Origin of the sequence: Bradyrhizobium sp. 26S5 (assembly GCF_036923295.1) — a bacterium.
Classification (GTDB): Bacteria; Pseudomonadota; Alphaproteobacteria; order Rhizobiales; family Xanthobacteraceae; genus Bradyrhizobium; species Bradyrhizobium septentrionale.
The window spans coordinates 2,800,035-2,857,705 of record NZ_CP145948.1; the positions used below are offsets into that span (position 1 = coordinate 2,800,035).

General features: G+C 65.1%; 44 protein-coding genes and 2 pseudogenes (2 of these 46 cut by a window edge). 31 read left to right on the top strand and 15 right to left on the bottom strand.

Annotated elements, in window-relative coordinates; all coding sequences use genetic code 11:
- The 7 genes from V5279_RS13065 to V5279_RS13095 all read left to right on the top strand — a co-directional run.
- Positions 1-340: the 3' end of an ABC transporter permease gene (locus V5279_RS13065; RefSeq protein ID WP_338697883.1), read on the top strand. The gene continues 677 nt to the left of window position 1, outside the view; only the last 340 of its 1,017 coding nucleotides appear in the window; the start codon falls outside the window, past its left edge; the stop codon is at positions 338-340.
- Entirely contained in the window at positions 340-1,131 is a 792-nt protein-coding gene (locus V5279_RS13070; protein WP_338701149.1) for an ABC transporter ATP-binding protein, read from the top strand. The genes V5279_RS13065 and V5279_RS13070 overlap by 1 nt, the downstream gene beginning before the upstream one ends.
- On the top strand, positions 1,125-2,297 hold the full coding sequence (locus tag V5279_RS13075) for an acyl-CoA dehydrogenase family protein (RefSeq protein ID WP_338697885.1): 1,173 nt from the start codon (positions 1,125-1,127) through the stop codon (positions 2,295-2,297). The genes V5279_RS13070 and V5279_RS13075 overlap by 7 nt, the downstream gene beginning before the upstream one ends.
- 33 nt (positions 2,298-2,330) lie before the next feature.
- Positions 2,331-3,425 carry an LLM class flavin-dependent oxidoreductase gene (locus tag V5279_RS13080; protein ID WP_338697887.1) on the top strand — a complete coding sequence of 365 codons (1,095 nt, stop codon included), beginning with the start codon at positions 2,331-2,333 and terminating at the stop codon, positions 3,423-3,425.
- Entirely contained in the window at positions 3,422-4,363 is a 942-nt protein-coding gene (locus V5279_RS13085; RefSeq protein WP_338697889.1) for an ABC transporter substrate-binding protein, read from the top strand. Before V5279_RS13080 ends, V5279_RS13085 begins: the two co-directional genes overlap by 4 nt.
- 391 nt (positions 4,364-4,754) lie before the next feature.
- The gene (locus V5279_RS13090; protein ID WP_166297974.1) at positions 4,755-5,600 is read left to right on the top strand and encodes a CmcJ/NvfI family oxidoreductase; all 846 of its coding nucleotides are present in this window, start codon (positions 4,755-4,757) and stop codon (positions 5,598-5,600) included.
- 246 nt (positions 5,601-5,846) lie between these two features.
- A complete protein-coding gene (locus tag V5279_RS13095) occupies positions 5,847-7,082 on the top strand; it encodes an MFS transporter (protein WP_338701151.1) in 1,236 nt (411 codons plus the stop codon).
- A gap of 96 nt (positions 7,083-7,178) precedes the next feature.
- Here V5279_RS13095 and V5279_RS13100 read toward each other — a convergent pair whose 3' ends face one another.
- Genes V5279_RS13100 through V5279_RS13115 form a run of 4 tightly spaced genes read right to left on the bottom strand, consistent with a single transcriptional unit; the run spans position 7,179 to position 10,402 of the window.
- Positions 7,179-7,943: an anti-sigma factor gene (locus V5279_RS13100; RefSeq protein WP_338697893.1), complete on the bottom strand. Its 765-nt coding sequence runs from the start codon at positions 7,941-7,943 to the stop codon at positions 7,179-7,181.
- A complete protein-coding gene (locus V5279_RS13105; protein WP_166297971.1) occupies positions 7,940-8,467 on the bottom strand; it encodes an RNA polymerase sigma factor in 528 nt (175 codons plus the stop codon). The genes V5279_RS13100 and V5279_RS13105 overlap by 4 nt, the downstream gene beginning before the upstream one ends.
- Positions 8,464-9,921, bottom strand: coding sequence for a YncE family protein (locus V5279_RS13110; protein ID WP_166297970.1), 1,458 nt, complete (start codon positions 9,919-9,921; stop codon positions 8,464-8,466). Before V5279_RS13110 ends, V5279_RS13105 begins: the two co-directional genes overlap by 4 nt.
- Before the next feature lie 13 nt (positions 9,922-9,934).
- Entirely contained in the window at positions 9,935-10,402 is a 468-nt protein-coding gene (locus V5279_RS13115) for a DUF305 domain-containing protein (RefSeq protein ID WP_338697896.1), read from the bottom strand.
- Positions 10,403-10,670: 268 nt separating this feature from the next.
- Between V5279_RS13115 and V5279_RS13120 the strand changes: the two genes are divergently transcribed.
- The 3 genes from V5279_RS13120 (at position 10,671) to V5279_RS13130 (ending at position 15,874) form a co-directional block, all read left to right on the top strand.
- Complete coding sequence (locus V5279_RS13120; RefSeq protein WP_338697898.1) at positions 10,671-12,323, top strand: hydantoinase B/oxoprolinase family protein; 1,653 nt, start codon at positions 10,671-10,673, stop codon at positions 12,321-12,323.
- Positions 12,324-12,330: 7 nt separating this feature from the next.
- Positions 12,331-14,370, top strand: a complete 2,040-nt coding sequence (locus tag V5279_RS13125) for a hydantoinase/oxoprolinase family protein (RefSeq protein ID WP_338701153.1) — start codon at positions 12,331-12,333, stop codon at positions 14,368-14,370.
- A gap of 271 nt (positions 14,371-14,641) precedes the next feature.
- Positions 14,642-15,874 carry an ABC transporter substrate-binding protein gene (locus V5279_RS13130; RefSeq protein ID WP_414645923.1) on the top strand — a complete coding sequence of 411 codons (1,233 nt, stop codon included), beginning with the start codon at positions 14,642-14,644 and terminating at the stop codon, positions 15,872-15,874.
- A gap of 174 nt (positions 15,875-16,048) precedes the next feature.
- Here V5279_RS13130 and V5279_RS13135 read toward each other — a convergent pair whose 3' ends face one another.
- Positions 16,049-17,263, bottom strand: a complete 1,215-nt coding sequence (locus tag V5279_RS13135) for a mandelate racemase/muconate lactonizing enzyme family protein (RefSeq protein ID WP_338697902.1) — start codon at positions 17,261-17,263, stop codon at positions 16,049-16,051.
- 256 nt (positions 17,264-17,519) lie between these two features.
- Positions 17,520-18,779, bottom strand: coding sequence for an amidohydrolase family protein (locus V5279_RS13140; RefSeq protein ID WP_338697904.1), 1,260 nt, complete (start codon positions 18,777-18,779; stop codon positions 17,520-17,522).
- Positions 18,780-18,932: 153 nt separating this feature from the next.
- Here V5279_RS13140 and V5279_RS13145 point away from each other — a divergent pair.
- Together V5279_RS13145 and V5279_RS13150 are read left to right on the top strand one after the other, a co-directional pair.
- Positions 18,933-19,351, top strand: a pseudogene (locus V5279_RS13145) (nuclear transport factor 2 family protein).
- A 298-nt stretch (positions 19,352-19,649) separates the two neighbouring features.
- Positions 19,650-22,211 (top strand): fused MFS/spermidine synthase, encoded by a 2,562-nt coding sequence (locus V5279_RS13150; RefSeq protein ID WP_338697908.1) that lies wholly within the window; start codon positions 19,650-19,652, stop codon positions 22,209-22,211.
- A gap of 207 nt (positions 22,212-22,418) precedes the next feature.
- Here V5279_RS13150 and V5279_RS13155 read toward each other — a convergent pair whose 3' ends face one another.
- Complete coding sequence (locus V5279_RS13155) at positions 22,419-23,177, bottom strand: GntR family transcriptional regulator (protein ID WP_338697910.1); 759 nt, start codon at positions 23,175-23,177, stop codon at positions 22,419-22,421.
- A 202-nt stretch (positions 23,178-23,379) separates the two neighbouring features.
- Between V5279_RS13155 and V5279_RS13160 the strand changes: the two genes are divergently transcribed.
- The 6 genes and pseudogenes from V5279_RS13160 to V5279_RS13180 all read left to right on the top strand — a co-directional run bounded on the left by V5279_RS13160 (position 23,380) and on the right by V5279_RS13180 (position 31,138).
- Complete coding sequence (locus V5279_RS13160; protein ID WP_338697912.1) at positions 23,380-24,234, top strand: ABC transporter ATP-binding protein; 855 nt, start codon at positions 23,380-23,382, stop codon at positions 24,232-24,234.
- A gap of 2 nt (positions 24,235-24,236) precedes the next feature.
- Positions 24,237-25,013 (top strand): ABC transporter permease, encoded by a 777-nt coding sequence (locus V5279_RS13165; protein ID WP_338697914.1) that lies wholly within the window; start codon positions 24,237-24,239, stop codon positions 25,011-25,013.
- Between the two features lie 45 nt (positions 25,014-25,058).
- Positions 25,059-26,084: an ABC transporter substrate-binding protein gene (locus tag V5279_RS13170; protein WP_338697916.1), complete on the top strand. Its 1,026-nt coding sequence runs from the start codon at positions 25,059-25,061 to the stop codon at positions 26,082-26,084.
- 174 nt (positions 26,085-26,258) lie between these two features.
- Positions 26,259-27,701 carry an amidohydrolase family protein gene (locus V5279_RS13175; RefSeq protein WP_338697918.1) on the top strand — a complete coding sequence of 481 codons (1,443 nt, stop codon included), beginning with the start codon at positions 26,259-26,261 and terminating at the stop codon, positions 27,699-27,701.
- A gap of 139 nt (positions 27,702-27,840) precedes the next feature.
- Positions 27,841-28,620: pseudogene (locus V5279_RS47070) on the top strand (biotin carboxylase N-terminal domain-containing protein); the annotation flags it as partial.
- 52 nt (positions 28,621-28,672) lie between these two features.
- Positions 28,673-31,138: an acetyl-CoA carboxylase family protein gene (locus V5279_RS13180; RefSeq protein ID WP_414645924.1), complete on the top strand. Its 2,466-nt coding sequence runs from the start codon at positions 28,673-28,675 to the stop codon at positions 31,136-31,138.
- A gap of 228 nt (positions 31,139-31,366) precedes the next feature.
- On the opposite strand, the gene V5279_RS13185 is transcribed toward V5279_RS13180, so the two are convergent.
- On the bottom strand, positions 31,367-32,329 hold the full coding sequence (locus V5279_RS13185; protein WP_166301254.1) for an IS110 family transposase: 963 nt from the start codon (positions 32,327-32,329) through the stop codon (positions 31,367-31,369).
- A gap of 760 nt (positions 32,330-33,089) precedes the next feature.
- On the bottom strand, positions 33,090-34,724 hold the full coding sequence (locus V5279_RS13190; protein ID WP_338697920.1) for an NAD(P)/FAD-dependent oxidoreductase: 1,635 nt from the start codon (positions 34,722-34,724) through the stop codon (positions 33,090-33,092).
- Between the two features lie 234 nt (positions 34,725-34,958).
- Between V5279_RS13190 and V5279_RS13195 the strand changes: the two genes are divergently transcribed.
- The 4 genes from V5279_RS13195 to V5279_RS13210 all read left to right on the top strand — a co-directional run bounded on the left by V5279_RS13195 (position 34,959) and on the right by V5279_RS13210 (position 39,456).
- On the top strand, positions 34,959-36,176 hold the full coding sequence (locus V5279_RS13195; RefSeq protein ID WP_338697922.1) for a cytochrome P450: 1,218 nt from the start codon (positions 34,959-34,961) through the stop codon (positions 36,174-36,176).
- 117 nt (positions 36,177-36,293) lie between these two features.
- Complete coding sequence (locus V5279_RS13200; RefSeq protein ID WP_338697924.1) at positions 36,294-37,892, top strand: GMC family oxidoreductase; 1,599 nt, start codon at positions 36,294-36,296, stop codon at positions 37,890-37,892.
- A 7-nt stretch (positions 37,893-37,899) separates the two neighbouring features.
- Positions 37,900-38,349, top strand: a complete 450-nt coding sequence (locus tag V5279_RS13205) for a hypothetical protein (RefSeq protein ID WP_338697926.1) — start codon at positions 37,900-37,902, stop codon at positions 38,347-38,349.
- A gap of 84 nt (positions 38,350-38,433) precedes the next feature.
- Positions 38,434-39,456 carry a S1C family serine protease gene (locus V5279_RS13210; RefSeq protein WP_166297952.1) on the top strand — a complete coding sequence of 341 codons (1,023 nt, stop codon included), beginning with the start codon at positions 38,434-38,436 and terminating at the stop codon, positions 39,454-39,456.
- A gap of 182 nt (positions 39,457-39,638) precedes the next feature.
- Here V5279_RS13210 and V5279_RS13215 read toward each other — a convergent pair whose 3' ends face one another.
- On the bottom strand, positions 39,639-39,743 hold the full coding sequence (locus V5279_RS13215) for an alpha/beta fold hydrolase (RefSeq protein ID WP_414645925.1): 105 nt from the start codon (positions 39,741-39,743) through the stop codon (positions 39,639-39,641).
- Positions 39,744-40,016: 273 nt separating this feature from the next.
- On the opposite strand from V5279_RS13215, the gene V5279_RS13220 reads away from it, so the two are divergent.
- Together V5279_RS13220 and V5279_RS13225 are read left to right on the top strand one after the other, a co-directional pair.
- Entirely contained in the window at positions 40,017-40,328 is a 312-nt protein-coding gene (locus tag V5279_RS13220) for a hypothetical protein (protein ID WP_166297951.1), read from the top strand.
- A gap of 250 nt (positions 40,329-40,578) precedes the next feature.
- Positions 40,579-41,295, top strand: coding sequence for a hypothetical protein (locus V5279_RS13225; RefSeq protein WP_338697931.1), 717 nt, complete (start codon positions 40,579-40,581; stop codon positions 41,293-41,295).
- Positions 41,296-42,373: 1,078 nt separating this feature from the next.
- On the opposite strand, the gene V5279_RS13230 is transcribed toward V5279_RS13225, so the two are convergent.
- The 5 genes from V5279_RS13230 to V5279_RS13250 form a co-directional block, all read right to left on the bottom strand.
- Complete coding sequence (locus V5279_RS13230; RefSeq protein WP_338697934.1) at positions 42,374-43,153, bottom strand: alpha/beta hydrolase; 780 nt, start codon at positions 43,151-43,153, stop codon at positions 42,374-42,376.
- Between the two features lie 3 nt (positions 43,154-43,156).
- A complete protein-coding gene (locus V5279_RS13235; protein ID WP_338697936.1) occupies positions 43,157-44,452 on the bottom strand; it encodes an O-acetylhomoserine aminocarboxypropyltransferase in 1,296 nt (431 codons plus the stop codon).
- Between the two features lie 45 nt (positions 44,453-44,497).
- Positions 44,498-45,802, bottom strand: a complete 1,305-nt coding sequence (pncB, locus tag V5279_RS13240; protein WP_166297939.1) for a nicotinate phosphoribosyltransferase — start codon at positions 45,800-45,802, stop codon at positions 44,498-44,500.
- A 61-nt stretch (positions 45,803-45,863) separates the two neighbouring features.
- Entirely contained in the window at positions 45,864-49,376 is a 3,513-nt protein-coding gene (locus V5279_RS13245) for a molybdopterin cofactor-binding domain-containing protein (RefSeq protein WP_338697939.1), read from the bottom strand.
- Between the two features lie 20 nt (positions 49,377-49,396).
- A complete protein-coding gene (locus V5279_RS13250) occupies positions 49,397-49,864 on the bottom strand; it encodes a (2Fe-2S)-binding protein (RefSeq protein WP_338697941.1) in 468 nt (155 codons plus the stop codon).
- A 278-nt stretch (positions 49,865-50,142) separates the two neighbouring features.
- On the opposite strand from V5279_RS13250, the gene V5279_RS13255 reads away from it, so the two are divergent.
- From V5279_RS13255 to V5279_RS13285, 7 genes are all read left to right on the top strand, one after another.
- Positions 50,143-51,591: a 6-hydroxynicotinate reductase gene (locus V5279_RS13255; RefSeq protein ID WP_338697943.1), complete on the top strand. Its 1,449-nt coding sequence runs from the start codon at positions 50,143-50,145 to the stop codon at positions 51,589-51,591.
- Entirely contained in the window at positions 51,588-52,496 is a 909-nt protein-coding gene (locus V5279_RS13260; protein WP_338697945.1) for a UPF0280 family protein, read from the top strand. The genes V5279_RS13255 and V5279_RS13260 overlap by 4 nt, the downstream gene beginning before the upstream one ends.
- A gap of 20 nt (positions 52,497-52,516) precedes the next feature.
- Entirely contained in the window at positions 52,517-53,101 is a 585-nt protein-coding gene (locus V5279_RS13265; protein ID WP_338697947.1) for an amino acid synthesis family protein, read from the top strand.
- Between the two features lie 75 nt (positions 53,102-53,176).
- Positions 53,177-54,343, top strand: a complete 1,167-nt coding sequence (locus V5279_RS13270; protein WP_414645946.1) for an ABC transporter substrate-binding protein — start codon at positions 53,177-53,179, stop codon at positions 54,341-54,343.
- Positions 54,344-54,565: 222 nt separating this feature from the next.
- Complete coding sequence (locus V5279_RS13275; protein ID WP_338697950.1) at positions 54,566-56,455, top strand: ABC transporter permease; 1,890 nt, start codon at positions 54,566-54,568, stop codon at positions 56,453-56,455.
- Entirely contained in the window at positions 56,452-57,243 is a 792-nt protein-coding gene (locus tag V5279_RS13280) for an ABC transporter ATP-binding protein (protein ID WP_338697952.1), read from the top strand. Before V5279_RS13275 ends, V5279_RS13280 begins: the two co-directional genes overlap by 4 nt.
- Positions 57,240-57,671: the 5' portion of an ABC transporter ATP-binding protein gene (locus V5279_RS13285; protein WP_338697954.1), read on the top strand. The gene runs 273 nt beyond the window's last position; only the first 432 of its 705 coding nucleotides appear in the window; the start codon lies at positions 57,240-57,242; its stop codon lies beyond the right edge, outside the window. The genes V5279_RS13280 and V5279_RS13285 overlap by 4 nt, the downstream gene beginning before the upstream one ends.

Sequence of the window (57,671 nt, forward strand, 5' to 3'; positions counted from 1 at the left end):
GGCGAGCGTCAGCAGTGCGTATTACGACGTTGCGCGCACGCTCGGCGCCAAGCCGTCGTTCCTGGTGCTGAAGGTCGCGATCCCTGCGGCGCTGCCGCACGTGTTCGTCGGCCTGTTCATGGGGCTCGGCTCGTCCTTTGCCGTGCTCGTTGTCGCCGAGATGATCGGCGTCAAGGCCGGGCTCGGCTGGTACCTGCAATGGGCGCAGGGCTGGGCGGCCTATGCCAACATGTATGCGGCGCTGATCGTGATGTCGCTGCTCTGCTCCGGCGCGATCACGCTGCTGTTCCGAACCCGCGACCGCCTGCTGGTCTGGCAGAAGGGCGTCGTCAAATGGTAATGCAATCCGCCACCGAGGCGATCACCTATCCGGCGGTCGGCGCCGAACTCGACATCGAAAGCGTCAGCCATGCCTTCGACATCGATGGCGCGATGCTTCCCGTGCTCGACAATGTCAACCTCGCGATCGCGCCGGGCGAGTTCGTCGCGCTGCTCGGCCCGTCGGGCTGCGGCAAGTCGACCTTGCTGCGGCTGGTGGCAGGGCTCGAGAAGCCGCGCAGCGGCACGCTGCGCGAGGATGAAGCTCGCATCAACGGCCCGCATCCGTCACGCGTCGTCGTGTTCCAGGATCCGACGCTGTTTCCGTGGCGCTCGGTCTGGGACAATGTCGCGCTCGGGCTTGAGGCACAGGGCATCCTGAAGGCGCAGCGGCATCGGGTCGATGCCGTGATCGAGCTGGTCGGCCTGTCGTCGTTCCGCAATGCCTATCCGCACCAGCTTTCCGGCGGTATGGCGCAACGTGTGGCGCTGGCGCGCGCGCTGGTCAACGATCCGAAGATTCTCGTGCTCGACGAGCCGCTCGGCAAGCTCGACTCGTTGACGCGGATCGCGATGCAGTCCGAGCTTGTGGCGCTGTGGCAGCGCAAGGGCTTTACCACGCTGCTGGTCACCCATGATGTCGAGGAAGCGCTGGTGCTCGCCAACCGCGTCATCGTGCTCTCCGACCGGCCGGCGCGGATCAAGGCCGACATCGCTGTCGCCCGGCCATACCCGCGGCATCGCGGCGATCCTTATCTGGCCGAGCTGCGCAAGCAGATCCTCGGCCTGCTCGGACTGGAGGCGACATGGTGACGACAGCGGCGAGGGAGCTGCCGCCGGCGAACGAGCCGGAGCACATCGCGCGCGCGTTGCGGCTCGCCGAGGTGTTTGCCGCGCGTGCCCCGGCGCACGATCGCGACGCCAGCTTTCCGTTCGAGAATTTCGTTGACCTTTCGCACGAAGGCCTGCTGGCGCTGACCGTGCCCGCGGCGCTCGGCGGCGGCGGGGCGGGCGCCCGCGACGCCAACCGCGTGCTCGGCATCATCGGCAAGGCCGATCCGTCGACCGCGCTTGTGCTGTCGATGCATTATATCCAGCATCTGGTGATGGCGCGCAGCACGCGCTGGCCTACCCGTCTGTCGCGCAAGCTTGCCAAGGAGACGGTCGAGGGCGTAGCGCTGATCAATGCGTTGCGCGTCGAGCCCGAGCTTGGCTCGCCGGCGCGCGGCGGCTTGCCGGCGACCACGGCGCGTCGCACCGAAACCGGCTGGCGGCTGACCGGCCGCAAGATCTATTCGACCGGTGCGCCGATCCTGAAATGGTACGCGGTCTGGGCGAAGACTGACGAGCCGGAGACCCGTGTCGGACTGTTTCTGGTTCCCGCCGGGCTTCCCGGAACGCGGATCGAGGAAAGCTGGGATCATCTCGGCCTGCGCGCCAGCGGCAGCCATACCGTGATCTTCGACGACGTGGTGTTTCCGCTGGATTACGAGATCGACGTCCGCAAGCCCGACGACTGGAAGGTTCCTGACGTCACTCATGCGACCGTGCACGCGATCTTCGTCGCCGCGATCTATGACGGCATCGCCCGTGCGGCCCGCGACTGGCTGGTCAAATTCCTGAAGGAGCGGGTGCCCGCCAATCTCGGCGCGCCGCTGGCGACATTGCCGCGCATGCAGGAGGTCGTCGGCGGGATTGAAGCGCGGCTTGCGGTCAATGCCCGCCTGATCGACAGCTTTGCCGCCGATTTCGATAACGGCTTCCAGCTCTCCGCGATCGAGTCTAACATCATCAAGCTGACGGTGACCAATAACGCCGCAGCAGTGGTGGAGGATGCCTTGTCGCTGACCAGCAATCACGGCCTGTCGCGAACCAATCCGCTGGAGCGGCATTGCCGTGACGTGCTGTGCGGCCGCGTCCATACCCCGCAAGACGATGCCACCCGTGTCTCCGCCGGACGCTTCGTGCTGGGCGTCTGAAAACAACAGCCAACAACAACGGAGTTCCCCGTCATGCCGGTCGAGTTCATCGGCTTCATCACCAACAACAATGCCTCCGAGACCATCGTCCGCTCCGGCCCGGTGCTCGATCCGCCCTATATCGAGACGGTCGCCAAGGCCCATGAGCTCGCCGGCTTCGATCGCGCGCTGCTGGCGTTCCACTCGACGACGCCGGACGCCTTGCAGGTCGCGCAGCATGTCCTGACCATCACCAAGCAGCTGAAGGTGATGATCGCGCAGCGCCCGGGCTTCACCGCACCGACGCTGTTGGCGCGTCAGTTGGCGACGCTGGATCAATTCTATGGCGGCCGCGTCTCGCTGCACGTCATCACCGGCGGCAATGCGATCGAGCTGCGCCAGGACGGCAACACGCTCGACGACAAGGACGAGCGCTACGCCCGTACCAGCGAATTCCTCGACGTGGTGCGGCTGGAATGGACCAGCGAGAAGCCGTTCAACTACAGCGGCAAGTATTACAACGTCGAGAACGGCTTCTCGCAGGTGAAGCCGTTGCAGAAGGGCGGCATCTACACCTTCGTCGGCGGCGGCTCGGACGCCGCGGTCGAGGTCGCCGGCAAGCACGCGGATACCTTCGCGCTGTGGGGTGAATCCTACGCCCAGGTGCGCGACGTCACCGCGCGGGTGCGCACTGCTGCGGCTAGACATGGCCGGCCGACGCCGCGCTTCAGCCTGTCGGTGCGGCCGATCTTGGCCGACACCGAGGAGAAGGCGTGGGTGAAGGCGGAGCATATCCTCGAGCGCGCCACCGCGCTGCAGGACCAGACCGGCTACCGCCGCCCCAATCACGCGACCGATGGCGCCAAGCGGTTGCTGGCGCTCGCCGATCAGGGCACCCGGATCGACAAGCGGCTGTGGACCGAGATCGCAAAGCTCACCGGCGCCAACAGCAACACCACCGCGCTGGTCGGCACGCCCGAGCAGGTCGCCGAGGTGTTCGCCGACTATTACGACCTCGGCGTCAGCCACTTCCTGATCCGCGGCTTTGATCCGCTGGTCGATGCCATCGACTACGGCCGTGAGCTGATCCCGCTGACCCGCAAGCTGATCGAAGCGCGCGACCAGCAGCGGGGGATCGCGGCCGAATGATCCGTCTCATTGTCGCGGCAGCGCTTGCGCTCGCCGCCATCGACGCGGCCTTCGCGCAGACCACGCTGCGCGTCGGCGACCAGAAGGGCAATTCGCAGGCCGTGATGGAAGCAGCCGGCGTGCTGAAGGATGTTCCCTACAAGATCGAATGGAAGGAGTTCGCCGCGGCGGCGCCGCTGCTGGAGGCGCTCGGGGCGGGGGCGATCGACACCGGCCTGGTCGGCGACGCGCCATTCACCTTTGCCGCCGCCGCCAAAATTCCGGTCAAGGCGATCGCCGCTGTCAGGCAGTCGCGCGACGGGCTTGCGGTCGTGGTGCCTGAAAACTCCTCGATCAAGAGCTTTGACGATCTGCGCGGCAAGAAGATTGCGACCGGCCGCGGCTCGATCGGCCATCAGCTGATCCTGGCGGCGCTGGAAGCGAAGGGATGGCAGGCGGCCGACGTGCAGATCGTGTTCCTCGCGCCGTCGGATGCGAAGGTCGCCTACACGCAAGGCTCGGTCGACGCCTGGTCGACCTGGGAGCCCTATGTCAGCCAGGAGGAGGTGCTGTTCAAGTCGCGCCGCGTCATCACGGCCGACGGCATCACGCCCGGCCTCGGCTTCCAGGTCGCAACGCCGGATGCGATCAAGGACAAGCGCGCCCAGCTCGAGGATTTCGTGCGCAGGCTGGCGGCCGCGCGCGCCTGGTCGCAGAGCAATGTCGAGGGGTACGCGGCGACCTGGGGCAGGCTGATGAACATTCCGCCCGCAGTGCCGCTGAACTGGCTGACGCGGGCCAAGATCCGCATCGCGCCGATCGACGACGGCGTGGTGGCCGACGAGCAGAAGACCATCGATCTCTACGACCGCTGGGGCCTGATCCGGCAGAAGATCAACGCCGCCGACATCGTCGACCGCTCCTTCGCCGCGGCGGTGGAGAAGGGCGCTGGGTTGTAGCGCGGCCGCACAGGCGGTACGCGTGATCACGCACAATTTGCGACGCAGACTGTTCCGTCACCCTGAGGAGCCGCGAAGCGGCGTCTCGAAGGGTCGGCGGCCACGGACGGGGGCCACGCATCCTTCGAGGCTCGCTGCGCTCGCACCTCAGGACGACGTGGTGAGATGCCTGCCGCCGTTTCGCTACACGCTCGCTCCCCGTGAGCAGATACCTCCGCTAACGAAACCGTGATCCCAAAGTATCCATTCGTCGGGCGGCATCTGCCCGATAAGGATTTTCCCCATTCGGCGCCTTCCAAAACCGCAACATTGCTATTTTCGCGCCGGCCTTGCCGCACCCACCGGCGCTGCCAAGATCAAACGGACGAACAATCGAGTCCGGGAGATCACCATGGGCCTTCAACAAACTCGCATCGAGTCGCTGCCGTTTGTGACCGCTGAACTGAACTATCTCGCGCCGACGCCGGGCAAGCCCCGGACCTACGCTTTCGATCCGCCGCCCGGCGAGCCCAAATCCACCGCGCTGCCCGAAGCCCACAATGTTCCGATCTTTGACGGGCGCCTGATTGCCGACAGTTTCTCGCTCGACCGCGAGGGCTTTGCGCTGGTCAAGCATCCGACCAGCGTGAAGGACTATTACGACGACAACGAAGTCCGCAACGTCTACTACCCCGCCGTCGAAGCCTTCCTGAAGGCGACGCTGAAGGCGGACCGCGTCTTCATCTTCGACCATACTGTGCGCAAGCGCGTCGAGGGTGCAGCTGATATCCGCGGCGGCGGACCGCGCCAGCCCGCGACCCGCGTCCATGTCGACCAGACCGCGATCTCCGGCCGCAACCGCGTCTTCGAGCATCTGCCCAATGAAGCCAACGAGCTCGTCAATGGCCGCGTCCAGGTGATCAATCTGTGGCGTCCGATCCGTGGCCCGCTGCGCGATTCACCGCTCGCGATGGCCGACGGCGCCACGGTGGCGCCAGAGGATCTGATCGCCTCCGACCTGATCTATCCGAACCGCAGCGGCGAGACCTATTCGGTGAAGTACAATCCGAACCATCGCTGGTTCTACATTCCCGAGATGACGCCGGACGAGGCGATCTTGCTGAAATGCTACGACTCGGCGACCGACGGCCGCACCCGCTTTGGGCCGCACACGGCGTTTGTCGATCCGACCACGCCGGCGGATGCCGCGCCGCGTGAGAGCATCGAGCTGCGCACGCTGGTGTTCCATAAGCAGTAAGGGCGAAGTGTAACCGCGAGCTAGGTGCGCTCCCTCTCCCGCTTGCGGGGGAGGGTTGGGGTGGGGGCTCTCTCCGCGAGTCGTTCGGTGGAGAGAGCCCCCACCCACATCGCATCTGGCGATGCGATGTGACCTCCCCCGCAAGCGGGAGAGGTAAAGTTGCGCTGCCTCAAAAGTTGGCACCTTGCATCCAATAATGTTACGCCCTCCCGAAAGCGCTCGGGGAAGAGGCGATTCGTGGATGGCGTGGTGACGAAGGAAGAGGCGGGGATCGGTTTCCGCGCCCTGGTTCTTGCGCTTCTGGCGTTGGCCTCCGGCCACATGCTGTCGACGCTGCTGCGCACGATCCCGGCGATCAGCCTCGATCTGATGGCACGGGATTTCGGCACCTCGCCGCAGGCGCTGGCGAGCCTCACCTCGATCTATCATTTCTCCTTTGCTGCCTCGCAAATCCCGGTCGGCGCCGCGATGGACCGTTTTGGCGTGCGGCCGGTCTCGCTCAGCCTGCTTGCCGGTACCGTGGTCGGAACGCTGGTCTCGGCGATTGCGATGGGTCCCGCGAGCTTCGTGTTCGGACAACTGATGCTCGGCGTCGCCACCTCGGGCATGCTGATCTGCCCGATGACGCTTGCGGCCAAGCAGATGTCGGCGGCGAAGTTCGGCCTGTGGTCCGGCCTGATCCTCTCGATCGGCAATATCGGCATGCTGTTGTCGGCGAGCCCGCTGGCCTTCGTGGTCGATCAGTTCGGCTGGCGCGCCGGCTTCTGGGTTTCGGCCGGTTTCGGCATTGCGGTGCTGATCGCGGTGTTCGCGCTGGTGCCGCGGCAGCCGGCAGCGCATGCGGACGATTCCTCGCCGCTGCAGCAGATGGCCGAGGTGCTACGGCTCGGCCTGTCGCGCGGCCTGCGCGGATTGATCGCGTTATCGCTGGTCTCGCTCGGCGCCTCGCTGGTGCTGCGCGGCTTGTGGGGCGGGCCGTGGCTGATGGATGTGAAGGGGTTGAGCCGCATCGAGGCCGGCAATGTGCTCGGCCTGTTCACGCTGGCGATGATCGTTGGACCGGTCTGCATCGGCGCCTTCGATCGCAAGTTCGGGCACCGCCGCGCCATGGTGGCATCAACGCATGCCGTTGCCGCGCTGCTGCTCGTGCTTATGGCGGCCGGCGCGCCGCATTTTCCGCTCTCCAACCTGCTCGGCGTTGCCGTGATGCCGTCGCAATATGATCTGGTGCTGCTGATCCTGATCGGGCTCGCGACCTCGGCGCAGCCGCTGATCTACGGCATGACGCGGCAACTGGTTGACGCCCAGAACACCGGCAAGGCGCTGTCGTCGGTCAATCTCGCCTTCTTCCTCGGCGCGGCGCTGCTGCAATCGAGCACCGCCGGCGTCGCGGCGCTGTTCGGATTGCCGGCGGTGCTGCTGTTCATTGCGGGCGCGCTGGTGATCGGGATCGTGTTGTTCCTGATCTACACCAGGGCCTAGAGCATCGGTTCTGATTGAATCAGGACCGATGCTCTGGTTTTTTGTTTTGACGCGTTTTCTTCACGCGAACCGGTGTCCACTTCGCTCGAAAACGCTTTAGATCGTCTGCGCCTGCTTGCGGATTTCGTCGGCAAGCGGCTTCAAGGCATCGAGCCCGCGCGGCCCCACGAGGCTGTAGCCGGTGCCATCGTCAGCCCAGGACAGGCCGGCCACGTCACCGCCCGAATGCGGGGCCATCGCTGCGTTCTTGTCTGACGTCATCGGACGGGTCAGGACCACAAGCCGGTCGCCCCGATCGTCGTCATACATGAACATCGCCGCAGGGCCGTGCGCGGTCGGCACCACGCGTCCGCCCATGAAGCGATAGCCCGACTTCGTCAGGTCCGGCAGCTTGACCGGCTGACGCAACCGGTTGGAGACCCATTGCACAAGCTCGGCGATGTCGCGCAGTTCGACCGGCCGCGTGCGATCGGAGGCGTACACCTTGTAGGAATCGCTCGCTTCCTCAGCGAGCGCTGCAATCCCGCCGGCTGGCGCCAGTGTCGCGCCACGGATCACCCAGCCGCCGAGGCCGCCGATCGAGATCATCAGCATGGCCGCGATGGCCCAGCGCCATGACGAGGGACGGCGGCGCCGGCTCTCGATCATCCTGGCGAGGTTGAGCTGCGGCGGCAGCGGCTCCTCGGCAATCGGCAGCAATGCCGATCGCAAAAGGTTACGCTCACCGGAGTAGGCTTCTATTCGCCTGGCCACATCAGGATGCTTCTCCAGATAGGCGCCGACTTCGGCCTCGCGCTCCGGTTCGAGCGCGCGATCCACATAGGCGTGCAGATCGTCTTCGGTAATGGGTCGATTGCTCATGTCCTGTTCCGCAATTGCACGACATTATGTTCCGGATGGCCTGACGTTCCCTCCAGCTCGTGATGCAGCCGCTCGCGGGCGCGCGCCAGGCGCGACATCACCGTGCCGATGGGCACACCCAGCACCTTGGCGGCGTCGGCATAGGACAAGTCCTCGACGCCGACGAGCAGCAGCACTGCACGCTGGTCATGCGGAAGCCTCGCGAGCTTCGCCATGACATCGCGATACATCACCTTATGCTCCTGTTCCGCCTCCTGACCGAATGTATCCTCGTTGGTTTCGTCGATCGCGACATGGACGCCGCGCCCCGTTGCGCGGCGAAACTGGTTGATGGCGAGATTATGCAGGATCGCGAACAGCCACGGGCGCGGATTGTCCGACCGCCGCTGCTCCCAGTGAATGACGGCGCGTTCGAGGCAGTCCTGCACGAGGTCGTCGGCCGCGGCGTGATCGCGGACCAGGGCCCGCGCATACCGCCGCAAAGCGGGTATCAGCGGCTCGACCAGGCGCAGCATGTCGTTCATGGCGTTTGCACCTGGATGACTGCGCCGACCTTGGCCGGTTCGCCTGACGTGATGACGAGATAGCGTCGTTCGGCCTTGGCTGCGCTCTGCACGATCTGGCGGATCGGTCCGGTGACGTTGACGATGGCGGAGCCGGCGGGATTGGTCATGAAGGCTGCCAGGGGCTCCACCGATCCCGTGCCATCGCCATGGTCGGCCAATCCTAGCACGTAGTGCTGCTTGGGTTCGAGCCCGGTGACCGATGCCTGCAGCACCTGGATCAGCCCCTGGTCGAACAGCGAGACGCTGGTCGGTGGCTTGTCGCCCTTGGCGTTCTTCTTCGGCGCGAGTGCGAGGTGGGCGGCCTGGCCGGCGATGCCGAGCGCCTGCAGGTTCTGGCGGTCATCCGGATTCGGCGCGGCGTTCGGCACATAGGCGATCGCCTGGGGTGCCTGGCCGATCGGGATGTTGGCGATCACCTTGTTGGTCGCGGTGTCGATCGCGGCCAACGCATCGGCATTCTCGAGACCAACATAGATCCTTGTGCCGTCGCCGGACGGCCAGACGCCATGCGGGAGATTGCCCACGGGAATGGTCGCGACCTCGGAGAAGTCGTCGGTTCGAAACACCTTGACCTGGTTGGTGCCGCCGATGGTCACATAGGCGAAGGTGCCTTTGGAGGTCTTCGCGAAATTGACGTGATTGGTGATCGGGCCGGTCTCGATGGTCTTGATCGGATTGAACGGCGGCTTGGCGTTGAACACCTGCGTCCTGCCGGTATCCTTCAGCGTGAACCACACCTGCTCGCCATCCGGGGTGGCCGCGATGTTCGGGCAGAACGGGCTTTCCTGCTTCACCTTCGCCACGATCTGGTGATCGGCCACCGAGACCACGTCGGTCTCCGGATTGAACGACGAGCAGATGTAGCCGTACTTGCCGTCCGGCGAGAAGATCTGCATGCCCGGTCCGGCCGGCACCTCGATCCGCATCGTTTCCTTGAACGTCTTTGCGTCGATCACCGAGATGTAGTTCTCGCCGCGCACCGTGACCCAGACTTCGTTGCCATCGGGCGTGAAGAAGGCCTCGTGCGGCGAGCGCCCGACGTAAGTGGTGTGCTTGACCGTGTTGGTTGCTGTGTCGATGAAGGTCACCGAGTTGGAGCCGATCGACACCACCGCAAGGGTTTGATGATCGGGTGAGTAGCCCATGCCGTGAACCAGCACCTGTCCTTTGTAGAGCGGGCTGAAATTGCCGGGCTGCGGATCGCCGAGCCGGATCACGCCGAGCAGCTTGTTGTCGACCGGGTCTGTGACCGACACCGTGTTCGAGAACTGCTCGGCGGCATAGACGCGGTCGTGATGGCTGATCGCAATGTCGGGCGAGGATGCCGCGCCCGGCGCCTGTCCGGCGAAGGCGGAGCTTGATATCGCCAGCACGGTCGTGGCCAGCAGGCACTTCAGGACTTGACGGTTCATCGTTCGAAAACTCCTAGTTCTTCATTCCGTGGGACATGTTCATGTGATCGTGAGCCGCGGCGGGCGCCGGGCTCGGTTGTGTCGGCGCGGGCGCGGATGCCGTCACCGGGTCACCGATCGCAAGTTTCATGGCGTCGATCTCCTGCTGCTGCTCGACGATGATCTCCTGCGCGATCCGGCGCAGTTGCTCGTTCTTGCCGTAGCGGAGCTCGATCACGGCCATGTCGATCGCGCCCTGATGATGCGGCGTCATCATCGCAACGAAGTCGCGATCGATATCGCCGCTCGGCTTGGCGGCCATGTCATTCATCATCTTGGTCATCGCGGCATCGTTTTCCGCGAGGAAGGCGCTCTCCTCAGTCGACTGCGCAGCCTGGGCCGGATGATGGGCGTCTTGCGCGAACGCCGCGGCGGCGACAAAGGCGAGCAGGACGGACGCGCCGAGCGGCGCGAGAGCGGATCTGAAGGATCGAGGAAGCATCTACGTTTACCCTGGGGTTGTCGGGGAAGCCCGAGCGGTCCGGCCGCGGGGCCGGCTCGCATGGGTGGGACGCAGCAGCGTGAGTTCTATTCCGTCGCCCGGTGGTTTCTTCTCGATCACGACTTGCTGATCGACGGATTGACCCGCTGCGACCGAGCCGGCCGGTTTGCGATCGGCAAGCCGCTGGCTATAAGAAGGAATTCCGGTTCCGGCCGGCCGGGTTCCCCGATCCTCCCTGCGCAAGCCCCCAGCGCCAACAAGGGCCAAGATGTCCGCCAAGATCGATCCAATCACACGCTCCGTCGTCCAGCACCGCCTGTCGTCGATCGTGAAGGAGATGGGCGAAGCCATGCTTCGCACCTCCTATTCGCAGATCCTCAATTCCAGCCGCGATTTCTCGCTGGCGATCTGCGACACTGGCGGTCGGCTGATCGCACAGGCCGATCACATCCCGGTGCATGTCGGCGCGTTGCCGTGGGCGACACTCGCGGTCGAGGAACGCTTCAAGGACGTCGCGCCGGGCGATGTCATCCTGCTCAACGATCCCTATCAGGGCGGCAACCATCTGCCTGATCTCACCGCCTTCGTGCCGGTGTTCGACGGCGGTAAGCGGCTGCTCTGGACCATCGTGCGCGCGCATCAGAGCGACATCGGCGGCGCCACCCACGGCGCCTACAATCCGGCCGCCACCGAGATCTATCAGGAAGGCATTCGCATTCCGCCGATCAAGCTCTACGAGGCCGGCAAGCCGCGCGAGGATCTGCTCGACCTGCTGGCGCTGAACATCCGCAACCCCCGGGAATTCCGCGGCGACCTCGCCGCGATGCTGGGTGCCGCGCATCTCGGCGAGCGTCGCGTGTCAAAGCTGTTCAGCGAGTTCGGCGCCGAGACGGTCGAGGCCGCGATCGAGGCTATTCTCGACGCCACCGAGCAGCAGACCCGCGCCGTGGTGTCCTCCTGGAAGGACGGCGTGTTCTACGGTGAGGCGCTGCTCGACGACGATGGCCACGGCCGCACCGACATCAAGATCGCGGCCAAGGTGACCAAGAAGGGCAGTGACATCGAGGTCGATCTCACCGGCTCCGATCCGCAATCGACCAGTTTCGTGAACTCCTCGCACGCCAACATGCAGGCCGCGGTCGCGATGGCCTTTGCCTATCTGATCGATGCCGACATCCCCAAGAACACCGGCGCGCTGCGGCCGCTCAAGGTGGTGGCGAAGCAGGGCACGATCGTGTGGGCCGATCCCGGCCGTCCCGTGACCTTATGCACCAGCCATCCCTCCAATGAGATCGTCGAAGCGATCATCAAGGCGATGTCGGCCTCCTGTCCGGACCGCGTGATGGGCGGCTGGGGCCGGAGATTCCGCATCGCGATCCAGGGCGAAGACCCGCGTAACGGGCGCAACTTCATCTGGCACATGTTCCAGGCGCGGCCCGGCGGCGGCGCATCGCCCGGCGGCGACGGCTATTCCTCGATCGGCGAGTGGCACTCGGTCGGCGGCCTGAAGTTCGGCAGCATCGAGGTCGCCGAGGTGCGCTTTCCCCTGCATTTCCGCCAGCACGAATTCCGGCCGGACTCCGGCGGCGACGGCCAGCATCGCGGCGGGCTCGGCGTCGCGCTCGACATGGTGCTGGAGACGGCAAAGCCGGCCAAGGGCAACACCGCCGGCGACGGCGCGCGTCACGGTCCCTGTGGCATGCTCGGCGGCAAGGACGGCGAGCCGCATCATTATCGTCTCTTGTCGGATGGCCGCGCGCCGCGCGTCCTGAAGACCAAGGAGGTCGGCATCGAGCTGCGTCCCGGCGATTGCCTTGAGGTCCGCTCGTCCGGTGGCGGCGGCTGGGGGCCATCAGAGAAGCGATCGGCGGAGGCGCGGGCGCGCGACGTCGCGCAGGGTCTGGTTTCGAAGGCGGTATAGGCAAGTGATGTATACGATTGGGGTTGACGTCGGCGGCACCTACACCGACCTGGTTGCCACGGATCAAACGGGACGCACCGTTTTCGCGAAATCACCGTCCACGCCGGCCGATCAGTCGGTCGGTGTCATGGCGGGACTGGAAGAATTGGCGCGCCGCCTCGGCGTGACGCGCGCGGCGATGCTGGCTGCGACCGATCGCCTGGTGCACGGCACGACGGTTGCGACCAACGCGCTGCTGGAACGCAAGGGCGCCAGGGTTGCGCTGTTGACCACCGAGGGCCATCGCGACGTCGTCGAGATGCGCGAAGGGCTGAAGCCGGATCGCTATGATCTGCGTACGCCGCCGCCCGAGCCGCTGGTGCCGCGCGAGCGCCGCTTTGGCGTGCGCGAGCGGCTGAAGGCCGACGGCAGTGCCGCGGTTGCGCTGGATGCCGCAGCCCTCGGCGATGTCATCGCCGAGGTGAAGCGATCGGGCGCGAACTCGGTCGCGGTCTGCTTCCTGCACGCTTATCTCAACCCGGCGCATGAGCTCGCTGCGGTCGAGCGGCTCGCCAGCGAGCTGCCCGATGTCAGCGTGTCGCGCTCCAGCGACGTGCTGCCGCAGATCAAGGAATATGAGCGCGTCTCGACCACGATCGTGAATGCCTATGTCGAGCCGACGGTACGGCGCTATCTCACCAATCTCGAGCGCAGCCTGCATGAGGCCGGTTTTGCCGGCTCGCTGTTCGTAGTGCTGTCGCATGGCGGCATGGCGCCGGTGGAAGAGGCCTCGCGGCTCGCTGCGGGCACCGTGCTGTCGGGCCCGGCCGGCGGCATCTCCGGCAGCCGCCGCTGCGCGGAGATGCTTGGGATTCCCGACCTCGTGCCGTTCGACATGGGCGGCACCTCGACCGACATTTCGTTGATCGCAGACGGCGAGGCCTCGCTGTCGGCCGACGGCATGCTGGCGGGTCAGCGCATCGCGCTGCGCAGCCTCGATATCGCCAGCATCGCGGCCGGCGGCGGCTCGATCGCCGGTGTCGACGGTAGCCGCACGCTGCGCGTCGGCCCGGAGAGCGCAGGCTCGGTGCCGGGCCCGGCCTGCTACGGCAATGGCGGCCTAGCTGCCACCGTCACCGACGCCAATGTCGTGCTGGGTTATCTCGATGCCGCCGCCTTCATGGGCGGCGCGCGGCCGCTCGATCGTGCGGCGTCGGAAGCGGCCGTCGATCGGATCGCCGAAGCGCTGGAGCTGTCGCGGATCGAGGCCGCCGCCGGCATCTACAAGATGATCAATCTGAAGATGGCCGACGGCATCCGCCTGATGACGCTGCGCCGCGGCGTCGATCCGAGGCGCTTCGCGCTGCTGAGCTTCGGCGGCGCGGCCGGGATGCATGCTGCCGAGGTCGCGCGCGAGCTCGAGATCAAGCGCATCATCGTGCCGACGGTTGCTTCCGTGCTGTCGGCCTGGGGCATGCTGACCAGCGATTTGCGTTACGAGGTCAGCCGCACCCATTACGGCACGGGCCGGATTTCGGCCGATGAGGTGCGGGCGCTGTTCGCCGGACTCGAGGAGCAGGCGGCCGGCCGGCTGCGCGACTGGTTCAAGGGCGATATGACAATCGAGCGCTCGGCCGAGATGCGCTACGGCGAGCAGGTGTTCGAGATCGACGTGCCGCTCAGCGACCTCGATCTCGGCGCCGCCGACCTTGTGGCGCAGATCGAGGACCGCTTCCATCGCCGCCACGAGGAACTCTACACCTATGCCTCGCGCGGGCAGGAGGTGGTGTTCGTCAACGCCCGCGTCGCCGCGGTCGGCCAGGTTGCGCGCGGCGGCGGCGATGTCGGCCAGGCCGCGTCAGCTGTGCCCTGCGCGCCGCGCGGCAAGCGGCAGGCCTGGCTCAGTGCCTGGCGCGAGGTGCCGGTCTATGCGCTCGACGATCTCAAGCCCGGCCATTCGCTGGCCGGTCCGGCGATCATCGAGGCCGAGACCACGACGGTTCTGGTCGGCGATGGCGACCGCGTGACCGTCAATGCGTTGGGATGGCTGGACATAACATTGCGCTGATCGCCATGCGGGAACTGCGCTCCCTCTCCCGCTTGCGGGGGAGGGTTGGGGTGGGGGTCTCGCCACGAGTCGGACGGTTTTTATGCGGAGAAAGCCCCCACCCGGATCGCATCTTTGATGCGATCCGACCTCCCCCGCAAGCGGGAGAGGTGAACCGCGCCCTTGGCTTGCTCCGCCATCAACATTTCATTTTCCCGGCATCGCCTTGGGCGATAAGGTCGCGTCCTCGGAAGGGAGCGCCGGTCCGTGGCCGGCGTTTATGGCGATGTTGATGCAAACAAAAAGACAAACCGCGCGTTCGATACTGCTCGTCCTCGCCGCGATGTTCGCGGCGGCGCCGCTCGCCGCGCAGCAGGCGCCGCAAGCAGCCGGCAGCGAGATCCGCGTCGGCAACGTCATGCCGTATACCGGGCCGCTCGCTGCGTTCGCCACCATCGGACGGGCGGAAGCGGCCTATTTCGACATGGTCAACGAGCATGGCGGCATCAACGGCCGCAAGGTCAAGTTCGTCTCGGTCGATGACAGCTCCAATCCGAAGACCGCGATGGAGCAGACCCGCGATCTCGTCGAGAAGCAGGATGTGCTCTTGATGTTCGGCTCGTTCGGCACGCCGAGCAACCTCGCCGTGCGAAAATACCTCAACGAGAAAAAGGTCCCGCAGCTGTTCGTCGCCTCCGGTGACGAGGAATGGGCGCATCCGAGGACGTTTCCCTGGACCATGGGCTGGCAGCCGACCTTCCGCGCCGAGGGGCGGATCTACGCCAACTACATCCAGGCCGCCTATCCGTCACGCAAGATCGCGGTGCTGTGGCAGAACGACCAGTTCGGCCGCGATCTGTTCAGGGGATTGCAGGAGGGCCTCGGCGACACCGCCGGCATGATCGTCGCCGATCTTGCCTTCGACGCGTCGGAGACCAGGATCGAGAACCAGCTCGGGATATTGAAGGACTCCGGCGCCGACATCCTGGTGTTCGACGGCGCGCCGGCGATCGCGGCGCGCGCGATCCGCATCGTGGCCGGGATGGATTGGCATCCGGTGTTCATCCTCGACAATGCGTCGGCCTCGATCGCCAGCGCTTTGCAGCCGGCCGGCCTGCAGAATTCACTCGGCGTGATCTCGACCTCGTTCCTCAAGGACGCCGGCGACGCCTCCTGGAAGGACGATCCGCATATCAAGGCGTGGTCCGACTTCATGGACAGATATTTCCCCGACGGTGGCAAGGACGACATCTACGCCATGTTCGGCTATGCCGCCGCCGATACGCTGCACCAGGTCTTGCGCCAATGCGGCGATGATTTCTCCCGCGAGAACATCATGCGGCAGGCAGCCTCGCTGAAGGACTATCAAAGCCCGATCGCGCTGCCGGGGATCGTGATCAACACCGGGCCGAAGGATTTCCGCCCGATCAAGCAGATGCGGCTGGTGCAGTTCGACGGCAACGCCTGGCAGCCGATCGGCGACGTGGTCGACAGCGCGTTCACGGCTGTCAGGGATGATAATTGAGGCGCGGTGATTGAGGGTTGCGTCGTCCCGGCGAAGGCCGGGACCCATTACCCCAAGTGCTCGTTGTTAGGCGACGCTAGGGCCTCGATCCCTTTCACAACCAACGCCTGTGGTTATGGGTCCCGGCTCCCGTGCGCAATTGCGCACTAGGCCGGGACGACGGCGTGGAGAGAGTTACTTCTTCAACCCATAATTCAACAGCCCGCCCTTGTTCTTCGGCGGATGCGCGCGCAGGCCTTCCTCGTTCGGCTCGGTGCCCCAGCCCGGGCGATCCGGAATCACGAGATGACCGTCGATAAACTCCGGCACGTGGGTGAACAGCTCATGGTCCCAGGCCAGGCGGTCGATATCGGTCTCCATGATCCGCAGGTTCGGCACCGCGGCGCAGAAATGCGCGTTCATCATGGTGCAGAGATGGCCGTAGAAATTATGCGGCGCGACGTTGACCTCGAAATGCTCGGCGGCCGCGGCGATCTTCATTGATTGCCACACTCCGTTCCACGGCGTGTCGATGATCGCGACGTCCATCGCCTGCTCGGTGAAGTAGGGCAGGAATTCGCGTAAGCCCAAGAGCGTCTCGCATGACGAGATCGGGTGCGGGCTCTGGCGGCGGATGTAGCCGAGCGCCTGCGGGTTGAAGGTGTCGATTTCGACCCAGAACATGTCCATCTTCTCGATCGCGCGCAGGATCTTCAGATAGCCTTCGGTCTTGGCGTTGAAGTTGAGGTCGAGCAGGAGATCGACATCCGGCCCCGCGCCGTCGCGGATCGCCTCCAGATGCATGCAGAGATTGCGCAGCACATTGCGGTCGACATTGATCTCGGGCTGGAACGGCGCGCCGAAGCCGGGGCGCCAGCCTATCGGCTTGCCGTCGGTGTAGACGAAGATGTTGGTCTTCATCGCCGAGAATTTCTTCTCGCGCACCTCGGCCCCGATCGCTTTGACGCCGTCGAGATCGGTAATCGCCGGCTTGTACCAGTCGGGATGATTGATGCGCCAGGTCGCGCAATGCGACCAGTAAACCCGCACGCGGTCGCGGATCTTGCCGCCGAGCAAATCGTAGCAGGGCACGCCGAGCGCCTTGGCCTTGACGTCGAGCAGCGCGTTCTCGATGGCCCCGAGCGCCAGCGCCACCACGCCGCCGGCGGCGGGACGCGTCGCGGCAAACAGCTCGACATAGATACGCTCGTGCTCGAACGCGTTCTTGCCGATCACGCGCGCCGACAGCCGCTCGATAGCCGCCGTGACGCCGGGCGCGCCAAAACCCTCGTCATATTCGCTCCAGCCGACCAGCCCGTCTGACGTCGTCACCTTGACGAAGTGATAATTCCGCCAGCCGGCATCGCAGGCGAGCGTTTCGACGCTTTTGATTGTGGCTGATATGCTCATGGTTTCCTGCCCGGCATGTTGTTGGAGTTGAGAGATACCAACAACGGATCGGCGGACGCGTCAATTCGCGCCAGGGCAGGGCGACAATGCGCATAGGTTGGTGCTGCGACATACGATCGCTTGCACGAGCCAGCTCACTCGATCCGTCACCCTGAGGAGGCCGCGCAGCGGCCGTCTCGAAGGGTCGACGGCCCGGCTTTCGCAGTACGGATAGGGCGGGGCCGTGCATCCTTCGAGGCTCGCAAGAGCTCGCGCCTCAGGATGACGGGGAGAGTTTGGTGCCCGGCCGAAACAGCGTCGGCTTTTGCCGTTCGAACGTCTTGCGGCCGCGCCTGAAGCCCAGGAGCACGTCGGGCAGCTCGGCGATCGCGTTGGTTGCGCTGTCGGTGTCGAGCACGACGATGTCGGCGGGGTTGCCGACTGCGATGCCGTAATCCTTCAAATTCATCAGCCGCGCCGGCAGCTCGGTGACGAGATCGAGGCAGGCATCGAACTCGCCGATCCCGGCATGCGCGGCATTGGCATAGAGATTGGCCATCCGCAGCAGCGACGCGTCGCCGAACGGCGTGAAGGGATTTTGCACATTGTTGGTCGCGACCGAGCACAGCACGCCATCGGCGACCAGCCGGTGCGCCGCGGTGAGGCCGCGCGGCGCGTTGTGGGTGGCGTCGCGCCCCATCAGATAGAGGTCGGTCGCGGGCAGTACGGTGACCGCGACACCGGCCGCGGCGAGGCGCGCGCTCGCCGCCTTCAGCCGCTCGGGCGGCAACGCGGAGAGTTTTGTCGCGTGCCCGATCGCGACCCGCCCGTGATAGTTGCGCCGCTCGGTCTGCCGGCAGACCTCCTCCATGTGCCACCAGGAGGGATCGAGGTCGAAATCGAGATGCAGGTCGACGTCGATGTCGAACTGCTGCGCCAGGTCGAAGATGCGCGCGATCTGCGCGTTCGGGTCGGTGTCGACATAGGGACAGCCGCCGATCGCCTCGGCGCCGTCGTTGAGCGCCGCGACCAACAGCTCGTCGGTGCCGGGATCGTTGGTCAGGCCTTCCTGCGGGAAGACGCAGAGCGAGAGGTCGAGCGCCCAGGCATAGTCGCGCTTCAGCGCGTTGACCGCCGCGAAGCCGCGCAGCCCGATCCGCGGGTCGATCTCGACATGGGTCCGCATCCGCGTGGTGCCTGCGGTGATCGCGCGCTCGATCACTTTTGCGCCGCGGGCATAAACGTCCTCGACCGTGAAGTCGCGCTTCATCGCCGCCACCGCGCGGATGGCCTCAGTGACACCGGCATGGTCGTGGCCGCAGCGGCCGAGCAGGCAGGCCTTGTCGAGATGGATATGGGTGTCGACGAAGCCGGGCAGCGCCAGCCGTCCCGCGAGGTCGATCTCGACGGCCTCGCAGGAGAGCTGCGGCGCAATTGCCGCGATCCGGCCGTCGGCGATGCCGATATCGACCATCGACGCGGAGGTGCGCGTCGCGGCATGACGGAAGACCAGGTCGAAGGCAGGTTTCGCAATCATCGAGAGCAGATTTCAGGTTGGTCGCAGCCTAGCGGAAGGGCAGGGAAACGGCAGCACCAGATTGTGTGCAGTTTATGAGCCTGATTGTCCAAGAAATGTGCATACACTTTGCCGGCCGGATTGTAGAGTTTTGCGAATTCCTGGAGGCCCGCCATGTCCGTCACCGCCAAAGCCGATGTCCGCCCGCTGTCCGATGCCGAGATCGTCGAAGCCTACCTGACCGCGTCGATGATCCCCGATCCCGATGCGGCGGCGGCCTATATGAAGCCTGGCACGGTGATAACTTCACCGGCGGGCGCGAATTCGACCATCCGCGCGGGCCGACCGGCTTCAACGCCAAGCGCTATCGCTGGGTGAAGAAGCGGATGGACCGCTTCGACGTCTGCCCCGGCGCAGGCGAGACCGTGGTCTACAGCGTCGGCACGCTCTACGGCGAATGGATCGACGGCACGCCGTTCGAAGGCAACCGCTATGTCGACCGCTTCGTGGTCAGGGGTGGCCAGATCGTCAAGATGGACGTCTGGAACGACAGCGCCGAGCGGATCCTAGTGCAGCGGGGGATCGAGGGGTAGGCGGCAAGCGCGCCTCATCTCGGTCCGTCATCCTGAGGTGGCCGCTTCTTCAGCGGCCCTCGAAGGATCGACGGCCACCAGCGGGGCCGTTCATCCTTCGAGGCTCGCCCAGCGGTGCAAGTGCACCGCAAGGCTCGCACCTCAGGATGACGGGGATAGAGTAGTGGGAACTGCTGGCGCCGCACCACCTTCGCCGGCTTCACCACCCGCTCTGCACCCGCCTCGTCCACCGCCCCATAAGGGCAATATTAACCGCATTTGCCTTACCTGTTCTCCCGTTCAGCGGGAGAGCCGTCCAGTGCGCAATCGTGATGGTGTTCGAGACACCATAAGCCTGAAGAACCGGGTTCTGGTCACGGCGATCTTTCTGGCATCGGGCGCGGCATCCCTGATCCTTCAGGTTCTCTGGTTCAAGCAACTGCAATTCGTGCTGGGAAGCGCGACCGTCTCCGTCAGCGTCACGGTGGCAAGCTTCTTTTTCGGTCTCTCGCTCGGCCGCGCGCTCGGTGGCCGGATCGCCGACACTGTCAGCCGCCCCCTGAAAATCTACGGGTTTCTCGAACTCGCCCTCGCAGTCGTTTCCCTGGCGGTCACCGCGTTACTGTCGCACTGGTCGACATGGGTGGGCTGGCTGTCGCCGATGCTGGACCTGGAGTCTCCATTCCGGTTGCCGCTGATGGTAGCGCTGTCGCTCGCCATCCTGTCGTTGCCGACGATGTTGATGGGCGCGACGCTGCCGTTCCTGGTGAAATTCCTGACCCGCACCCAAACCGACCTCGCCAATCGCATCGGCCTGCTCTACGGGTTCAACACCCTGGGCGCCGCTATCGGCACGCTCGTTGTCGGCTTTGTCCTGATGGGCCTCTGGGGGATCACGGGATCGAGCCTGGTTGCCGCGGCGCTGTACATCTGCGTCGGCGGCGTGGCCCTCGTAGTTGCGCGCAACGCAAGCCCGCTGTCGCCGGTCACGGCAGCAGCGCCGGTGCAAACCGAAGGGCGGGAGCACGGCAGGACGTCCATCCTGATTGCGATCTTCGCGTGCTCCGGTTTTGTGTCGATCGCTTATGAAGTCGTCTGGTTCCGCTTCCTGACCAATGTCAGCACCTCGAGCGTTTTCGCTTTCTCGGGCATGCTCGGCGTTTACCTGCTGGGCCTGGTGACCGGTGCGCTGATCTGCGCCAGGCTGCTCGCACCCCGCAAGGATCAATTGCTGCGCTACTTCGCCGTCACGCAGTTGCTGATCGCGGTTGCGGCCACGCTCACCGTCGCAATCCTCGGCAAGGCGCGTACTGTGGGAGCAGTGCTGTCTCCCATCGTGTCGGGCCTGCTCCCGGTCCCGGTGCAGGAGCTTTTGGGCGGTGACGTTTCATTCTTCCTGATCTGCGCCGTTGCCCTGCTGCTGCCGACCACGCTGATCGGCATCAGTTTTCCGCTGGCCAGCGAATTGACCGTGATGCAGATGAGCGCGCTGGGCCGCAGGGTAGGCACGCTCTACGCCTTGAACACGATCGGCGGCGTCCTCGGCTCGCTGGCGGCGGGATTCCTTCTGATTCCCTATCTGGGCAGTCAGGGGGCGCTCACCGCACTGATTGTCCTGAACGTCCTGCTGTTCGCCGCGACGACCGTATCGCAACCGGGTCTTCTGAGAGAAGGCAGCCTGTGGCGGCAAGGAGCAATCGCCGCGAGCGTCATCGCCGTCGCGCTGCTGCTCCTCACGCCACACTATCTGGAACGGGTCCTGACCGCGATCGAAGGCGCAGATGTGCTCGAGCTGCGAGAAACCCGGCAGGCAACATTTGCGGTGGTCGAGTATCGCGAAAAGGCGGCGGGGACTTACCAGCAATTGGTGGTGAACTCGAAAAGCTATGCCAACAACCGTCCCGAGGGCAGGCGCTACATGGCCGCGATGGGGCACTATCCCATTCTGCTGCACCAGGGCCCGGTTGAAACGGCTGTCGTGATCTGCATCGGGACCGGAACCACGGTCGGTGCGGTCAGCACCCACAAAGAATTACAATCCATCGACGCGGTCGACCTGGCCTCGACGGTTTTCGAATTCGCGCCGCATTTCGTGCCGATCAACAAGCAATTCTATCAGAATCCCAAAGTGCATCAGATCGTCGCGGACGGGCGCCACTTCCTGCTCGGGACCAAGGAAACATTTGACGTCATCACCCTCGAGCCACCGCCGCCCCATGACGCCGGCGTCATCAACCTCTACACCGAGGAATTCTATGCGCTGGCAAAGCAGAAGATGCATTCCGGCGGCGTCCTCGCCCAATGGGTGCCGCTGGATTTCAACCGCGGCATTCTTCCGAAGATGATCCTCAAGGCTATGATGGGCCAATTCAAGCACGTCTCGCTGTGGCTGCCGTCCAGAATGGAAGGCGTGGCGATCGCCTCCGATGAACCCTTGAACATCGATCCTCGCGCGCTCGCCACGCGGATGTCCGCTCCCGCGGTGGCTGAAGACCTGACGGCAAACGGCTTGCGCTCGCCCGAAGATTTTCTGGCGACATTCATCGCCGCTGACGAAAAGCTCGCGGCCTTTGTCGGGGACGTACCGAGCCTCACGGACGATCAGCCGCGCCTCGAATATTACAACTGGTATCCGCTGAGTTCGATCAGCGTGGACGAATTGAAGCGCCTCCGCGAGCCCGTCGAGGACTATCTTGCCCCTCATTCCATCGACGAGGCCCGTCTCGACACCGCGCGCACGGTGGCCGATGCGATTCTGGATGAGCACAGAGCCACGGCTGACGGCGACAAATCCGCCGCCCGTGCAGCGCTTCGCCTGGCCGTCAAGCTGCAGCCGGACAATTCCTATATCGGCTTCCTGGACCGCAAGCTGCGGGAGTGAGCAGGCGGCCTCCGGGTGACGACCGCCGAGCGGATTTTGGTGCAGCGGGCGATCGAGGTGTAGGAGGCGCCCACTCTCTCCCCGTCATCCTGAGGTGGCCGCTTCTTCAGCGGCCCTCGAAGGATCGACGGCCACCGGCGGGGCCGTGCATCCTTCGAGACGCGCTACGCGCTCCTCAGGATGACGGGGATAGAGTAGCCGCAACCGTCAGCGCCGCGCCGCCTTCGGCAGCCTCACCACCCGATCGCCGGTCGCCTCATCCGCGTAGGGCGCCAGAATATCCAGCAGGTCCCGCCCGCGCTGCGGGCTCGGCGCGACCAGCGCGCGGGTGGCGACGGAGTCTAGATGGTGGTGCATCAGCTCCATCACCTTGGCGACGTCGCCCTTCACCAGCGCCGCGATGATCGCGCGGTGCTCGGTGATCGCGCATTCGGTTGAATGCGGCCGGCTGTACAGCGACAGCGTCAGGCAGCAGCGATAGGCGACTTCGCTGACATAACGCACCAGGATCGGGCTGTTCGTCATCTGGGCGAGCAGGATGTGGAATTCGGTGGCGAGCCGGATCGAGACCGCGTCGGTGCCGTCGCGGGCGTGATCCTCGGCGTCGACATGGGCGGTGAGCTCCGCGACCTGTGCCTTGGTTAGCTTGCCGGCGAGCTGCCGCACCACCAGCCGCTCCAGCTCGATGCGGATGTCGAAGGCATCGCGCGCCTCCTGCCAGCTCGGCGTCGCCACCACCGCGATGCGGTTGCGGCGCAGCTCGACGAGGCCCTCTGCGGCCAATTGCCCGAGCGCATGCCGCGCAATGGTGCGGCTGACGCCGAAACGCTCGCCGAGCGAATCCTCGGGCAGCTTTGCGCCGGGCTCCAGCGCCTGCTCGATGATCGCCCGCCGCAGCGCGCGGCAGATCACGCTGACCTTGTCTGACGATTCAGCCGTCTTGCTGCTGCCGGCGCGTCCCGCCATTGCCGCGAATCCCTCTTCAAAGGTGCTTCGAACGCCTGTTTATCATACCGGCGAAACAATCGGGCGCTCGAATTGCATGCAGTTTGGGCCGCCGATTGCCTGAAAGGAATCCCGCGCTCCGCCTGGAAATCGCGCGATCCCCTTGATTTTCAACGGGGCGGCCGCTGGCATCCAGCTTGCATGCACTTTGCTCGTGATGCGTATGCAACCAAACACCGAATTTGCCGGCGAGCCTGTTGCCGCCGGATCCGCGCCGACCGCGATCGAGCTGTCGGAAGCCTCCGTGACCTTCGGCCGCGGCGCCCGCGCCGTGCCGGCTCTGTCGACAACCACGCTGCGGATCGCCGACGGCGAGTTCGTCGCACTGGTCGGGCCGTCCGGCTGCGGCAAGTCCACCATCCTGCGGCTGGTGTCGGGCCTGGTGCGGCCGACCACCGGCGTCGTCATCGTCGGCGGCCGCGAGGTCTCGGCGCGCGCGATGCGGGTCGGCATGGCGTTCCAGAACCCGACCATGCTGCCGTGGATGACGATCGAGAAGAATATCATGCTGCCGCTGAAGATCGTCGAGCCGTTCCGCTCGCAGTTCCGCCGGCTGCGCAAGACCGAGTTCCGCGACAAGGCCAATGCGCTGCTCGAGCAGGTCGGGCTGAAAGGGTTTGGCGGCCGCTATCCCTGGCAGCTCTCCGGCGGCATGCTCCAGCGCGCCAATCTGTGCCGCGCGCTGATCCACGAGCCGCGCATGCTGCTGCTCGACGAGCCATTCGGCGCGCTCGACCAGTTCACCCGCGAGGAGCTGTGGGGAATCCTGCAAGAGCTCTGGATGACGCACAAGCCGACCGTGCTGCTGGTCACCCATGACCTGCGCGAGGCCGGCTTCCTCGCCAGCCGCATCTGCGTGATGAGCGCGCGGCCCGGCCGCATCCTCGACGACTCCAGCGTCGACTTCGCGCGCCCGCGCACCGTGGCGATGACCTTTGAGCCCGATTTTGTCGCGCTCAACCAGAAACTCCGCGCCTTCATCGTCGATGCGCGCACCGCTGCGCAAGAGGGAGCCTGACCATGTCCGTGTCAGATATCAGGCAGAAGGCCTGGTCCGCGGCCCTGATCGTGCTGTTCTTCGTCGCCTGGGAGCTGTTCTGCCTGATGACGGGGATGTCGGATCTCGTGCTGCCGCGGCCGTCGCAGATCTTCGTCACGCTGTTCGAGAAATTCCCGATCCTTTGGCCGCACATCATCCAGACATTGGTCACCACCATGATCGGCTTCGTGCTCGGCGTGGCGCTGGGCGTCGCACTCGGCGCCGTGATCGGGGTGTCAAAGACCGCCTACGACACCTGCTATCCGCTGCTGGTCGGCTTCTCGTCGATCCCGAAGGTCGCCGTGGTGCCGATCTTCGTGCTGTGGTTCGGCTCCGGCACGGTGCCGGCGGTGTTGACCTCGCTGTCGATCTGCTTCTTCCCGATCGTCGTCAACATCGCCACCGGCCTTGCCACCACCGAGCCCGAGCTCGAGGACGTGTTGAAGGCGCTCGGCGCCAGCAAGTTCGACATCCTCTGGAATGTCGGGCTGCCTCGGACGATGCCGTTCTTCTTTGCCTCGCTGAAGGTCGCGGTCTCCTACGCCTTTGTCGGCGCGGTGCTGTCGGAAACCGTCGCCTCGAACCGCGGCATCGGCAACGTGATGATGACGGCGTCCTCCAATTTCAATGTGCCGCTGGTGTTCGCCGGGTTGTTCGTCCTCGCCGGCCTCGGCGTCGCGCTCTACGTCCTGTTCTCGCTGATCGAGGGCCGGGTCACGGGCTGGGCGACGCGCAAGGATAATGTCATCGCCACCTGAAAATTGTTTCGTCCATCGCCGTTCACTGGAGTTGAGGAGGTCGTCATGCTGAAGACAATAGGCGCTGCGCTCGTGGGATTGACTCTGGTCGCGGGAGCGGCGCGTGCCGAGGAAACCACCATCAAGTTCACGCTGGGCTGGAAGACGCAAGGCAGCGATGCGGCGTTCTTCTATGCGAAGGACAATGGCTACTTCAAGGAGGAAGGCCTCAACGTCGTGATTGACCAGGGCGAGGGCTCCGGCGCGACGGTGACGCGCATCATGTCGGGCGCCTATGACGCCGGCTTCGGCGACGTCAACGCCATCATCCAGAATGCCTCGACCAGGCCGCAGGATGCGCCTGTGATGGTCTACATGATGTGGAACCAGCCGCCGTTCGCGATCGTCGCCAAGAATTCGAGCGGCATCAAGTCGATCAAGGATTTCGAGGGCCACACGCTCGGCGGCGCGCAGGGCACGCCGACCACGCGGCTGCTGCCGGTGTTCGTGCACAAGAACGGGCTCGACGGCGAGAAGATCAAGATCTCCAACATGGCGCCGAACCTGCAGGAGCCGATGCTGATCAAGGGCGACATTGACGCTGCGCTGGTCTTCAACATCACGAGTTACTTTAATCTCGTGTTGAACCGCCAGGATCCCGACAAGGATTTTAAGTGGTTCTCGTTCGGCGACTACGGGCTCGATCTCTATTCCAACGGCGTGATGGTGTCGCGCAAGCTGATCGCGTCGAACCCGAAGGCGGTGGCGGGTCTCGTCCGCGCCATCAACAAGGGCGCGATCGCGGTCGCCAAGGACCAGAACGCCGGCATGAAGGCCGCGCTGAACTATGACAATCTGATCAATGTCGATGTCGAGAAGCGCCGGCTGCAATATTCCTTCGAGAAGCTGATCGTCTCGCCGGAGATGAAGGACATCGGCATCGGCGACATCAAGGATGACCGCATGGTCCGCAACATCGGCTTCATCGTCGAGGGCTATCAGCTCGCCCGCGCGCCGACCCCGGCGGAAGTGTTTTCACGCGAATTTCTGCCGCCGCGCGCGGAGCGGGAGCTGGTGTACACTGCGAATTGACGCAGGTGAGCCAAGCTCCGGTCGCATCGGAATTGTGCTCCCTCTCCCGCTTGCGAGGGAGGGCCGGGGTGGGGGCTCTCCCCACGAGCCGCATCGTGGAGAAAGCCACCGCCCGCCGCGCTCCGCGCGTCGACCTCCCCCGCAAGCGGGAGAGGTGAAGGGGAAGCGAGCATCATGACCAACGAAGTCACGGCAACCCGCTTGTTCTCCAGCCCTGATCGCGGCACCCGCAACGACGTCGTACTTCATCACGATGGCGGTATCATCACCGGCATCTCGGAAGGCGCAGCTCCTGAGGTCGCCCCGCGCTCTCTCATCCTCCCCGCCTTCGTCAACGCCCACGACCACGCCCGCCCGCGGGCATCCAGCTTCGGCGCTGTCGGCATGCCACTGGAGAGCTGGATCCTGCGCACGGTGGTGGGCACGCCGGTCGATCCTTATTTCGCCGCGGCCTCCGCGCTGGCGCGCGCGGCGCAGGCCGGCTGCGCGGCGCTGATGGTGCACTACACCCGGCCGAGCGGCATCATGCCGCTGCTCGACGAGACCAGGGCGATTGCGTGGGCCGCCGGCGATGTCGGCATCCGCATCGGCTTTGCGATCGCGGTGCGCGACCAGAACCCGATCGTCTATGGCGACGGCGAGCCGGTGCTGTCGGCCCTCGACAGCGACGATCGCAAGACGATCGAAAAACTGTTCGTCCGCGCGCCGATGTCGCCGAAGGCCTATATCGAGCTGACCGACGCCATCGCGGCGGCGATCGGCGGGCCGATGGTCGATGTGCAGCTTGGGCCCGCCGGCGTGCAGTGGTGCTCGAAGCCGCTCCTGGAGGCGGTCGCGGACAATTCCGCGCAGACCGGACGCCGCATCCACATGCATCTGCTCGAGACGATCTATCAGCGCGCCTGGGCGGATGAGCATTTTCCTGATGGCATCGTCCGCTATCTCCGCGACATCGGCTTTCTCTCCGAGCGGCTGACGCTTGCGCATTGCATCCATGCCCGGCCCGACGAGATCGAGATGATCGCGGCCTCAGGCGCGCGTATCGTCACCAATTTCTCCTCCAACCTGCATCTGCGCTCCGGGCTGGCGCCGATCGCGGCGGCGCACGCTTGCGGCTGCGCGATAGCGGTCGGCGTCGATGGTCTGGCGCTCGATGAGGATGACGATGTGCTGCGCGAGATGCGCCTCGTGCAGATGATGCATGGCGGTCTCGGCTTTCAGCGCACCTGGACCCCGCACGAATTCTTCGCGCTCGCGATCCGCAACGGCCGCCGTGTCACCGGCGGGCCGGGGACCGGCGAGCTTGCCGTCGGTGCGCCGGCCGATTTCGTCAGCATCGATCTCGACCGTCTCGAGGGCGATCAGATATTGCCGGCCGATCCGCTGGATTTGCTATTCGCGCGCGGCAATGCGTCGCTGGTCCGGGACGTGGTCGCCGACGGACGCACCATCGTCAGCAATGGTCGGTGCGTGGGTGTCGACCTTCCTGCTATCGAGCAGGAACTGCGCGGCCTCTACCGCGCGAGCGCTGCTACATACGCGCATGTGCTGCGCGCATGGCCGCGTCTTTCAGTATCGTTGCAAAACTGGTTCGAGACACAACTCACCTGCAACTAGGCTGAGAGCATTCGCCTCGCATCGCGCGGCAAGCGCGGTCGGCCTCGCGCGAATTCCGTCAAACGGAAGAAAATTCCACTTGCAACACTTTCGGCGCGCGGCTTCAAGTTCAAACAGAAGCGCAAGGCTGGAATCGATCATGTCCTTCAAGAAATTGCTGATTGCCAACCGCGGTGAGATCGCCATCCGCATCGCCCGTGCCGCGGCCGAGAGCGGCCTTGCCACGGTCGCCATCTATCCCGCCGACGATGCGGCCTCGCTGCATGTCCGCGCCGCCGACGATGCCTGCGAGATCCCCGGCCGCGGCGCGCGCGCCTATCTGGACATCGAGGCGGTGATCGCGGCGGCCAGGGCTGCGGGCTGCGATGCGCTGCATCCGGGCTATGGCTTCCTCAGCGAGAATACGCAGCTGGCACGGCGTTGCGCCGAGGAGAAGATCATTTTCGTCGGCCCGTCGCCGGAGGCGCTCGACCTGTTCGGCGACAAGGCCAAGGACCTCGCGAGAAAATGCGGCGTGCCTGTTATCGCCGGCACCGCGGGCGCGACCTCGCTCGACGAGGCAAAAGCCTTCTTCACCTCGCTCGGCGCGAACGCCGCCGTGATGATCAAGGCGATCGCCGGCGGCGGCGGGCGCGGTATGCGCGTGGTCGAGGACGCCGCAAAACTCGAGGAGGCCTATGCGCGCTGCCAATCGGAGGCCAAGGCGGCGTTCGGCAACGATGCCGTCTATGTCGAACGGCTGATCCGGAAAGCGCGTCACATCGAGGTGCAGATCATCGGCGACCGCCACGGCGCGATCAGCCATCTCTGGGAGCGCGAATGCACGATCCAGCGCCGCAACCAGAAGCTCATCGAGGTGGCGCCGAGTCCGTCGCTGAGCGACGGCTTGCGCGCCCGCATCATCGAGGCGGCGAAGCAGCTTGCGTCAGCCGCGCGCTACGACAATCTCGGCACCTTCGAATTCCTGGTCGATGACGAGGCCGGGGGAGGGGGAGGGCGCCTTCGCCTTCATCGAGGCCAATCCGCGGCTGCAGGTCGAGCACACCGTCACCGAGGCGGTGCTCGGCGTCGATCTCGTGCGGTCGCAGCTCGCGGTCGCCGCCGGCGCCACGCTGGCCTCGCTTGGGCTGGCGCAATCAGCGGTGCCGCTGCCGCGCGGCTATGCCATGCAGCTCCGTGTCAACATGGAGGTGATGGACGAGAAGGGCGTGACAAAGCCGACCGGCGGCACGCTCAGTGTGTTCGACCTGCCGTCCGGCCCCGGCGTCCGCGTCGATACGTTCGGCTATTCCGGCTATCGCACGAGTGCCGCGTTCGACTCGCTCTTGGCAAAAGTCATCGTGCACTCGTCGAGCCAAAAATGGTCGGACGTGGTGCACAAGGCGTCGCGCACTCTGCGCGAATTCCGGATCGGCGGCGTCGTCACCAACATCCCGTTGCTCGGCGCAATCCTGGCGCATCAGAGTTTTGCGCGGAACAAGATCAGCACCAACTTCATCGATACCCATGTGGCGGCGCTGGTCGGCACGGCCAGGGATCTCGCGGCGCCATTGGTCGAGGTGAGCGAGGCGGCGACGGCCAAGTCCGTTGCCACCGAAGCGGCGCCCGAAGGATCGCTTCCGGTGCCCGCGCCGTTGCAGGGCACGATCGTGGCGATCGAGGTTGCGGAAGGCGATCTGGTCCGTCCCGGCCAGCAGATCGCCGTGCTGGAATCGATGAAGATGGAGCATCTCGTTGCTGCGCCACATGGCGGCCGCGTCACGAAGATCGCGGGCGGTCCCGGCGTCACCTTGATGCATGGCGAGCCGATCCTGTTCCTCGAGCCTGCCGAGGTAGACGGCCATCACGCCGCGGAAGAGGCCGCGATCGATCTCGATCACATCCGCCCTGATCTGGCCGAGCTGATCGCGCGCAAGGCGATCACGCTGGACGAGAACCGTCCGGCCTCGGTCGAGCGCCGCCGCAAGACCAACCAGCGCACCGCGCGCGAGAACATCGCGCAGCTGGTCGATGAGGGCTCGTTCGTCGAATACGGCTCACTCGCGATCGCGGCGCAGCGCCGCCGCCGCAAGGTCGAGGACCTCATCAAGAACACGCCGGCCGACGGGTTGATCTCAGGCGTCGCCACCGTCAACGCGAAAGACTTCGGTCCCGAAGGCGCGCGCTGCATGGTGATCTCCTACGACTACACCGTGCTGGCCGGTACCCAGGGCCATATGAACCACAAGAAGATCGACCGCATGCTCTCGCTGACCGAGCAGTGGCGGCTTCCGCTGGTGTTCTACGCCGAGGGCGGCGGCGGCCGCCCCGGCGATACCGACCGGCTCGGCATGACCGGGCTCGATGGCCCGTCCTTCGTGCAGTTCGCAAAGTTGTCCGGACTCGTGCCTGTTGTCGGCGTGGTCTCCGGCTATTGCTTTGCCGGCAATGCCGCGATGCTCGGTGTCTGCGACGTGATTATCGCCACCAAGAATGCCTCGATCGGCATGGGCGGCCCCGCGATGATCGAGGGCGGCGGGCTCGGAGTCTATCATCCGGCCGAGGTCGGCCCTGTCTCGTTCCAGTCGCCGAACGGCGTGATCGACATCCTCGTGGAGGACGAGGAAGAGGCGACGGCGGTGGCGCAGAAATATCTGTCCTACTTCCAGGGCGCGGTGAAAGACTGGACCGCGCCGGACCAGCGGCTGCTGCGCCGGGCGATCCCGGAAAATCGGCTGCGGGTCTACGACATCCGCACCGTGATCGATCTGATCGCCGACGAAGGCTCGGTGCTGGAGATCCGGCGCGACTTCGGCGTCGGCATGATCACGGCCTTCATCCGCATCGAAGGCAAGCCGTTCGGCCTGATCGCCAACAATCCAAAACATCTCGGCGGCGCCATCGATGCTGCGGCCGGCGACAAGGCCGCGCGCTTCATGCAGCTCTGCGACGCCTTCGACATCCCGATCGTCTCGCTCTGCGACACACCGGGATTCATGGTCGGGCCCGAGGCCGAGAAGACCGCGATCGTGCGCCATGTCGCGCGGATGTTCGTCACCGGCGCCAGCATCACGGTGCCGCTGTTCGGCGTGGTGCTGCGCAAGGGCTATGGCCTCGGCGCGCAATCGATGATCGGCGGCGGCTTCCACGCCTCGTTCTTCACGGTGGCGTGGCCGACCGGCGAGTTCGACGGCATGGGTCTCGAAGGCTATGTCCGCCTCGGCTTCCGCAAGGAGATGGAAGCGATCGCGGATCCCCTCGAGCGCGAGAAGTATTTCCAGACCAAGGTCGCCGAGCTCTACGCCAACGGCAAGGCGGTCTCGATCGCCTCGGTCTTGGAGATCGACGAGGTGATCGACCCCGCCGACACCAGGCACTGGATCATGGCCGGCCTGCGCTCGGTGCCGAAGCCGGAGCCACGGACCCACCGCAAAAGGCCGTGTATCGATGCGTGGTAGCGAAGCTGGATGCGTAGCAACCATTAGCTCTTTCGGTTGTGTGCGATTGAATTGTCCGATCGCCGTTGAGACTGACGCCGTGCTCGCGGCCATCAAGGCGTGGCCTGTTGAGGATGAGGATGTGGTGGCATTTGAGCGACGGCCATCCTTGACGGCCGCTGTGCGCGACGTCCTGGTGACGGCAGGTCGGGACGAAGAAACGGCGCCCCGGTCGAACAAAGAAACGCTTCAGGCTGCTGGAACAGCTGACATGTCAGCTTGCCAAGGGGTGCCTCGGGCCACCACGGCGTTGATGAAGACAAGCAGCTTCCTGGCGCAGGCGATCAGCGCGCGCTTGTGACCCTTACCGGCGGCGATCAGTCGCTTGTAAAGGGCGATGAGCTGCGGATTCCAGCGGAACGACGCCGCCAGCGCTGCAGCATAGAGCGCCTCTCGCAGGCGCTTGCGTCCACCGATGATGTGACGAGCGCCAATATGCTCTCCGCTGTCGTCATCATAAGGCGCAAGGCCCGCAAGAGCTGCGGCCTGCTCGCGGCTGATTTGGCCGATCTCCGGCATGCGCACCAGAATGGCGACCGCAGTCGGCAGCCCGGCCCCGCCGACGCTGTAGATCAGATCGAGCCGGGCAGCGAGATCGTGCTGTTCGCGGATCGCTGCCACCAAAGCCTTGAACTCGACGCGTTCGCGCTTGGCCAGGCGGACGATATCTTCCTTCCAGAGCTTTTGGATACGCGCATCGCGACAGCTCTCGAGCCGGTTCTTGAACCGCGTGATATCCTCTCCGATCTGATCGATCAGTGTCAGCTGCCCGGCCAAGGGCGATAACCTTGCGTCAGGGGCCGGGTGGATCTTGTTGACCGCAGCGGCGCAGGCGGCGATCAGCGCGGCATCGATCCGATCGTTCTTGGCACGTTGCCCGCGGTATTTGGCATAGGCACGCACCTGCGCCGGCTGGAACACCACGACGACAAACCGCATGCGCCGTAACTCGGCGACGACGGCTTGCTCATAGCCACCGCTCGCCTCGATCCCAACCCGCTTGACCTTGCGCCGCCCAAGCCACTCCAGCAGCGCCTTGTGACCTTCCGCCGTGTTCTCCACCTGCAGCTGCTCCGAGTTGCCGTCGAGCGCCACGTCGAGCTTGCGCTTGCCGGTATCGATCCCGGCACAGATTGTGGTACGCTTGGCCATCTTCCTCGACCCTCCCTTGTGATGCGAACCTAAAGTTCGTTCAACCATGCGGGTCCCGATGAAGTGCCGATCGCGATCTTGCTACGAATAACAGCCCTCAAGGCTTCGATGGGTAACGATCCGATCGATCAGCGGCCCAGCCCGGGCGGCCACCCGAGCTGGGCCATTCCTCACGGAACGAGGCCAGTCTAACCCAGCGCGCTAATACAAGGATGGGTAGAGCGAAGCGAAACCCATCAATTCTTCATCCGCGGCGCAAATGATGGGTATCGCTTCGCTCCACCCATCCTACGGGGGTGAATTCGGATAGCGCGCGTCGTGCGGCACCCCTCTCCCTAACCCTCCCCCGCAAGGGGGGGAGGGAACCCTACCGCCGGTGCGTCCCTCACGCGCCAATCACTGAGTTGCCCGACGTGGCAAAGCACGGATAATCATGTGGTGAGAATGCGAAGCTGTGTCCCCATCCTCATCTGTCATCGCCTGGCTTGACCGGGCGATCCAGTACGCCGCGGCCTCTCGGTCGAAGCACCGCTGCCTCTGGAATACTGGATCACCCGCGTGCGCGGGTGATGACACCGAATGCTTGGCTGTTTGACGGTTAAATCAGCTCTAAGCTCTGTCATGCCCGCGCAAAGGCTTTGCCTTTGTCGCTGGAGGTGCGAGTGGAGCGAGCCTCGAAGGGTGCACGGCCCGACTGGTGGCCGTCGATCCTTCGAGACGCGCTACGCGCTCCTCAAGGATGACGGGTCTGCGCTCCGAACTACCCCAGCCGCAACTCGACATACCCCTGCGCCGCGACCGCGTCGCAGCGTTCGCGATAAGCGGGCGCGCTGCCGCTGTAGCGGGCGACGATGCGGGTCTGCTTGCCCTCGACGTTGCGGTTGATGCCGGTCATCCAGGAATCGACCTCGTTGGACAGCAGGCCTGTGCCGAGCGCCTTGACATGATCGGTCCAGGCGAGCGTCCCCTCGGGTGTGGCGTCGAGCAAGGTCAGGCCCTTCGCTTTCGCGAAGCGGATCAGGCCGGTGACCCAGTCGACGCTGTATTCGATGCTGCGCGGGATGTTGCCGAGCGCGGTGTGCGGGCCCATCAGCATCATCATGTTGGGGAAGCCGTCGACCATCAGCCCCAGATAGGTTTCCGGGCCGTGCGTCCATTTCTCCTTCAGCCGCGCGCCGTGCGCGCCGCGGAGATCGATCTTGTCAAAACTGCCGGTGATGGCGTCGAAGCCGGTGGCGTAGATGATGATGTCGAAGGCGTAGTCGTTGTCGCTGGTGCGGATGCCCTCGGGCGTGATCTTTTCGATCGGCGTCTCCGAGATGTCGACCAGTTCGACATTGTCGCGGTTGTAGACCTCGTAATAGAAGGTCTCGAGCGGCAGCCGCCGCGTGCCGAAGCCGTGGTTCTTCGGGATCAGCTTCTCGGCGACCTCAGGGTTCTTGACGCGCTCACGGATCTTGCGCGCCACGAACTCGCCGATCGTCGCATTCGCCTTGCGGTCGATCAGGATATCCCTGAAATTGCCCTGCCAGATGCCGAAGCCGCGCTCGCCATAGAGTTTTTCGTAGAACGCCTCGCGCTCGGCATCGCTGACCTCGAAGGCGCCGCGCGGATCCGGCGTATGCACGAAGCAGGCAAAGGTCTCCTTGCAGCGCGCAAAGATCTCGGGATAGCCGGCCTTGATCCTCGCTTGCGTCTCGGCGTCGATCTTGCCGTTGTGCAGCGGCGCCGCCCAGTTGGCGGTGCGCTGGAACACGGTGAGGTGTCCGACCTCGCCGGCGATGGTCTGGATGGTCTGGATGCCGGTCGCGCCGGTGCCGATCACGGCGACGCGCTTGCCGGCGAAATCCACCTTCTGTTTCGGCCACCGCGCGGTGTGGAAGGACTGGCCCTTGAAATCGTCGCGGCCCTCGATGCGCGGCAAAGTCGGCGTCGACAGCGGGCCGATCGCCGTGATCAGGAAACGGCAGCTCCGTTGTGCGCCGTTCTCCAGCGTGACCTGCCAGCTCCGCGTGTCGTCCTGGTAGATCGCGGCCGCGACGCGGCTCTCGAACTGGATGTCGCGGCGCAGATCGAACTTGTCGGCGACGTAGTTGCAGTAGCGCAGGGTCTCGGGCTGGCCGGCGAAATGCTCCGACCATTCCCATTCCTGCAGCAGCTCCTTCGAGAACGAATAGCCGTAGGAATAGCTCTCCGAATCGAAGCGCGCGCCGGGATAGCGGTTCCAGTACCAGGTGCCGCCGACGCCGGTGCCGGCCTCGAACACCCGCGTTTTGAGGCCGAGCTCGCGCAGCCGGTACAGCTGGTACATGCCGGACAGCCCGGCGCCGATGATGATGACGTCGTAGTCCAGCGCAGCCGTCTGGGCGGTGTTGTCCTGGCGCAATGCGGCCACCTGTCGTTGCTCCCTGATCGGTTGATTGCCGGCAAGGCTAGCCGGTCTCACCGCTGCCGACAAACATCGAAGAGCGGGGCAGCTATCGGGATTTGCCGGGTGCGTCGGCCTGCGCGCATTCCGCGCGGCGGACTGTCCGCCCCGCGGCTTTACTCGGCCGCGGGATTGCCTCTATCGTCGGCCCGGCAACACGATCGCTCGCCAAGCGGCGACGGAACCAGCGGGAGTGAAGCGATGGGAGAGGCGCTGCGCAGGCCGACGTCGATAGACGTCAGCAACCCCCGGCTTTATCAGGACGACATTTGGCGGCCGCTGTTCGCGCAGCTCCGCCGCGATGATCCCGTGCATTATTGCGAGGCGTCGGCCTACGGCCCGTACTGGTCGGTGACGCGCTACGACGACATTTTTGCGGTCGAGCTGGATCACGACAACTATTCGTCGGAAATCGGCGGGATTCAGGTGGTCGATCAGCTCAAGGGCCAGGAAATCGCAAATTTCATCAGGATGGATCCGCCGGGCCATACCGCGCAGCGCCGCACGGTGGCCCCCATCGTGGCGCCGTCCAACCTCGCCAATTTCGAGCCGCTGATCCGCAAACGCACCTCTGCTGTGCTCGACGCGCTACCGCGCAACGAGACCTTCGACTGGGTCGAGCGGGTCTCGACCAATCTCACCAACATGATGCTGGCAACCTTGTTCGATTTTCCCTGGGAAGATCGCATGAAGCTGACCTGGTGGTCCGATGTCGCGATCGCCAACGTTGATTCGCCCGACGCTGTCGTGCATTCGGAGCACGAGCGTTTCGAGGAGATGGTCAAGATGGGCGAGTATTTTCGCAAATTATGGGATGCGCGCGCCGACGCGTCGCCGACCTTCGACCTGATCTCGATGCTGGTGCATTCGGAGGCGACGCGAAACCTGCAACCGCGCGAATTCCTCGGCACGCTGGCGCTTCTGATCGTCGGCGGTAACGACACCACGCGAAATTCGATGAGCGCTGGGTTGATAGCGCTGGTGGAAAACCCAGAGCAGTTCGAGCTGGTCCGCGCTCGCCGCGAGCTGATCCCGAACCTCGTCTCCGAGACGATCCGCTACCACACGCCGGTGCTGCATATGCGCCGCACTGCGCGCAACGATGTCGAGCTCGCCGGCCGCCGGATCAGGAAGGGCGACAAGGTGGTGATGTGGTACATCTCCGGCAACCGTGACGAGGCGAGAATCGAGCGTGCCGATGAATTCATCATCGACCGCGCCAAGCCGCGCCAGCATCTTGCCTTCGGCGCCGGTATCCACCGCTGCGTCGGCGACCGCCTCGCCGAGCAGCAACTCCGCATCCTCTGGGAGGAGGTCTTGGCGCGCGACCTGCGCTTTGAGATCATGGGCCCACCACAAAGGCTCTATTCCAATTTCATCCGCGGTATACGAAGCTTGCCGGTGAGAATCGTGAATTGAAGTTGTGGCTTGTCATTCCGGGATGGTCCGAAGGACCAGACCCGGAATCTCGAGATTCCGGGTTCGACGCTACGCATCGCCCCGGAATGACGGGATCATCAAGAACAAGGAATCGGAATGAACGATCCCGTTGACGTCCTGATCATCGGCGCCGGCGCCTCCGGCGCCGCGGTGGCCTGGAGCCTCGCCGATACCAAGATGCATATCCTCTGCCTCGATCAGGGCGGCTGGATGAACCCTGCCGAATATCCGAGCACCGGGCGCGACTGGGAGGCGAAATTCTACGGCGAGTGGTCGTCCAGCCCGAACATCCGCAAGCGGCCCGAGGACTATCCGATCAACGACGACAATTCGCCGATCAAGGTCGTCAATTTCAACGCGGTCGGCGGCTCGACCGTGATGTACACCGCGCATTGGCCGCGGCTGCATCCGTCCGACTTCAAGGTGAAGACGCTCGACGGCGTCGCCGACGACTGGCCGGTCGATTACGACGCGCTGACGCCGTTCTTCGAGGAGAACGATCGCATCATGGGCACGTCGGGCCTGTCGGGCGACCCGCTGTCGCCGCTGTCGCATCCGCCGATGCCGCCGCAGCCGCTCGGGCTGTCAGGCCCGCTGATCGGCAAGGCCATGAACAAGCTCGGCTGGCACTGGTGGCCGTCGGACACCACGGTCGCGACGATGGATTATGAGGGCAGGGCGCGCTGTATCAATCTCGGCCATTGTACGCCGGCCTGCGCGCAGGGCGCCAAGTCCTCGACCGACATCACCTACTGGCCGCACGCGATCCGCGCCGGGGTCGAGGTCAAGACTCATTGCCGGGTACGCGAGATCCTGACCAACGAGCACGGCATGGCGTCCGGCGTCGTGTACTACGACAAGGACGGCGTCGAGCAGTTTCAGCCGGCCGAGGTCGTCATCATCGCCTGCAACGGCGTCGGCACGCCGCGGCTGCTGCTGAACTCGGTGTCAGGGAAATTTCCGAACGGGCTGGCGAACTCGTCCGGCCTGGTCGGCAAGAACCTGATGTTCCACCCCTATGCGCAGATTTACGGCTATGTCGAAGAGCCGACCGATTCCAACCGGGCGCCGCCGACCTGCCTGTGGAGCAAGGAGTGGTATGACACGGATCTGTCGCGCGGCTTCGTCCGCGGCTACGGCGTCCAGTTCGTCCGCGGCGCGGGACCGGTATTCGAGGCCGTGACGAGCGAGCAGAAGGGCATTCTGCCCTGGGGTAAGGATCATCACCGCGCGTTCCGCAAGCTCAACGGTCATCGGCTCGGATTCTCGGCGATCTGTGAGGATCTTCCGGAGGAGCACAACCGCGTCACGCTCGATCCCGTGTTGAAGGACAGCCACGGCATTGCCGCGCCCAGGATCGACTACACGATCAGCGAGAACAGCCGGAAGATGATGGACCATGCGCTGGCGCGTGGCCGCGAAGTCCTCGAAGCCGCCGGCGCAACCGATTTCTGCATCAATGCGCCGATCCCGTGGGGCGGCTGGCATCTGCTCGGCACCGCGCGGATGGGCACCGATCCCGCGCGCTCCGTGGTCAACGAATGGGGCCGCTCGCACGACGTGAAGAACCTCTTCATCGTCGACGGCAGCATCTTCGTCACCTCGGGTGGCGTGAACCCGACCTCCACCATCCAGGCCCTCGCGCTCTACATCGCCGACCAGGTGAAGCAGCGCCTCGCCAATCTGTTCGATTGAGACCGTCATGTCCGATGCAAAAGAACTGACCGCAGCCCAGCGCGCCGATCTCCGCACCGTCGCCGCGATGATCGTTCCCGCGAGTGAAGAGTACAAGGTACCGGGCGCGGACGATGCCGCGATCCAGGCCGACATGCTGGCAACGCTCGGCCGCGATACTGCGCTGGTCGCGCAGGCGCTGGATCATCTGGCTGATCTCGCCGGCAAGCCGCTCGCCGAGCTCGACGATGCCAGGCGCGACGCGGTGGCGCAGGAGTTTCGTGCCCGCGGCGACGCTGCCGCGGCGACGCTCGTTCGCGTCGTGCTGCAATGCTACTACCGCGACGACCGCGTGTTGCGATCGCTAGGGCTCGATCCGCGCGCGCCGTTTCCCAAGGGGCATGTGCTGCCGGATGGCGACTGGTCGCTGCTCGATCCGGTCAGGGAGCGTGGCGGGACGCTGCGGCGGGCGCCCTAGCCAACAGGGCAGGGCTGCGCGGGGCGTAACCACTTGCGGCGGTGGGAGCCGGTCACCATCTGAGGAGACCAAAGGACTCTCGCCATGCTGGATTTTACCTCAGATGCCGCCGGTGACACGCCGTCATCGCGGGCGGCTGACGCTGCCCGTGATGATGACCGGGTTTTGCTGGATGCCTATTCCAATGCCGTGATCGACGTGACCGAACGCGTCGGCCCGGCCGTGGTCCGCGTCGAAACCGGGCCGAAGCTGCGCAACGCGCGGGAGCGCGGCGGGCTCGGTTCGGGGATCGTGATCTCGCCCGACGGGCTCGTGGTCACCAACAGCCATGTGGTCGGATCGTCGAAGGAAATCCGTCTGCGCGACACGGAGGGCTTCGACACCGACGCCCATGTGCTCGGCGTCGACCCCGACACCGACCTCGCGCTACTGCGGGCCGATGGCGCGCGCGATCTGGCCTATGCCTCGCTCGGCAACTCCAAGACGCTGCGGCGCGGCCAGTTGGTGGTCGCGATCGGCAATCCGCTCGGGTTTGAATCGACGGTGACCGCCGGCGTGGTGTCGGCGCTGGGACGCTCGATCCGCTCGGTCAGCGGGCGCACCATCGAGGACGTGATCCAGACCGACGCCGCGCTCAACCCCGGCAATTCCGGCGGGCCGCTGGTGTCGTCGAAGGGCGAGGTGATCGGGATCAACACCGCGATCATCAATGGCGCGCAGGGCATCTGCTTTGCGGTCGCCAGCAACACCGCGCAGTTCGTGCTGTCGGAGATCATCCGCCACGGCTATGTCCGCCGTGCCTATATCGGCGTCGCAGGGCAAACCGCGCCGGTGCCGCGGCGGCATGCGGTGCTCGCCGGTGTCGATAACAAGATGGGCGCGCTGCTGATGCAGATCGAGCCGGACAGCCCGGCGGCGCGGGCGGCGCTGTTGCCCGGTGACGTCGTGATCAGGCTCGACGGCGTCGAGATCCACGGTGTCGACGATCTGATCCGTGCGCTCGATCACAGCCGGATCGACCGCTCGCTCTCGATGGACGTGCTGCGCCTCGGCCGCCTCCGCGCGATCGACATCCATCCGATCGAGCGCAAGCCGGCGAAGCAGTGACTGCGACGCTATCCACGCGTGAGATGCACCCTCTCCCCTTGTGGGAGAGGGTCGCTTCGCGCAGCGAAGCGGGGTGAGGGGTCTGTCTCCGCGGATAGAGACCCCTCATCCGGCTCGCATCTGTCGATGCGAGCCACCTTCTCCCTCAAGGGGAGAAGGGAAGTGCAGGGCCTCGAGCGCTATTACTGCAGCGCCGCCAGCAGTTCGTCCGGCTGCTCGACCATCATCATGTGGCCCGCGCCCGGTAGCACCACAATACGGGCGTCCGGCGTCGCCGCATCGTCCACCAAACTGCACCTGCGCCGTCCGACGCGTGCCGCAAGCGGCCGCTCGGAAATTCTTTCCGACCGCCTGAGTGGTCGTGCTCTTGCAAAATGTCGGGTCTTGGAGGCGAAGCGGAAATCTTGCGCTCATCCTGAGCTTCACCGGTTGTGACCCGAGGCGGACGTACCGTCTCTGTTGACCCGTGGCGTGTCTGGTCTCGATAGGCTAACCTTGTGAACTTGACCGGACACTTACCCCCCAAAAAAAACCGGCGGGAAAGAAACAAGGCGAGAGGCTTGAGCGCAACAGTCTTCCATATCTGGTTCTATAGAATCTTCTATATCTGGGCTGGAGTATCGGGAATTCTTTATCTACTCGGCCTCATGCTGCGTTACAAAATGCTCCAACATCGGTTTCCTCGCCGAAGCTTGACGTTTTGGGAGTTGTGGAATCTTCCTCGCGCTGATGGCTTCGTGTTTCTAACCGATCCCACGGACTTTGACTTAACCGGCCGTATCTACCGCAAGTGGGTGATCCGCGTAGAGACGCCCTTGTTGATCTGGTTTTCGCTCGGCGCGGCCATCGCTTTTGTCATTCATCCGAAATAGTGTTGCCATGCTAGCGGTGAGCCTGACGCAGCATTGTCGAATGTCGGGATTGGCCGATGGCTTACGATCTGGATGACCATCGAGAAACGTCGGCTCTGCGAAGTGAACCGGAAGTCCCGAGGTTCGATCGCTATCGGCGGCTTTTGACCCGAAGCTCACATTTATGACCGGGCAACTTTGACCTAAGCCATTAACCCGACCAATAGGGTTTTCTCTTATCACGCCGGGAGCGGCGTTTCCTGATCTGGGCTTGGCAAATGAGGGCTCTACTCGCACGGCTGGTGATCGCCTGCGCGGCAGCAGGTCTCTGCATCGACGCAGCAGCAACCGCAGCCGTTCCCTATTCCTTTCTGATCATCCGTCGCAGGACGGCCGATGCATCGGCGACTATGGCGCAGGCGATATTGATCGCTCAGAGAAAGCTTGTCTGGAACGGATTGGCGAACTGGCCCGACGCGTAGGTCCCGGTTTGCAGTTGACGTTCAGGAACGGGAAGACGCGAATTTATCTGAACGAGGAAGCGAAGTGTCAGAGCAGTGACGCCGATGGCTGCGTCAAATATCAACTGACCGGCTGTTTTCCCGAGCACGATCTGTTGCTGATCGAAGTCGATTATTGGGAAGGTGTGAGTTGGCGGCTTGTATGGGCGGAGACGGGCGACGGTACAAGCATCGTTGCACCTCCGCACTATTCTCCCGACAAACGCTGGCTGGCCTCCGTTGCCTCGGGGGAGGGTCCTTCCGGACCTCCCAACGGAATGGATATCGTTCCGAGCAAGCCCAGTTCGTCTTTCAAGCAATGGCACTATCGCACTCCCGACGACGGGCAATGGCTCTACGAATTCATTGGTTGGGACGGGAATGCCCGGGTCGGCCTTCTTGCGTCGTCGTTGGGAGCGCCGCAACGAAGGTCTCCGACCTCTATCGAGCGTCGAAAGGGAGATTGGCATCTGAGAGAGCCACAATAATCGGCGCGTTTCGCAACTTCGGCCGTTGGCCCGAAGCCGCCACCGCCGCGTCCGTCAGGGAACGATCACCACTTTTCCCGGAATGCGATCTGTTTGGCGTGATCGCTGTTCACCACCAGTATGGCCACCACCACCCCTCATAGAGGCGCCAAGATGACACCACGGGCGGCCCGTATGGATCGACCCGGTCGTCTTCTGGGCGATAGCGATATCGTGGAACAATATAATAATCCCACGGAGTCGGCCTTATCACGGGCGTCGAGATAACGACCCTCGTTCGTTCATGAACGACTTGCGACTTCCGCGCCCGGGCTTCAGCACCGGACGCCCCGAGGTTACACAGCACCAGGGCCGCTCCGAGAGTGCACACGACGGTCATAATCTTCATCTTCATGCATCGGCCTCCTAACCTGAGAGTGCAAAAGGACTCAAAGCAAGGCAAGCTAATTCGCTCTTGGCTGGCTTGAATCACCGCTTCTGGCCCCTCTCGGACTTGCGGCAATGCCCGCTGTCGCGCTCCTGTCAGGGCCATGGCAGACGTCCAACACGCATGATCCGAGCCGCCTCGATTTATGAGTACACGCCCCAGCTAGTGGTAGTCGATTATCTCCACGTCCGCCGGACCGGTGTCGGTTCACCGGAATACGACCCGCCATTGGTGATTGATACGAAATCGAGTGCTTACCCGGCAAGTCGCCCTTGCACTGGCATGGTGGGTGAGAATCGCGACGGACGCCTACGCTCTTGCGCCGGGATGTCCGCGGAATTTCGGAATAATAGAAGATATCGCTGATTTGCCCGACGCGTCAAGTTGCTTGTCCGGTTGCCGGCGGCCGCCCTGCTACTTTGCATGGGGTTGTTTTCGATATTTTTGAGTTCTCCAACGTCACCATCAGTAGTGGCGGCAGGGCACTTCGAATGCGAAAGCATCGGAGCCGGCTGAGGGGTCTCTATCCGCGGAGACAGACCCCTCCATCCGGCGTCGTAGCCGACGCTATGCGTCGGCGTCATTTAATTGACGGCGGCCGTAGGCCGCCTACGCCACCTTCTCCCACAAGGGGAGAAGGGAAGAGGGCTGTTACTGCAGCGCCGCCAGCAGTTCGTCGGGCTGCTCGACCATCATCATGTGGCCGGCGCCCGGCAGCACCACGGTCCGCGCGTTCGGCGTCGCGGCGGCCAGCGCCTTGCCGGCCTTGGCGGGGGTCATCATGTCGCGCTCGCCGAGGATGAAGGTCGCGGGCACCTTGACCGCGGCCGCGGCGGTCAGCGCGTTCTGGTAGGCGTTGCAGGCGTTGAGGTCGTTGTACAGCACGCCCGGCTTCGCCTCCTGCAGCACCCGCTGCGCGCCCTGGTGCATCCACATCCCCGGCGCGAGGCTGCCGCCGAGCTCGGCCTTGAAGCCGAGACCCCAGATCGAGACCATGTCGATCGCGTCAGCATCATTGGCCTCGGCGGCCTTCAGCAGGTCGGGGCCGACCGTCATGGTCGCGGCGGTGCCGATCAGCGCAAGGCCGGAGACCTTGTCGGGATGCCGCGCCGAGGTCTCGATCGCGATCAGCGACCCCATCGAATGGCCGATCAGCCGGGCCTTCGCTGCGCCGGCCGCGGCAATCAGCGCCGCGATCCAGTCGGCCATCTCGGCGATCGTCGGCAGCGGCTTGCCGGAGGAGCGGCCGTGGCCGGGCAGGTCAGGCGCCAGCACGGAATAGCCGTGATGGGCGAACCAGCGGCTGTGCAGCGCCCACGTCGAGGAATCGAAGCCGGCGCCGTGGATCATCACCACGGCCGGCAGCGATGCATCGAACGGCTTGCCGCCGGTCGCGATGAAGGTGTCTGTCCCGTTGACGGAAAGCTGCATGGCTCAAGTCCTTTGCGAGGCGCGCAGCGCCTGGCCGAGATCGTCGATGATGTCCTGCGCGGTCTCGATGCCGACCGAGAGCCGCACCAGCTCCTCGCCGATCCCGGCGGCCTTGAGCTGTTCGGCATCCATCTGCTGATGCGTGGTGCTCGCAGGGTGGATCACCAGCGTCTTGGCGTCGCCGACATTGGCGAGATGGCTGATCAGCTTCAGGGATTCGATGAACTTCTTGCCGGCGGCGCGGCCGCCCTTGATGCCGAAGCTGATGATCGAGCCGGCGCCGCGCGGCAACAGCTTCTTCGCCAGCGCGTAGTCCGGATGCGTCTCCAGCGACGGATGCAGCACCCAGTCGACCGCCTTGTTGGCGGCGAGGGCGTCCAGTACCGCATGGGTGTTGCTGACGTGGCGGTCCATGCGGACGCCGAGCGTCTCGATGCCCTGCAACAGCTGGAACGCATTGGTCGGCGACAGGCAGGCGCCGAAATCGCGCAGGCCCTCGGTGCGGGCGCGCATGATGAAGGCGGCCTTGCCGAACTGCTCGTCGAAGACGATGCCGTGATAGCCGGCATAGGGCTCGGTCAGCTGCGGGAATTTGCCGGAGGCGCGCCAGTCGAACCGGCCGCCATCGACAATGACGCCGCCGATGGCAATGCCGTGGCCGCCCATCCATTTGGTCGCCGAATTCATCGTGACGTCGGCGCCGAGCTCGATCGGCTGGCTCAGATAAGGCGTCGCGAAGGTGTTGTCGATCAGAAGCGGAATCTTTGCATCATGCGCGATTTGCGCCACCGCGGGGATATCGAGCACTTCGAGGCCGGGATTGCCGATGGTCTCGCCGATCACGAGCCGCGTGTTCGGCTTGATCGCGGCGCGGAATTCGTCGAGCGCGCGCGGCTTCACGAACGTCGTGGTGATGCCGAAGCGCGGCAGCGTGTGCGCCAAAATGTTGATGGTGCCGCCATAGAGCGAGGCGGAGGCGACGATATGGTCGCCGGCATTGAGCAGGGTCGCGATCGCCAGATGCATTGCGGCCATGCCGCTGGCGGTGCAGATCGCGCCGACGCCGCATTCGAGCGCGGCGATGCGCTCCTCCAGCACAGCGGTCGTCGGATTGGAGATGCGCGTATAGATGTGACCGGCGCGTTCAAGATTGAACAGCGCTGCGGCGTGGTCGGCGTCCTGGAACACGTAGGACGTGGTCTGATAGATCGGAACCGCGCGCGCGCCGGTCGCGGGATCGGGGCGCTGGCCGGCGTGCAGGCTCAGGGTTTCGAAGGCAGGCGGCTTGGGTGCGGGCATGCGAAACTCGTCAGGTCAGTCGATCGGAGTGATCGGTGCGTTGATTTAGACGTGAACTGCGGTGCGAACACGGCCGACATTGCCGAACACGCGCAAATAGCGCTCGACCTCGGACGGAATGCCGGTCGCCTTCTCCGGATTGTCGGAGAGTTTGACGGCCGGGCGTCCGTCGACCGACGTCACCTTGCAGACGATCGAGATCGGATCGAGCGCGGCGGTGCCGTCGGGCGCGCAGCCGACGAAATCGTTGGTGAGGTTGGTGCCCCAGCCGAAGCTGACGCGCACGCGGCCCTTGAAGTGATGGAACGTCTCCTCGATCGAGCCGACATCCATCGCGTCGGAGAACACCAACAGCTTCTCCTTCGGATCGCGGCCCTTCTGCTTCCACCACTTGATGATGTCTTCGCCGGCCGTGATCGGCGGCGCGCTGTCGGGACGAAAGCCGGTCCAGTCGGCGACCCAGTCGGGCGCATCGCGCAGGAACGGCTTGGTGCCGAACGCGTCGGGCAGGGCGATCAGCAGGTTGCCGCCATAGGTGTGGCGCCACTGATCGAGGATGCGATAGGGCGCCCAGCGCAGCGCCTCGTCGTCGTCGGCAAGTGCCGCAGCCACCATCGGCAGCTCATGCGCGTTGGTGCCGATCGCCTCGAGGTCGTTATCCATCGCGAGCAGCACGTTCGACGTTCCGGTGAAGGAGGGACCGAGGCCTTCCTTCACCGCCTCGACGCACCAGCGCTGCCAGAGGAAACCGTGGCGGCGGCGCGTGCCGAAATCGGACAGCCGCAAGCCATCCAGCTTGCGCAGCCGCTCGACCTTGGCCCACAGCTTGGCCTTGGCGCGGGCGTAGAGCACATCGAGCGCGAAGCGGCCGTAGGTCTTGGTCGCCGCGCGCGAGCGCAGCTCATTGAGGATCGCAAGCGCCGGGATCTCCCACATCGTGGTGTGGGTCCACGGCCCGTGGAAATGCAGCTCATACTGGCCGTCGACCTTGTTCAGCTCATATTCGGGCAGGCGGAAGGTCGAGAGCCAGTTGATGAAGTCGGGCGAGAACATCTGGGTCTTGCCGTAGAACGTGTTGCCGGCGAGCCAGATCAATTCCTTCTTGGCGAAGCGGATGGTGCGGGCGTGGTCGAGCTGGGCGCGCAGCTCGCCCTCGTCGATGACCTCGGCGAGCCGGATATGGGTCGAGCGGTTGATCACCGAAAACGTCGTGCGGGTGTCCGGATAGCACTCCCGGATCATCTGCAGCATCAACAGCTTGTAGAAATCGGTGTCCAGCAGGCTGCGCACGATCGGGTCGAGCCGCCAGCCATGGTTGTAGGTCCGGGTCGCGATATCTGTCACGGTCATGCGGGAACCTTAGCCTGCCGGGCGCCGCCCGCCCAGTGGGTTTTGCCCGGAACATGGCAGGTCAGCGCGCTATGGTCCGCCGTATACGGCCCACGGTTGCGGCAACATCGGTCCAGGCCGGTTTGCCCGGGGCAAATTGCCGCCGCAGGAACGTGACGAGCTCGGCGATCTGGCCGTCGCTCATGCTGTCCCTGAAGGCCGGCATGTAGCCGAGATCGGTCACGGCAGGCTTGGCGATGCCGTGCAGGATCACCTGGATCAGATTGTCAGGGACGTCGCTGTGCAGATTGCTGTTGAGCGCCAGCGACGGCCGGCTGCCGAACAGCGGCGGTCCGCCGACCTCATGGCAGACGGCGCAGGCGCCTTGATAGATCCGCCCGCCCGCGGACGCTGAGGTGGTCACAGCGGTCGTGGTCTCGAGCCGCGCGGCGAGCGCATCGTGAGCCGGCCGATCGGCGGTCTCGTTGAACGAGGCGAGGTAGACCGCCATCGCGCGGATATCCTGATCGGGCAGCGCGGCGAGCTCCTGCACGACCGGCGCCATCGGTCCTGCGGCAACGCCGTGGAAGCGGGACTCGCCGGTGCGCAGATAGGCGTAAAGCTCATCCTCGCTCCAGGGCACCGGCGCCTTCGACAGCGAGGTCAGCGCCGGCGCCTCCCAGCCCTCGGCGAAGCCGCCGGCGAGATAGGCGCGCTGCCGCTCGGCGCCGAGCGCATTGCGCGGCGAGTGACAGGCGCTGCAATGGCCCAGACTTTCGATCAGATAGGCACCGCGATTCCAGATCTCCGATTTCGATCGATCGGGCTGGAACGTACCCGGCTGATGGAACAGCGCATTCCATCCGGCGAGCAGCGGCCGCAGGTTGAACGGAAAGGCCAACGCGTTGCGAGGAGTTTCGGCGCGCACCGGCGCCTGCGCCATCAGATAGGCATAGAGCGCCTGCAGGTCGGCATCACTGGTCCTGGCAAAATGCGTGTACGGAAATGCCGGATAGAGATGGCGTCCGTCGCGATGAATGCCCTCGCGCATCGCGCGCTCGAAGGCGAGGTAGGACCAGGCGCCGATCCCGGTGTCGACGTCGGGCGTGATGTTGGTCGTGGTGATGATGCCGAACGGCGTTTCGAGCGGCCGGCCGCCGGCGTTGGTGATGCCGTGCTCTGATGTGTGACAGACGGCGCAGGCGCCCAGCCCTGCGAGCTCCTTGCCGCGAGCGATCGTCGCGGCGGAATAGACCGAGGCATCGGGCCGGGCAATCGGCGCGATCGCACGCCAGGGCAGAACGGCTGCGCCGACACCGATGGCTGCGGCGCAGACCGCGGCAATGCCGGCCAGAAGGCCGCCGCGCTTCGCAAATGGATTCTGCCATCTGTTCAGGTCAGCCGTCTGCGCGGGCGGTGGAAGCGGCGCGGGCGCGACGGGTTGCTCGCCACGCAATCCCTTCAAAATGCGATCCTGTGTGAACGGCAGCTCGCGAAAACGCACGCCGGTCGCGTCATAGATCGCATTGGCGATCGCGGCGGCGCTCGGCACCGAGGCGGACTCGCCGACGCCGAGCGGCGGCTGGTCCTGCCGCGGCAGCATCAACACGTCGATCTTCGGCAGATCGGGGAATTTGATGATGGGGTAGGCGCCCCATTCCCGCGCCGTCACCGCGCCGCGCTCGAAGGAGACTTCCTCCATCAGCGCGCGGCTGGTCGACTGGATGACGTTGCCTTCGATCTGGTGCCGCACGCCCTCCGGATTGATCATCAACCCGGAGTCCTGGCCGGCGACGACGCGGGTCACGCTGACATCGCCGGTCGCCTTGTTGACCGCGACGTCGGCAATCCAGGCCGACCATGCCGCGCCGTAGCCGGGAAACTTGCTGTGCACGTAGAGCGCATAGGCAAAGCCGCGGCCGCGAACGATGTCGCCTTCCGCCTCGGGCGCCTCGCGCACCGGGCGCGGCGTCCAGCCAGCGCGCTCGGCGACCGCGTTGACGAGATCGATCGCGCGCTTGTCCTTTAGATAGCGCAGCCGGTACTCGATTGGATCGACCTCGGCTGCGGCGGCAAGCTCGTCGATGTAGGACTCGTGCGCGAAGGTGTTCGGCAGCGCCGACACGCCGCGAAACCAGGAAGCGCGCACGATCGGCGGCATGTCGTTGGCGACCACGCGCATATTCTCGTAGTCGTAGGGCGGGATCGCGGTACGGTCTCCCATCTCGAACACGGCGGCTTCAGGTGCGATCCGTCCGGTGAGCAAGAGCGCGAGCGTCGGTGCGCCGTTCGAAGGATAATGCGTGGAAAAATCGTAGCCGGCGACGCTGCCGTCGGCGTTGAGGCCGCCATTGACGTCCATCAGCTGCGCGGTGCCCTTCGGCTCCCACGCATGTTCCTGCTCGCGGGTGAGCTGGACGCGCACCGGGCGGCCGACCGCGCGCGACAGCAGCAGCGCATCAGCGGAGACGTCGTCGGCGCAGTTGCGGCCGTAGCAGCCGGCGGCCTCCATCCTGATCACGTCGATCTCGGATTCCGGGCGCTGGATCAGCAGCGCAAGATCGCTGCGCAGGATGTGCGGGTTCTGGGTGCCGGACCAGACGCGGATCGCGCTCTCGCTATAGTCGGCAACCGCGCAGGACGGGCCGATCGAGCCGTGCATCTGGTAGGGCCAGAGGTAGGTGCGTTGCATCGGCGTGGCCGCTGCCTTGATCGCGGCATCGACATCGCCCTTGTCGATCAACTGGCGCGGCGTCGACGGATTGGCGCGCAGCGCCTTCTCGATGTCGGCAAGATCGGTCAGCGCCGGTCCAGGCTTCCAGCTCACCTTGAGCTGCGCGGCGGCCTTGATCGCGTTCTCCTCGCGCTCGGCGACGACGCCGACGAAATCGCCGATCCGCACCACCGCGAGAAGGCCGGGAATGTCGCGCACCGAGGCGTCATCGACCGCGATCAGGCTGGTGCCGACGAACGGGCCGGCATCGACGCCGGCGTAAGGCGGGCGGACGACACGGCCGTGCAGCATGCCGGGTACGCGGACGTCGTGGACATAGACGAGCTCGCCGGTGGCTTTCGCCGGCAGGTCGACGCGCGGCACCGACTTGCCGACGACGGAATAGGCGCTGACGGCCTTGACCGGAACGTCGTCGGCGAGCTCGAGCCGGATGGTCTCGTCAGCGATCAATTCGCCATAGCTGACGCTGCGGTTGTCGTGACCGCGGACCAGGCCGTCCTCGATCGTGAGGTCGTCGACTGGCAGTTCGAGCCGCTCCGCCGCGCGCGAAAGCAAAAAGTGCCGCGCCTGCGCCGCGGCCTTGCGCAGGGGAACGGCGGTGATCTGGATGGTTTCGCTTGCGATCGTCGCGCCCTGGTTCGGCACCACCGCGGTGTCACCGAGGATCACGACGACGCGGGCAAACGACACGTCGAGCTCTTCGGCGACGATCTGCCCGAGCGCGGTGCGGATGCCGGTGCCGAGATCGACATGGCCGTTATAGGCGTTGACCGAGCCGTCGGCCGTGATGGTGATGAAGGTCTCGAACGCGCCTTCCGCGCCGAGCACCGCGGGGCGAACGACGGACAGCGAGCCGCGCATGCGTTGCTCCGATCCCGCCATCAATCGCGCGCCTCGAGCGCGTGGCCGGCCGCACGCATGGCCGCGCGGACGATCTCGATATGCGCGCCGCAGCGGCAGAGATTGTAGCGCAGTGCTTCCAGCACCTCATGCTCGGATGGGGTCGGGTTGCGCGTCAGCAGCGCCTTGGTGGTGATGATCATGCCATTGAGACAATAGCCGCACTGTGCGGCCTGCTCGCGGATGAATGCATCCTGCACGGGATCGGGATGCTCGCGGCTGCCGAGACCTTCCAGCGTGACGATGTTGCGTCCGGCGCAGCCTTCGATCGGAATCACGCAGGCGCGCGCGGCGATGCCGTCGATCAGCACCGCGCAGGCGCCGCACTCACCGAGCCCGCAGCCGTATTTCGGTCCGTTCAATGCGAGGTCGTTGCGCAGCACGTAAAGCAATGCGGTGTCGGGAGCGGCGTCGACATCATGATTCCTGCCGTTCACGGTCAGGCGCATTGCCCCGGTTCTCCCCTGATGTTTGCGCTGCAACGCGCCAGCGTCCAAATCGCGCATGAGGATAACGTTTGTATACAAACGTGCAAGCGGCGGCATGCCGCGCTGCAGCGAGTGCACGCTTTATGAACAGGGTGCGCAAGCGAATGGCAAGGTTTGATTGCAAAGGCCGCTTGACAGGTCTCAAGCTCGCGCGCAGGATCATTCGTATACGAACGATATAGGCGGGAGGCGGAAGCGCAGTATGACCGACCGTCCCCGCAAGTCCAGGCTTGGTCACGATGGCTGACACAATGACCGTCGCCGCCGGCGACAAGATCCGCTGCGATGCCTGTCCGGTGATGTGCTACATCAAGCCGGGGGCGGCCGGCGCCTGCGATCGCTACGCCAACCACGATGGCACGCTGGTGCGCGTCGACCCGCATGTCGTGCTGGAGCGCGCCGTCTCGCACGGCGGCAAGCTGGTGCCGTTCCAGGTGAGCGGCGACTGGGACGGCAAGATCGTCCGCCAGCCCGATCTCTTCGTCACTGCGATCGGCGCCGGAACCACCTATCCGGATTACAAGCCGGCGCCTTTCATCGTGTCGTCGGAGGTTGACGGCGTCGACATGGTCACAGTCGTGACCGAAGGCATTTTCTCCTATTGCGGCGTCAAGGTGAAGATCGACACCGACCGCTATCTCGGCCCGGAAACCGCTATTGTCCGCGCGGAGGGCGAGGCGGTCGGCCATGTCACGACCAGCGAATATGGCTCGCAGATGCTTTCGCTCGGCGGCGTGCATCATCTGACCGGCGGCTCCAAGAAGGAAGGCCGCGTCACCTGCGACACACTGATGGATCTCTCCAACTGCAAGGCCGTGGAGCTTGTGATCGATGGCGGCGCCACCGTCGTGGTGCAGGCCGGCCGGCCGCCGATCGTCAATGGTGTGGCGGAAGAGCGCATGCGGGTCGGCTGCGGCTCGGCCACCATCGGCATGTTCGCCAAGCAATGGCACGGCAAGGTCGATGAGGTCGTGGTGGTCGATGACCACATCACCGGCGTGCTGAGCGAGCATCAGGCCGGCAAACTGCTCGACATCGCCGACACAGGCATCAAGATGAAGGGCCGGCGCTCGACGCCCGGCCGCTATTTCCAGGTCGCCGATCCCGGCACCGGATGGGGCGGCACCAACATCTCCGATCCGCTGTCGATCCTCGGTCCCTTCAATGCCAAGGAGGCGCGGCCCGGGCTCACCATGCTGATGGTCTCGACCACCGGCGAGCATGCGTCCTACTACGTGCTCGACGAGGCGCTGAAGCCGGTCGAGACCGAGATGCCGACGGACCTCAAATTTTCGGTCGAGCGCATCCAGGAGAATTGCGAGCCGGCACTGTGCACCGTGCTGTTCATGGGCGGCGCGGGCGGATCGCTGCGCGCCGGCGTCACCGACAATCCGGTGCGGCTGACCCGCTCGGTCAAGGACGCGCTGACGCGGGTGACCAGCGGCGGCGCGCCGGTCTATGTCTGGCCCGGCGGCGGCATCACCTTCATGGTCGATGTGACGCAGATGCCGGCCGGCGCCTTCGGCTATGTGCCGACCCCGGCATTGGTGGCGCCGATCGAGTTCACGATGCGGCTGTCCGACTATGCGGCGCTCGGCGGCCACATGGATTATGTCCGGCCGCTGTCCTCGCTGCGGGACAGCGCCGAGGTCCGGCCGATGCCGTATCTTCCCGGGCGGCGCGCATGACCAGGCTCCCGCAAATCGCGCTTCTTCCTGACGGCAAGCGGCTGCATTTGCAGGATGGCCCGATTGATCTGGTCGTCGAGGCCAAGGGCAGGGATGTGGACGTGACTGCCGCCTATCAGGCCGCGGCGGCGCGATTCACGGGCTTGCTTGACGAATTGTGCGCGGAACTTCCCGAGCTGCGCAGCGCGGCCGATCCCGACCGCTGCTTGCTGAAAGGCGTGGTCGCGCGGCGGATGCATGCGGCGGTCGCGACGTTTGCCGCCGACTGCTTCATCACGCCGATGGCGGCGGTCGCGGGCTCGGTCGCCGAGGAAATCCTTGGCGCGATGCTTGAGGCGGCAACGCTCGATCGCGCCTATGTCAACAATGGCGGCGACATCGCCCTGCATCTTGCCGATGGCGAACAATTCAGTGTCGGCCTGATGGACCGGCCGGACCGCCATGGCGTGATGCGCACGATGACCGTCGATGCCGACATGCCGGTCCGCGGCATTGCGACCAGCGGCCGCCACGGCCGCAGCTTCTCGCTCGGCATTGCCGATGCCGTCACGGTGCTGGCGCTGACGGCGTCGCAGGCCGATGCCGCGGCGACCGTGATCGCCAATGCGGTCGATCTGCCGGGTCATTCGGCGATCCTGCGCGTTCAGGCGAGCGAATTGCAGCCGGACAGCGATCTCGGCGTACGGTTGGTGACGCGCGATGTCGGGCCTCTGGCGGAACACGAGATCGAGCAGGCGCTCGAGGCGGGGGCGGCGCGGGCGCGCGACCTCCTGATGTCGGGATTGATCGAGGGCGCGGCATTGCGTCTACTGGGCGAAACGCGAATTGTCGGTGCAACTGGGGACGGGGCGCCGGCTGCGCACGCGTTTCAGGGACAAACGACAGACAACATGCTGCGGGCATGACCGGGAGCGAGGCTGATACGATGAGCGCCGTCATTCGCAAGATCGTCACCGTGGTCGAGGAGACCCATCTGGAGATGGGCAAGACCATCGCACCGCCGACCCGGCGCGCCGCCACGATCGCGGTGATCGAAAACCCCTTCGCCGGCCGCTATGTCGAGGATCTGTCGCCGCTGATCGCGATCGGCGAGGAGCTCGGCGAATTGCTCTCGAAGCGGGCGGTGGCCGCGCTCGGCATCGACGGCGCCAAGGCGCACAGCTACGGCAAGGCCGCCGCCGTCGGCGAGAATGGCGAGCTCGAGCACGCGGCCGCGATCCTGCATCCCAAGATGGGCGCGCCGGTGCGCAAGGTGCTGTCGAAGGGCGCGGCGCTGATCCCGTCGTCGAAGAAGCGGTCGGGTCCCGGCACCACGCTGGATATTCCGCTCGGGCACAAGGACGCCGCCTTCGTGCGCAGCCATTTCGACGGCATGGAGGTGCAGATCAACGACGCGCCGCGGGCCAACGAGATCATGGTCGCGGTCGCGGTGACCGACAGCGGCCGGCCGCTGCCGCGGGTCGGCGGGCTGACGGTCGATGAGGTCAAAGGCGAAGACGGATTGCGATAATCTTTTGCAGAACAACTGGAGGACGGGATGCGTGGTTATTTCGTAGGGGCGAGATTGGCGATCGCGGTCGCGACCATGGCAACGAGCGCCATGACAACGCAGGCCTTGGCGCAGAGCGAGATCAAGGTCGGCGAGATCAACTCTTATTCCCTGCTGCCGGCGTTCACCGAGCCCTATCGCAAGGGCTGGCAGCTGGCGGTGGAAGAGATCAACGCGGCCGGCGGCATCAACGGCAAGAAGCTCGTGGTCATCTCCAAGGATGACGGCGGCAAGCCGGCGGATGCGCAGACCGCGGCGAACGAACTGGTGTCGAGCGAAAACGTCGCGATGCTCACCGGCACGTTCCTTTCCAATATCGGCCTCGCCGTCAGCGATTTTGCAAATCAGAAGAAGGTGTTTTTCCTGGCGGCAGAGCCGCTAACCGACGCCATCACCTGGTCGAAGGGCAACCGCTACACGTTCCGCCTGCGTCCCTCCAACTATATGCAGGCCGCGATGCTGGTTGAAGAAGCGGCGAAGCTTCCCGCAAAACGCTGGGCGACGATCGCGCCGAACTATGAATACGGCCAGTCGGCGGTCGCGGTGTTCAAGAAGCTGATGTCGGAGAAGCGGCCCGACATCCAGTGGGTCGACGAGCAATGGCCGCCGCAGGGCAAGATCGACGCCGGCCCAGTGGTGCAGGCGGTTGCCGCAGCGAATCCGGAGGCGATCCTCAACGTCACCTTCGGCGCCGACCTCGTCAAGCTCGTGCGCGAGGGTAACACCCGCGGCCTGTTCAAGGACCGCAAGGTGGTGAGCTTCCTGACCGGCGAGCCGGAATATCTCGATCCGCTGAAGGACGAGACGCCGGAGGGCTGGATCGTCACCGGCTATCCCTGGTATTCGATCAAGACACCCGAGCACGACGCGTTCCTGAAGGCTTACCAGGCCAAGTACAACGACTATCCGCGGCTCGGTTCGATCGTCGGCTACCAGACCATCAAGGCGGCGGCGGCGATCCTTGCGAAAGCCGGCTCGACCGATCCGGAGAAGCTGATCGCGGCGGCCGAGGGCATCTCGATGCCGTCGCCGTTCGGCGAGATCACCTTCCGCAAGATCGATCACCAGTCGACGCTCGGGGCCTTCACCGGCAAGACGGCGCTGAAGGACGGCAAGGGCATCATGGTCGACAGCGCCTATCGCAAGGGCTCGGACTATCTGCCCAGCGATGCCGAAATCGAGAAGCTGCGGCCGAAGGATTGATTTCTCTTCTCCCTCGCCCCGCTCTTGCGGGGAGAGGGCGTAGGCGGCCTACGGCCGCCGTCTAGAATGAACGCCGATGCGAAGCATCGGCTCTGGTGAGGGGCTTTCTCCACGAGTCGTGCTCGCGGAGAGTCCCCCTCACCCGAATTCAAGCTGACGCTTGAATTCGACCTCTCCCCGCAAGCGGGGCGAGGTGAACGGAAACTCCAACGCGGACCGCCCATGGCCTTCTATATCGTCCAGTTCCTGACCGGTCTTGCCAGCGCGGCGTCGCTGTTCCTGGTCGCTTCGGGTCTGTCGATCATCTTCGGCGTGACGCGGATCGTGAATTTCGCGCATGGCGCGTTCTACATGCTCGGCGCCTATGTTGCCTTCACGCTGACCGAGCGCTTCGCCGGCGCGCTCGGCTTCTGGGGCGGCATCGTCGTTGCGGCGTTGATCGTTGCCGTGATCGGCGTGCTGGTGGAGATGCTGCTGCTGCGCCGGATCTATCATGCTCCCGAGCTGTTCCAGCTGTTGGCCACCTTCGGCTTGACGCTGATGGTCGAAGACCTCGTGGTGTTGATCTGGGGCCCGGACGATCTGGTCGGGCGCCGCGCGCCGGGCTTCAAGGGCGCGGTCGATTTCTTTGGCCAGAACATTCCAAGCTACGATCTGTTCCTGATCGTGCTCGGCCCCGTCGTGCTCGGCGTCCTCTGGCTGCTGTTCCAGCGCACCCGCTGGGGCGTCCTGGTGCGCGCGGCAACGCAGGACCGCGACATGGTCGCAGCGCTCGGCGTCAATCAGAAATGGCTGTTCACCAGCGTGTTCGCGGTCGGCGTCTTCCTCGCCGCGCTCGGCGGCGCACTGCAGATTCCGCGCGATGCCGTGCATCACGCGATGGACCTGCGTATCATCGTCGAGGTCTTCGTCGTGGTCGTGATCGGCGGCCTCGGCAGCATCATCGGCGCCTTTGTAGCGGCGGTGCTGGTGTCGGAGCTCAACGCCTTCGGCATCCTGATCTTCCCGAAGATCTCCATCATCCTGGTGTTCCTGGTGATGGCGGTGGTGCTGATCGTCCGTCCCTGGGGCCTGTTCGGCAAGCCGGAGGCGCCGGCGCGGCGCACGCCGGGCCTCACGGTCAATCCGTGGCGGCCGCTGACGGCGAATGAGCGGCTTGCCGCGATCGCCGTGCTCGTCGTCGCCGCAGTGCTGCCGTTCGTTGCCGGCAATTACGTGCTCACGGTCGGCTCGGAGATCGCGATCTTCGTGATCTTCGCGGTCAGCCTGCATTTCCTGATGTCGGTCGGCGGGCTCGCCTCGTTCGGCCATGCCGCTTATTTCGGCCTCGGCGCCTATGGCGTGGCGCTGCTCGCCAAGATGGTGGGCTTGCCGATGATCGCCTGCCTGCTGCTCGGCCCGCTCCTTGGGCTGCTCGGCGCGGCCGTGTTCGGCTTCTTCGCGGTGCAGCTCTCCGGGGTCTATTTCGCGATGCTGACGCTGGCCTTTGCCCAGATCGTGTGGTCGATCGCGTTCCAGTGGGTGTCGGTGACCGGCGGCGACAATGGCATTCTCGGGGTCTGGCCTTCGAGCTGGGCGGCGAGCCCGGCGCACTTCTACTGGCTGTCGCTCGGCATCGCCGCGCTCGCGGTCGTGATCCTCCGCATCATCGTGTTCTCGCCGTTCGGCTTCGCGCTGCGCGCCACGCGCGACTCTCCGCTGCGCAGCGAAGCGATCGGCATCAACGGCAAGCGCATCCAGTGGACCGCCTTCGTGATCGCGGGCACGGTCGCCGGGCTCGCCGGCGCGCTGTTCGCCTACCTCAAGGGCAGCGTGTTCCCCGACAACATGGGCATCTCGCTGTCGGTCGATGCGCTGGTCATGGTGCTGCTCGGCGGCGTCGAGACGGTATCGGGCGCAGTGGTCGGGGCGATCGTCTACAAGGCGCTCAACATCTGGCTGATCAGCCAGACCGATCTCTCCAAGCTCGTGCTCGGCGGCTTCGTCGTGCTGATCGTGGTCGCCTTCCCGAAAGGCATCGTCGGCACGCTGGAAGCGTTGCTGCATCGCCGGCGCAAATCCGGATCGTCGTCGTCACCGCTGCTCACCTCCCGCATCGAGACCGCCGAATGAGCATGGCCCCCACATTGCTGTCGGTCGAAGGGCTGACCAAATCCTATGGCGGCGTGCATGCGGTGCGCGGCGTCTCCTTTGAATTGCGCGCCGGCGAGATCCTGGCGCTGATCGGGCCGAACGGCGCGGGCAAGAGCACCTGCTTCGACATGCTCAACGGCCAGAACATTCCGGACTCCGGCCGCATCCGCGTGCTGGGGGCGGAGACCACCGGCAAGAAGCCGCGCGTGATCTGGCGCATGGGCGTCGGCCGCACCTTCCAGATCGCGGCGACATTCCCGACCATGACGGTGCGCGAGAACGTGCAGGTTGCGCTGGTCTCGTATGGCGGGCAATTGTTCAATCTCTGGGCCTCGACCGCGGGCCAGGCCCGCGACGAGGCCGGACGGCTGCTCGATCTGGTCGGCATGGGCGCCTATGCGGAGCGGCCCTGCGGCGAGCTCGCCTATGGTGACGTCAAGCGGCTCGAGCTTGCGATCGCGCTCGCCAACCAGCCGAAGCTGCTGCTGATGGACGAGCCGACCGCCGGCATGGCGCCGCGCGAGCGCGTCGAGCTGATGCGGCTGACCGCACGGATCGCCCGCGAGCAGTCGATTGGCGTTCTCTTCACCGAGCACGACATGGATGTGGTGTTCGAGCATGCCGACCGCATCCTGGTGCTCAACCGCGGCAGCCTGATCGCCGAAGGCTCACCCGAAGAGGTGCGCGGTAATGCCCAGGTGCGGGCGATCTATCTCGGCGAAGGCTTGCTTTACGATGCGCGGCATCGCGAGGGAGCATCCGCATGAAGCTCACGGTGAAGGACCTCAACAGCTTCTACGGTCCGGCGCACATCCTGTTCGACATCGCGCTCGAGGTCGGCGAGGGCCAGGTGGTGGCATTGCTCGGGCGCAACGGCGCCGGCAAGTCGACCACGTTCCGCTCCATCGTCGGCCTGGTCGAGAACCGCTCCGGCCGCATCATGTTCGAGGGCAGGGATGTCTCGGTGCTGCCGACGCACGCGATCGTGCGCGGCGGCCTCGGCTATGTGCCGGAAGAGCGGCGCATCTTCACCGATCTGACGGTCGAGGAAAATCTCGAGGTCGGCCGCCAGCCGAAGCGGGCCGGCGCGCCGCAATGGGATCGCGACAAACTGTTCAAGCTGTTTCCGAACCTCGGCGAGATGCGGGGACGGCCCGGCGGCCGCATGAGCGGCGGCGAGCAGCAGATGCTGACG

Excerpts from the sequence above, each read along its gene's own strand:
- V5279_RS13070 (WP_338701149.1), top strand. The coding sequence starts at position 340 with ATGCAATCCGCCACCGAGGCGATCACCTATCCGGCGGTCGGCGCCGAA.
- V5279_RS13075 (WP_338697885.1), top strand. The coding sequence starts at position 1,125 with ATGGTGACGACAGCGGCGAGGGAGCTGCCGCCGGCGAACGAGCCGGAG.
- V5279_RS13080 (WP_338697887.1), top strand. The coding sequence starts at position 2,331 with ATGCCGGTCGAGTTCATCGGCTTCATCACCAACAACAATGCCTCCGAG.
- V5279_RS13085 (WP_338697889.1), top strand. The coding sequence starts at position 3,422 with ATGATCCGTCTCATTGTCGCGGCAGCGCTTGCGCTCGCCGCCATCGAC.
- V5279_RS13090 (WP_166297974.1), top strand. The coding sequence starts at position 4,755 with ATGGGCCTTCAACAAACTCGCATCGAGTCGCTGCCGTTTGTGACCGCT.
- V5279_RS13100 (WP_338697893.1), bottom strand. The coding sequence starts at position 7,943 with ATGAGCAATCGACCCATTACCGAAGACGATCTGCACGCCTATGTGGAT.
- V5279_RS13105 (WP_166297971.1), bottom strand. The coding sequence starts at position 8,467 with ATGAACGACATGCTGCGCCTGGTCGAGCCGCTGATACCCGCTTTGCGG.
- V5279_RS13110 (WP_166297970.1), bottom strand. The coding sequence starts at position 9,921 with ATGAACCGTCAAGTCCTGAAGTGCCTGCTGGCCACGACCGTGCTGGCG.
- V5279_RS13115 (WP_338697896.1), bottom strand. The coding sequence starts at position 10,402 with ATGCTTCCTCGATCCTTCAGATCCGCTCTCGCGCCGCTCGGCGCGTCC.
- V5279_RS13120 (WP_338697898.1), top strand. The coding sequence starts at position 10,671 with ATGTCCGCCAAGATCGATCCAATCACACGCTCCGTCGTCCAGCACCGC.
- V5279_RS13125 (WP_338701153.1), top strand. The coding sequence starts at position 12,331 with ATGTATACGATTGGGGTTGACGTCGGCGGCACCTACACCGACCTGGTT.
- V5279_RS13130 (WP_414645923.1), top strand. The coding sequence starts at position 14,642 with ATGCAAACAAAAAGACAAACCGCGCGTTCGATACTGCTCGTCCTCGCC.
- V5279_RS13135 (WP_338697902.1), bottom strand. The coding sequence starts at position 17,263 with ATGAGCATATCAGCCACAATCAAAAGCGTCGAAACGCTCGCCTGCGAT.
- V5279_RS13140 (WP_338697904.1), bottom strand. The coding sequence starts at position 18,779 with ATGATTGCGAAACCTGCCTTCGACCTGGTCTTCCGTCATGCCGCGACG.
- V5279_RS13155 (WP_338697910.1), bottom strand. The coding sequence starts at position 23,177 with ATGGCGGGACGCGCCGGCAGCAGCAAGACGGCTGAATCGTCAGACAAG.
- V5279_RS13160 (WP_338697912.1), top strand. The coding sequence starts at position 23,380 with ATGCAACCAAACACCGAATTTGCCGGCGAGCCTGTTGCCGCCGGATCC.
- V5279_RS13165 (WP_338697914.1), top strand. The coding sequence starts at position 24,237 with ATGTCCGTGTCAGATATCAGGCAGAAGGCCTGGTCCGCGGCCCTGATC.
- V5279_RS13170 (WP_338697916.1), top strand. The coding sequence starts at position 25,059 with ATGCTGAAGACAATAGGCGCTGCGCTCGTGGGATTGACTCTGGTCGCG.
- V5279_RS13175 (WP_338697918.1), top strand. The coding sequence starts at position 26,259 with ATGACCAACGAAGTCACGGCAACCCGCTTGTTCTCCAGCCCTGATCGC.
- V5279_RS13180 (WP_414645924.1), top strand. The coding sequence starts at position 28,673 with ATGACGAGGCCGGGGGAGGGGGAGGGCGCCTTCGCCTTCATCGAGGCC.
- V5279_RS13185 (WP_166301254.1), bottom strand. The coding sequence starts at position 32,329 with ATGGCCAAGCGTACCACAATCTGTGCCGGGATCGATACCGGCAAGCGC.
- V5279_RS13195 (WP_338697922.1), top strand. The coding sequence starts at position 34,959 with ATGGGAGAGGCGCTGCGCAGGCCGACGTCGATAGACGTCAGCAACCCC.
- V5279_RS13200 (WP_338697924.1), top strand. The coding sequence starts at position 36,294 with ATGAACGATCCCGTTGACGTCCTGATCATCGGCGCCGGCGCCTCCGGC.
- V5279_RS13205 (WP_338697926.1), top strand. The coding sequence starts at position 37,900 with ATGTCCGATGCAAAAGAACTGACCGCAGCCCAGCGCGCCGATCTCCGC.
- V5279_RS13210 (WP_166297952.1), top strand. The coding sequence starts at position 38,434 with ATGCTGGATTTTACCTCAGATGCCGCCGGTGACACGCCGTCATCGCGG.
- V5279_RS13230 (WP_338697934.1), bottom strand. The coding sequence starts at position 43,153 with ATGCAGCTTTCCGTCAACGGGACAGACACCTTCATCGCGACCGGCGGC.
- V5279_RS13235 (WP_338697936.1), bottom strand. The coding sequence starts at position 44,452 with ATGCCCGCACCCAAGCCGCCTGCCTTCGAAACCCTGAGCCTGCACGCC.
- pncB (WP_166297939.1), bottom strand. The coding sequence starts at position 45,802 with ATGACCGTGACAGATATCGCGACCCGGACCTACAACCATGGCTGGCGG.
- V5279_RS13245 (WP_338697939.1), bottom strand. The coding sequence starts at position 49,376 with ATGCGCGGCTCGCTGTCCGTCGTTCGCCCCGCGGTGCTCGGCGCGGAA.
- V5279_RS13250 (WP_338697941.1), bottom strand. The coding sequence starts at position 49,864 with ATGCGCCTGACCGTGAACGGCAGGAATCATGATGTCGACGCCGCTCCC.
- V5279_RS13255 (WP_338697943.1), top strand. The coding sequence starts at position 50,143 with ATGGCTGACACAATGACCGTCGCCGCCGGCGACAAGATCCGCTGCGAT.
- V5279_RS13260 (WP_338697945.1), top strand. The coding sequence starts at position 51,588 with ATGACCAGGCTCCCGCAAATCGCGCTTCTTCCTGACGGCAAGCGGCTG.
- V5279_RS13265 (WP_338697947.1), top strand. The coding sequence starts at position 52,517 with ATGAGCGCCGTCATTCGCAAGATCGTCACCGTGGTCGAGGAGACCCAT.
- V5279_RS13270 (WP_414645946.1), top strand. The coding sequence starts at position 53,177 with ATGGCAACGAGCGCCATGACAACGCAGGCCTTGGCGCAGAGCGAGATC.
- V5279_RS13275 (WP_338697950.1), top strand. The coding sequence starts at position 54,566 with ATGGCCTTCTATATCGTCCAGTTCCTGACCGGTCTTGCCAGCGCGGCG.
- V5279_RS13280 (WP_338697952.1), top strand. The coding sequence starts at position 56,452 with ATGAGCATGGCCCCCACATTGCTGTCGGTCGAAGGGCTGACCAAATCC.